This is a genomic window from Colwellia psychrerythraea (assembly GCF_000764225.1).
Lineage (GTDB): Bacteria > Pseudomonadota > Gammaproteobacteria > Enterobacterales > Alteromonadaceae > Colwellia > Colwellia psychrerythraea_D.
The window spans coordinates 230685-288355 of sequence record NZ_JQED01000029.1; the positions used below are offsets into that span (position 1 = coordinate 230685).

Sequence of the window (57671 nt, forward strand, 5' to 3'; positions counted from 1 at the left end):
CAAGCTGATACATCCAGTCATCCATAGATACCTGATAAGTTTCATCTTCGACAGCTAAAGACAATTCGTATTGAAACTGAAAGGCAAAACCTTGATGATTGCCAACAGCGATCCCTATAACATCTTCTGCTTTGCCTTCATAACTGCCATTCATTTTTTTAGATAATTGCCAGTTGCGGTAAATTATTTCACCATCATTAAAATAAAACTTTTCCGCAAGAACACCATCATTACCTTGCCACGTACCTTCTATCTCGACACAAAATCGTCTTGTCACTTTATTGGCATAATCCTGCAACATGCCCCAAGCAACTACTCGCCCAATGAAGTAACTTTTAATATCAAATGGATTATCAACTTCTTGATAATCATCTAATGATGTAGAGCAACTGGAGATAAGACTACAGAATATGATAGTAAATAGAAAAAACTTAACTTTATTCATCAGTAAGCCCCCCTAGTAATTCACGGCGTAATTTAGGCTCACTGGTATTTTCAGAGAGCCAAATAGCAAGAAATATTTGGCCAAACTCAAAAGGCTTAATCATGCCAATAAATTGCTGATTAAAATAAAAGATACTGTGTCCTTGGTGAATCAGTAAAGATAAACTGTCACCCTCTTTGATATCTGGCCACATCGCTTTTAATTTTGGTAAATAGCTCCTATATTGCTGCAAAGAGATCCCTAAGTACTGCCATTGTTCAATCGTTTTGCTAATGAGCTCATCACTAGAGATATCGGCCAAATAATGAATAGTAAAAAGAACGTTATCGTTTGATATGCTGACTGGATATTTTCCTGTCGTGGTCAATAGCTGACTTTTATAAAGATCCCAAAATAAAATAGAGAAAGTTGTCTCTCCCACCAACATAAAGGGTTTGGTAGCAAGGGTGCTTTGTAAACTATCAGGGAATACCATTTCATCGCTTATATTTTTTGCAAAGACTACATTCATTGACAAGCAAAAAACGAAATAAAAGCATATTAAATAAGAAGAAAATGAGAGCTTACACATAACTCACCTCTGCTTTAGATAATTTGTCTTTTATATAGAAAAATAAAACGAATAACCCTGCCCAGATCACACTTAAGAGTAAATATGTTGAAGCAATAGATTGACCAAAATCAACCGCCTGAAGTTTGTGACCGGCGATATAACTCAAAGGGGCACATACCGCACCAACAAACAGCTGTAATGGTTTACTATGCGATAGAAATCGTAAACTATGACTTATTGTTGTTGCAAAGCAAGGCCAAAGCACCATCAACCAAAACGGAATATGCCTACCGTCATCAAAAATAAAAACGTTATAATACACAAGTGCTGAATCAACAAGGATGCCAAAAACAGTTACTACTAGAATTAATTGTACTTCTCGAGATGATTGCGCGATAAAAAAAATATGGCTAATCAAGAAGAGAAAACCAAAGGGAATAAAATGATTACCCCAAGAAACTAAACCAAGCCAGACTAAGTTAAAACCAAATAAATTAATGCCTGTGGAGTTAATAAACACGATATCAAGTTACCTAGCAAAATACTAATAAGTGAATATACGTTCAAAGTAAGGTTTTAGATTAATCCTTCTATAACAACACTGGCTTTTATTCATTTAGCGTTTATTAAATAGCTTGAATGCGCTATGTTAAAGCAGAGGAATCTCTAGCAAATATCAATGATTTTATTCCTCAAACTTTCCCATACTTCTCACCTAACACTAAAACCTTTAATAACTAACAACTGATGGACTTCTTCGATCATGCATGATCTTACCCAAGGCACTATTCCTAAACATTTGATCTCAATGGCTCTGCCCATGATGATAGGTATGCTTATTCAAACCCTATATTTTATTGTTGATTTATATTTTGTCGGTAAGTTAGGTCCCGCAGCACTGGCTGGTTTGAGTCTAGCGGGCAATGCGATGTTTTTAATCTTCGCGCTGACACAAATACTTAATGTAAGTACTGCTGCCCTAATCTCGCATGCCGTTGGTGCTAAAAATCAGAACGATGCAAATATTACCTTTAACCAGTCAATGATGGTCTCAACGGTTGTCGGTGTTGTTGTTTGTATCGCTGGTTATTTGGGTGCACAGCCTTACCTAGACTTAATATCTAAAGACGCTGAAACCGTAAAAATGGGCTTAGCATACCTACATTGGTTTATTCCCTGTATGGCGTTGCAGTTTATTATGGTTTCTATCAGCTCTGCACTGCGTGGGACTGGAATTGTTAAGCCAACAATGGTCATTCAAACCCTATCAATTTTGCTTAATATTATTCTTTCACCGATATTAATTGCTGGCTGGGGATCAAATCATGCTATGGGCATTTCCGGCGCTGGTTTGGCTAGTTCAATATCAATAATTTTTGCTGTCGCGCTTTTATGTTATTACTTTAAAACAACCGATAAATATATCAGCGTTGATTTCTCCCTTTGGGGTATTAATCTCACTCGCATAAAGAAATTACTTGCTATTGGCTTACCTGCTGGTGGGGAGTTCTTTTTAATGTTCGTTTATATGGGGGCTATATATTGGTTAATTAAACCGTTTGGCGCGGAAGCTCAAGCAGCATTTGGTCTTGGTTCCCGTGTAATGCAAGCATTGTTTTTGCCCGCAATGGCTATTGCTTTTGCAGCACCTGCGATTGCTGGGCAAAACTTTGGTGCGCAAAATTACCAGCGAGTCAAAGAAACCTTTAGATGGACTGCCCTCATGACTTGCTCTTTAATGGCTATTATTTCGTTAATTTGTTTAACCCAAGCAGAGTTGATGCTGAGCAACTTTTCTGACGATCAAGAAGTGATTTTGATTAGCGTGGCTTTTTTACAAATGATTTGTTGGAACTTTGTTCCTGCTGGTTTAGTGTTTACTTGCTCTGGTATGTTTCAAGCACTGGGTAATACCATGCCAGCTTTATTAAGTACCGCTACACGCTTAATTACTTTTATCCTACCTGCCCTTTGGTTATCTAAACAAGATAACTTTCTAATAGAGCAGCTTTGGTATATTTCTGTCGCTACCGTTTGTCTTCAAGCATTGGTCAGTTATCACTTTTTACAGCGAGAATTTAAAAAGCGCTTGCCTGCTGATAACTTATCAACAAAATGCTCTGATGAACTTATTAATAATAAATTTCACTCCTAAAGCAGCACCAGCTGTCCCTTAGCTAGCTGCAGGGGGCGTTATTTTGCGTGTAATGAAAATAAAAAATGAAAAGTCAGTGATTTACAATGAGCCCATCCCTATTTTATTGCAATAATAACAACAGGTATGGCCTACAACTAACCTACACCAACGAGCTGTAGAGGTTGTGATTCTGGTTGTGTTTCTGGTTCTGGTTGTGATTTTGACTCTGCGTGTGAAAAAACCCACGAGTCAGCTGTTGATTGCCACGAGTGCGCTTTTGTTTGTTTCTTTTTATAACGATCAAACTGAAGTTGGTTACCGCCTAATTGCCTAATATAGCCCTTTATCGCATTGAAATCATCTTTAGTTAGATCAACATCAGAGTTTTTCATTAAGCCGTCTACATAGGCGCTATCACCGTTAAAACTAATATTGGCAATTGCTGAGTAGGGTTGTCCATATTCTTCAGCTCTAATTGCTCGCACCGTTTTTATCTCGAAAATCCAACCATCTATTTTAATACAACGAGATAAGGTTTCTAATTTTTTTTCTGACATAGGCTCAGACATGAAGGTTTCCTCTAAAGTTGATGATTATTGGCCAAAGCCAGTGTTTAAGCTTGAGCAAAGAACATTGTCGGTCATAAATGTTATGTGGCTAATTAACAAGATTACATAATCAGCTCCGTAGCTAAAGCACGAAGTAGACCAATTTGACAATTCATTGTTCTCAAAAGATTTAAATGAAAACACTACACATTGACTGTTGCCAAAAAGCAACACACCATAGGCCATAGGCTTTGATAACAAGGCCTGTAAAGAATAATATAACTAAACTAAACAAAGAGTAGGCGATAAAAGTTAAGCGAAAAAGGCATGTCGCCAATCAACAACAGTCAGACAAGGCAATTTTTGGAAGGTTTAGCTATTAATATCAGCTTTATTCATGTCAATTATGGCAGGTATGCCGTTGCCTTAGGCGTTACAACTTATAGATAAAAATGAACATAAGGTTCGTTTACCCATAAGTGCTAGTGTTATTTCGAATGCAAAAAACAATGATAGACGCAAGAAACAACATCGAAAGTCATAAAAAGTTAAGGTGTGATTAACCACCTTAACTTTTTATCTACTTGTACTTGATTTATTCATCAGGTGAAATGCATTCAACTCAAAGCAAATCGAACTGATTACGCTATTTTTTGAGTTTGTATTTGGCTACCAAGGTATTCATCTAATGTGCCTTGGAAGTCCACTAATTTTTTATCTTTAATATCAATAATTCTTGTTGCTAATGAAGATACAAACTCACGGTCATGGCTAACAAAAATTAACGTACCTTCAAAGTCTTTAAGTGCATTATTTAACGCATCAATCGCTTCAATATCCATGTGGTTAGTCGGCTCATCCATGATTAATACGTTCACATCTGCCATCATCAACTTACCAAACAATAAGCGGTTCTTTTCACCACCAGAGCAATTGCGCGCCTTTTTATTTGCATCATCATCAGTAAATAACATACGACCTAACATGCCACGAACACTTAAATCGTTGTGGCAAGGTCTACGCCATTGAGACATCCAATCCATTAGGGTTAAGTCATTATCAAAAAATGAACCACTATCTTGCGGGCAATAGCCAACAGATGCATTTTCAGACCACTTAACAACACCTTCATTGTGTTCTAGCTCGCCCATTAAACAACGCAATAGCGTGGTTTTCCCTACGCCATTTTCGCCAATAATGGCTAACTTTGCGCCAGCTTCTAACAGTAAGTCACCTTTGGTAAATAAGGTTTCACCATCAAAACCGTGCGTTAAACCTTCAAGCTCTAATGCTTGTCGATGCATTTTTTTTCCTGGGGCAAAGGCAATTTTTGGTGTAATACGGCTTGACGACTTAACATCATCCAGTTTAATTTTTTCCATTTTCTTAGCACGGGAGCTGGCTTGTTTTGCTTTTGATGCGTTCGCACCAAAGCGGTTAACAAAATCTTGTAACTCAGCAATTTCTTCAGCTTTTTTGACATTACCCGATAATAACTGTTCGCGTAGTAAGGCAGATTGCGCTAAGAAGAACTCATAGTTACCAGGATAAATGCGTAACTCACCGTAATCAATATCAGCCATGTGAGTACATACTGAGTTGAGAAAGTGCCTATCATGCGAAATGATAATCATGGTACATTTACGTTTGTTCAATTCGCCTTCTAACCAACTAATAGTATGAATATCCAAGTTGTTGGTTGGTTCATCGAGTAAAAGAATATCTGGGTTAGCAAATAAGGCTTGCGCTAGTAAAACACGTAACTTCCAACCTGGCGCAACTTGTTGCATTGAACCGTAATGAAAAGACTCTTCAATACCTGCATCTAGCAGAATTTCACCTGCACGACTTTCAGCGGTGTAACCATCCATTTCGGCAAATTCACTTTCTAACTCACCCGCACGCATACCGTCGGCTTCACTCATTTCAGCTTGTGCGTAAATGGCATCTCGTTCTTGCTTTACTTTCCATAATCGCATATCCCCCATAATCACGGTATCAATAACGTTGAACTCTTCAAAGGCGAACTGATCCTGACCTAAGGTACTTACTTTGTTACCAGTACTAACCGATACATTACCTGAACTAGGCGCTAAATCACCACTAAGGATCTTCATAAATGTAGACTTGCCACAGCCATTTGCACCAATCAAACCGTAACGGTGACCGTTGCCAAATTTAGCCGAAATGTTTTCAAATAACGGCTCTGCGCCAAATTGCATGGTAATGTTCGATGTAGTGATCAAAAGGTATTCCTAGATTTTGCTAATGTGATAGACATTTTAAAGGCGCACATCATACAGCAATTTAAAGATAAACCCCACCTACCCATGACGTTAATTGTTTTCTTTTTAGACAAAGTAAAATAAAAAACGGTTAGTAATCAAACTAAACAGCATCAAAACACAAGACTAAAAGACTTACACTTTACAGCAGAACATTTGAATATATGTTAGTAAAAAAAGAGCGAATAATGGTGAAAGTGTAAGACAAAGCTATATTTATTAAACAACGATTAAATCAAACACGTGTTAAAAGTAGCGAGTAAATACGGCAAAAAAATATCAGGTAAATTAAGCTAGCTGTGCTATTTTATCGGGCAATTAATTTGATCTATGAATTGAAGTAAACGATGAAAGCCAAGGATTCATTCAAAAAAGATAACATTGCTTATGCTTATTTATCCGAAAGACATAGCGTGAAAATGACGCTAACTGTTTCACAGCACTGGGAAAGTTAATGATTAAAAGATCGGTTTACGCAATAGTAATCTGTAGCACTTTACTCGTGATTATTCTTACACTGACTGCTATCAATCAACTATATAGCAGCAAACTAGTAACATTAGATAGTAAGCTTAAAGAAATTTCGGGTATTGAAGTCGACAAGGCAGGTCACTTGTGGGGCATTAATGATGGCGGTAATTTAGCCCAAATACATCGTATCCAAAGCGATGGTAAAGTAGACAAAACAATTACAGTCACGAATGCAAGAAATTTAGATTGGGAGGATATGACCCAAGATGACTTCGGCCACTTTTTCATCGGTGATTTTGGTAATAATGACAATGTACGTAAGTGGTTAACTATTTATAAAATTGAAAACCCCATCGATATCAAGGGCACTGAAACTCAAGCTGAAATAATTAAATTTACCTTTCCAGCACAGTTGCATTATCCACCCAAAGCTTCTGAAAAGAACTTTGACTTAGAAGCCTTTGTTTTTTACAAAAAACACTTATACCTGTTTTCCAAAAACCGCACTGAGCCCTTTGATGGCGATACCAACTTATATAAAATTGGCGATCATGCCGATAATTACCAAGCCGACTTTATTAGTAATTTTAATACCTGTACTACCCATGAAAAGCTGTGTTGGATCACATCTGCCGCACTAAGCCCAGATAGAACAAAACTAGTGCTTTTAGACTCAGAACGTTTATGGTTATTCGAAAACTGGCAAGACGATAATTTTTTCTCAGGCGATGCCTATAAAATTGATTTAGGCATAGTTACTCAAAAAGAGGCGGTAACTTTTTCTGATAATAATACCATCATATTTACCGATGAGGAATTTAGTGGCATAGGTCGAAACTCTTATATGATAAAGCTCGACCAAGTGACTAAAGAGCGAATAACAAAACAAACAGAAGACAGTAACGCTAAAAGTACGCTTATAAACTAGCTACGCCTTAAAATTGCTCTAACTATGAAAAAAATATTATGTACCCTTTAAACTATATTGAACCTGTCTTTCGTCCACCAAGTGAATGGAAAAGCTTGATACTGCAAGTCACTAATGGTTGCTCGTGGAATAAGTGCACTTTTTGCGATATGTATACCAGCAAAGATAAAAAATTCAAACCCAAAAAAATTGAACTGATCGAGCAAGAAATTAAAAAGATCGCTAATTCAGGCATCCCAACAAGACGGGTATTTCTAGCTGACGGCGATGCCATGATGCTGCCTTTTAATCGTCTGAAGGAAATTCTTCAATTAATAAAGTTGCATCTGCCCGATGTTTCACGGGTCTCTAGTTATTGCTTACCACGAAACCTTGGCAATAAAACCGTTGAACAACTAGCAGAGCTGAACGCTTTAGGCCTTAAGTTAATGTATATTGGCTGTGAAAGTGGTGACGATGAAGTTCTTGCCCTCATTGAGAAAGGTGAAAGCTATCAAAGCTCGTTAATCGCACTCAATAAGATCAAACAAGCAGGCATGAAAAGTTCAGTGATGATTCTTAATGGCTTAGGGGGGCCTGAATTATCTCGTCAACATGCCATCAATTCAGCTAAGTTGATGAATGAAGCCCAACCTAATTATTTATCAACTCTTGTTGTTTCTTTCCCTTTAGGTGAACTACGTTTTGCAGAAAAGTTTTCTCAAGCATCTTTACAGCCTTTTCGCCAATTAACACAACATGAGTTATTTACCGAAATGGATATTTTGTTATCTGAACTCGAATTAGAACGAACCATATTCCGATCTGATCATGCGTCAAACTACTTAGTTTTAAAGGGAGTATTAGGCAATGATAAAGAAGCATTATTGGCTCAGGTAAGACATGCGTTACAACAACCAAATGATGCAAACTTAAGGCAAGAATGGCAAAGAGGTTTGTAAAAAATCACCTACAAAACTTATCCTAAAAGACAGTTTCAAAATTAATTAGCCAAGAGATATTCAGTATAGCTTTGATAAAAACGAACCAGCTGGCTCGTTTTTATCTGTTCACAAACTATTGATGTTGCTCAACATATTTCAGTGTCATTTGTCTTAGTTTTTCTTGTTCACTTGGTGAAACAAAGCTGGCTTCAATGGCGTTAAAAGTAAATTGAGCAATTTCTGTTTTACTCATCGGGTGTGCATCATTTACCGCCAAAAAATTATCTGTCATATACCCACCAAAATAGGCCGGATCGTCAGAATTAATCGTGACACAAACGCCTTGACGCAGTAATAACACAATATTGTGCTGTTCCATACAATCAAAAACCTTTAGCTTAATATTAGAGAGCGGGCAAACCGTAAGCGGAGTTCTCTCATGTATAAGCTGTTTTACTAAACTTGCATCTTCTGAACAACGAACTCCGTGATCAATACGAGTAATTTGTAATAGGTTTAACGCCTCATTAATATTTTGTGCTGGCCCTTCTTCACCTGCGTGAGCAACAGTTAAAAACCCTTGTTCAATTGCTTGTTTAAAAACGCGTTCAAATTTACTTGCAGGGTTACCTATTTCTGTAGAGTCTAAGCCTACTCCAATAATTTTATCTTTATGTGACTGGGCTTTTAGGAGGGTATTAAATGCAGACTCCTCATCTAAATGGCGCAAGAAACACATAATTAATTTACTGCTGATGCCTAATTCATCTCGGCCTTTTTCAAGCGCACGATGAATACCGTAAAGCACAGTATCGAACAAAACACCGCGCTCTGTATGCGCTTGAGGGTCAAAAAATATTTCTGTATGCAGCACATTATCTTCTTTGCAGCGCAATAAATAAGCCCAAGTGAGCTCAAAAAAATCTTGCTCATGAATCAGTACATCAGCCCCTTGGAAGTAGATATCCAAAAATGATTGTAAGTCTTGAAAGTTGTATGCGTCTCTGATTTCTTCAACGGAATTGAAAGGAATCTTTATGCCATTTCGCTTAGCTAATTTAAGCATTAGTTCAGGCTCAAGCGTTCCTTCTATATGGAGGTGGAGTTCTACTTTAGGTAAAGATTGGATAAATTCATTCATGATGGAGTTCCCAATAATGGTAAAAGTTCATTCAGTACTTTCTTTTGAATGAAAAATATTCGTACAAAGAGAAAGCACTAAAGCGCTAAACTCTTCGTAATCAGGATTTATTGGTTCCTGGTAGAGACCCCCAATCCATATCATTGGGGTTATACGAAGTGAAGCTCGTTACTGCCATAAAACAATAATAAGCTATATATTTGATACTGCCTTATTAGATTTCACAAATCTATAGAATTAATCGGTATTGTTAGGCTTCGCCTAACCACTCATTTTTCTTAATTGACTAAGTAATAGCACTCAAATGAATGACAAGAAATTAATAAATCAAAAGAAATAATTCATATTGTTCGTATAAGATTAAGTGTCACAACTAAGACAGTAAAATAACTTATTGTATCAAATCATATTGTTTGCTGGCCGTATAAGTTTGTAAACCAAAGTGTCCTAAAGCATAAGTATAGCTAGCATTTTCATTAGCGATTTGACTTGAATGAATTCCTCCCACTGTACAAACACCACTACCGCAAACAATGGGATCAGTCCAGCTTTTAATCGAGTAAACCTTGTTAGCAATTGTTTTGCCATATAACCAATCTAGAAATGGGCTAGAGACAGATAAACCATTGACACCACAGGTTGGCGTATAAACATTCCAAGGGTAAGCACCGCATGTCCATAAACCACGATAAGCACCAGCAATGCCAACAAAGGTATCAACCTGACTACTTTTAACTAATTTAATCACTTGTTGTGCCGCTAAGGTAACTCCCATAGAGTGTGCAATTATATCTATTTTTCCTGTACATGAGCTGGCGAGCGCATCATTTATTGCATTTTTTACTGGCGTTTCTTCTGAGCCACTATGATTATTATTACTGGCGTAGGCACTGCCCCATGAAGGGCGAAAAATATCACTACTCTGGTAACCGTTGGCTAATAGTAACTCATAAGTATTCACCCAATCGGACGGCGAACCTGAATTACCATGCACTAAGACTACATTATCCACACATACGGCATAACTGGCATTCGCGCTCAGCATCAAGATCAAAACAAGTGTTACTTTTTTAATTTTGGTTATTATATTTATTATCATTGTTAACCTCTTATTTAGTTTTGGTTTAATTCAGACGCATATTTTCTGAACAAAGCTAACTGTAATAAACAAAAGATTAAAAAGAAGTGCTACCTTAGTGCTACAAGTCGAATACACTAAGGCGTAAAAATACGCGCAACATTGTGTGAGGAAAAGTGTTAGTGGCTGTAAAGATGTCCATTAATAGAATTTTCGATTAAATAATGTCGAATTAATGTCCATTTCCTAAGTGAAAAGTTGGCTTCATTTCTTTAATTTTTATGCTTGATAACGAGCTAAAAACATTAACACGGTATCATCAGCAATTATTTTCTGTTGCTCAGGTGATGGAAAAGTTTGACTCATAAATAATTGTGGCCAAAAAGCGCTCGCCTTAATCAAACCTAAAAATTGTTGAGCGGCAAAGTGGGCATCAGCAGTTTTTAATCGACCATCATTCATCGCTTCATTAATCCAAACATGTAAACCATCTTTTTGTTGGCCTAGATGTTCTAAAGTACTTGAGGCTAATTCAGGTGAGCGAATACACTCGGAAATAGTAATGCGATTTAAGTCTCGAAAACATTCAGAGGCGAGTAATTGAATTTCACTCGTTGCAGCAATATGCAATTGCTCATCAAGTGGTTTATCAGGGTGGTATTGAATATTGGTCGCTTGATTGAAGGAGTCACAAAGTTCTTTAACAATATTGTGAAACAAAACATCTTTACTAGGGAAATGATTGTAAACGGTTCGTTTCGATACTTCGGCTCTTTTAGCCAATGAGTCCATGCTTGCACCGAGAAACCCCTTCTCTTTAAACTCATCTTGTGCTGCAGCTAAAATATCCAAACGTTTTTTTTCCGTTAGGGTTAATGCTTTTTCCATACTACTTAATTATAAAAATCGAATTATAGGTAAATACTACACTGTTTAGTTTACTTTTCAATAAAAATAGGTAAACTGCACCGAGTAGTTTACATTTTGTTTTATTTTGTACTAAACATGTAATGCTAAGGGTCTGTTTATCTTTCGAGATTGTTTTTGCAGCTATTTATTGGATATTTATACAAGGCAGAGCCTTTGTCATGTGGTTGTTCCACATAAAAAGGCGATAACGCCGTAAAAATGACCAACAAACGCTGTCCGAAGGATTCGGCTAAAAGCGTTTTACTCTTTGTTGAGTAGTATTTGCTTAGAATGACTAGGCTACACACTACTCGCCGCGATTAAAATGCTTTTATCTCGAACAAAATTTAACCGCGAAAGTTCAACAGACCCTAATGTTATTATGTATTTGGTCATTTCGTTATAGGTTTGTTATGTCAACATTTCGTTTTATGTTAAATGGTCAACTAAAACCATTTTTTAGTCGTCTATTCTTGGTATCCTCCAGCGTACTCCTTGCTACAGCTCTTAGTGGCTGTGAACAAGCACAACAGTCTGCCCCTGCAGGTATGCAACCTGCAGCTGTATCTGTGATGAGTATGACAACTCAATCAGTTCCTTTTAGTATTGAATTACCCGCGACATTATCGGGTGCAAAAGAAGTAGAAATTCGTGCGCAAGTCTCTGGTATTTTGCAAACCCGAAACTTTAGCGAGGGAGATAAAGTCAAAGCAGGACAGTCATTATTTAGCTTAGATGCGAAAAATTATGCCGCTGAAGTAGCGAAAAGCAAAGCCGATTTGAATGCTGCTAAAGTCCGACTAGAACAGGCTCAACGTGAAGTTAATCGCATAAGACCACTACGTGAAAAAAATTCTATTTCACAACGTGAGTTAGACAATGCGATTTCAAGTGCTGACATTAATTTAGCTGACGTGAAGTCAATGCAGGCGAACTTGGAGCAAGCAAAGCTTCGCTTAGATTATACCAAGGTGATTTCTCCTGTTACTGGTATTGTTGGTCGTGAATTAGTGTCTGAAGGAACTTATGTTTCAGGCCCTGAAGTATTATTAACTCAATTAACCCAAATTGATCCCATTCGTGTACGATTTGGTTTATCAGAACGTGAGCAATTACAAATGCGTAATGATGCCGCGGCAGGTTTACTGACCTTGCCAGAAGAAGGTCATTGGAACACGAAGATTAAATTATTTGATGGTTCACTTCATCCTCAGGTTGGGCAAGTTAACTTCAGCGATATACGAATTAACAGTCAAACAGGCACAAGTGAGTTACAGGCAATAACACCAAACCCTAACTTTTCATTAAGACCCGGACAATTTGTTCGCATCATATTAGAAGGTGCTGTTCGTGAAAATGCCTATGTTGTGCCACAAAGAGCCGTTTTAGATAATGGTCTTGGTAAGTTTGTATATGTTATGGCTAAAAATGAAGAGGGAGTGACTGTCGCATTACCTGCTCCTGTCGTTGTTGGGGAATGGGTAACAGGAGCCAAAGATATAGAAAATGGCTGGGTAATTCGTGAAGGTTTAAAAACTGGCGACCAAGTTATTATTGATGGCATGGCACGTATTTTCTTCCCTGGTATGCCAATACGTCTAGCTGATGATCAGTTACCGTCTGCCGCACAGCAATAAGGGGCAGATTAATGTTTTCTCGTTATTTTATTGACCGACCTATCTTTGCTTTTGTCATTTCTATTTTTATTGTTTTGGCTGGCTTAGCTGCTATGCGCAGTTTATCTATTGCGCAATACCCTGAAATGTCACCTCCCGTTGTGCAAGTTACGGCAGTATACCCCGGTGCATCTGCTGAAGTATTAGAACAAACTGTTGCGACACCTTTAGAAAATGCCATCACAGGAGTTGAAGGCATGATGTATATGTCCTCAACATCAACCAGTTCAGGAGCAACAACTATCACGGTTACCTTTGAAATTGGCACAGATCCAGACCAAGCTTCGGTAAATGTGAACAATCGGGTTAAACAAGTCGAAGCGCGTTTACCTGAAGAAACCCGTCGTCAAGGTGTTGTGGTTGCTAAAGGCTCATCAAGCTTTTTACATGTACATGCTTTTTATTCCCCTGATGATAGCCGCGAAGCATTGTGGACTTCTAATTATGTTACTTTAAATATTCTTGATAAAATCAAGCGTATTCCGGGCACAACAAGCGTACAAATTTTTGGCGCAAAAGATTACGCCATGCGTATTTGGTTACGTCCTGATGTCATGAGCCAGTTAGGCGTTACTGTTGAAGAAATTAGTAATGCAGTACGCGAACAAAACTCACAATATGCAGCAGGTAGAATTGGTGCCACGCCCACTTCCGTTAGCCCACAATCCTTGGTTTATAGTGTAAAAGTACAAGGGAGACTAAGCACGGCAAAAGAGTTTGAAGAGATTATTATTCGCTCGAATACCGATGGTAGTTCATTGCGTTTAAAAGACATTGCCCGTGTAGAATTAGGCTCAAAAGATTATGACTTTGATGGCCGTATCAACGGTAAAAAAGCAGTACTGCTTGGTATTTTCTTACAACCTGGCGCTAATGCGCTTGATGTAGCTGACGAAGTTAATGCCACCATTGCTGAATTAGAGAGCCGTTTCCCTACTGGGCTTGAGCACTTGTTACCATACGACACCACTCGTTTTGTAAAAGTTTCTATTCGCGAAGTATTGAAAACCCTTGGCGAAGCAATGTTACTCGTATTCCTAGTAGTGTTTATCTTTTTACAAAATTGGCGTGCGACCTTAATTCCTATCATGGCAGTGCCCGTTTCTTTATTAGGCACGTTTGCGGGCCTGTATATGCTAGGTTATTCAATTAATACCTTAACCTTATTTGGTATGGTGTTATCCATTGGTATTGTGGTGGATGATGCAATCGTTGTTCTTGAGAACGTCGAGCGTATTATGCATGAAGAAGATGTCTCTGTTCGTGACGCAGCTATCAAAGCAATGAAGGAAGTCAGTGGCCCAGTCGTTGCCATTGTATTGGTGCTATGTTCAGTCTTTGTACCTATTGCCTTTTTAGGTGGCTTAACTGGCGAATTATTCCGTCAGTTTGCTATCACAATATCTATCTCGGTAAGTTTATCAGGCCTAGTGGCGTTAACCATGACACCTGCTTTATGTGTTTTAGTATTGAAACATGAAGACAAAAAAACAAACGTCTTCTTTAACGGTTTTAATCGCTTTTTCAATAAAGTGACTGGGCACTACGTCACAGGGGTAAGCTTCTTTCTTCGTCGTGGTTTATTAGCTTCGATGCTCGTTATTGGCATGGTCGTTATTACAGCAAATATGTGGTTAAAAACGCCAAGCTCTTTAGTGCCAGATGAAGACCAAGGTTTTTATATTTCAGCGGTATTTTTACCCGATGGTGCCTCATTACAACGAACCAGCAAAGTCGTTAAGGAAGTCATCGCCGCGATAGAGTCCAATCCAGCGAATGAGAATGTTGTTTCATTTACCGGCTTTGATTTTCTCGGTGGTGGTTACAAAAATAACGCGGCAACACTCTTTGTTACCCAAAAACATTGGGATGATCGAGAAATAAGTACTCAGCAATTAGTCGGTGAGTTATTTATGAAAACCGCTAATATTAAAGAAGCTTTAGTGTTAGCCTTTAATCCACCCGCGATACCAGGTTTAGGTAATACCGGTGGTTTTGAGTTCTATTTACAGAACCGTGGTGACGGTGGCGTAGCTAAGTTAAAACAAAGCATGCAAGCAATGATGGGCGCAGCTCAGCAAAGTCCAATACTTGCCGGCGTGCAAACATTATGGCGTTCAGACTCACCCCAACTGACTGTGGAGATTGATCGTGAACAAGCCCGCGCGATGGATATTCCAATCAATAATGCTTTTAATGCCTTAGCTGGAACCATGGGCACTTATTATCTAAATGACTTCAATAAATTCGGTCGAACATGGCAGGTACTTATGTCGGCAGAGCCTGAATTTCGAATGAGTCCAAAAGATATCTCACGTATTTACGTCAAAAGTAATGGCGGAGAAATGATCCCTATTTCTGCTTTTGCTGAAATTAACTACAGCAGTGGTCCTGATAGTTTAGACAGATACAATAACTTGTCTGCTGTAAAATTATTAGGCAGTGCAGCACCGGGGTATAGCTCTGGCCAAGCAATTGCTGAAATTGAACGAATTGCTAAAGAAGTATTACCTTCTGACATGAGTTATGAATGGACAGGCACTGCTTATCAAGAAAAAAGAAGTTCTGGCTCTACCGCCATTGCATTGGGCATGGCTGTGATCATGGTATTTTTGATTCTAGCTGCACTTTATGAACGTTGGTCTCTACCGTTATCAGTACTGTTGGCTTTACCCTTTGGTATATTTGGTGCGTTAGTGTCTGTTTGGGTTGCTGGCATGACCAGTGATGTCTATTTTCAAATAGGCTTGGTTACACTGCTCGGTTTAGCAAGTAAAAATGCCATTTTAATAGTTGAATATGCCTTAATGAAAAAACAAGAAGGCTGGACAACAGGGGCTGCTGCTTTAGAAGCTGCTCGCTTGCGTTTTAGACCTATAATAATGACATCCCTCGCCTTTATCTTAGGCGTTGTACCGTTAGCATTGAGTTCTGGTGCAGGTGCTGGTGCTCGCCATAGTGTAGGTACAGGTGTTATGGGTGGCATGATAGCGGCAACATTTTTAGCGATATTCTTTGTGCCGTTATTCTTTTATTGGTTAACCGAACGTAAAGTATCTGAACAAAGGAAACAACAAGCCATAACCGATGAGATAGCTCAACACCATGAACACGAGCTAAATGCTAAGTAATAGTAGATTAATTCAATTTAAAGTTGGCCTAAGGCGACACTAAAATAATCAAAAAAAGCCCGAAATTCTTACAAATTTCGGGCTTTTTTTTGCTAGTTACCGTTATTTAAATGCCGCTAAAACATCGTTAAAGCATTTTGACGGGCGCATTATCTCTATAACCTTTTTTGTATCGGCTTTGTAGTATCCACCGATGTCAACTGAATGCCATTGATCTGTGATTAACTCACTGACTATTTTCGCTTCATTTTCAGTTAATGATCGAGCGAGTGGTGCAAAGTGACTTTGAAGTTCAATATCTTCAGTCTGCTCAGCTAATGCCATCGCCCAATATAGTGCTAAGTAAAAATGACTACCTCGATTATCAAGTTCACCCGTTTTACGTGAAGGAGATTTGCCATTTTTCAATAACTCAGCCGTTGCTTGATCTAACGTTTTTGCTAGCACTTTAGCTTTAGCACTGTCTTGTTTGATGCCTAAATCTTCAAGAGAAGCGCTTATCGCCAAGAATTCACCAAGAGAATCCCAACGTAAATGATTCTCTTCTATTAATTGCTTAACATGCTTAGGAGCTGAGCCACCAGCTCCTGTTTCAAATAAACCACCACCTGCCATTAAAGGTACTATAGATAACATTTTCGCACTTGTGCCTAACTCTAATATAGGAAACAAATCAGTTAAGTAATCGCGTAGAATATTACCCGTGACAGAAATAGTATCGCCACCACGTAAAATACGCTCTAAGGTATAACGCATTGCTCTGGTTTGTGACATTATTTGAATATCTAATCCCGTCAAATCATGATCTTCCAGATACAGTTTAACCTTTTTAATTAATTCAGCTTCATGAGGACGGTACTCATCTAACCAAAACACTGCTGGGGTATCAGACAATCTTGCACGATTAACGGCTAATTTTACCCAATCTTGTATTGGTGCATCTTTTACTTGGCACATTCGCCAGATATCACCTTCTTCAACATCCATTGCTAATAACGTTTTCCCCTCATCATCAACAATGCGAATACAGCCATCCCCCTGTACTTCAAACGTTTTATCATGTGAGCCATACTCTTCTGCTTTTTGCGCCATTAAACCAACATTGGGCACGGTTCCCATGGTTGTTGGATCAAACGCCCCGTGAGTTTTACAAAAGTTAATAATTTCTTGGTAAATTCTTGCAAACGTACTTTCAGGCATCACTGCCTTGGTATCTTTCAATTTTCCATCAGGGCCCCACATTTTGCCGCCAGCTCTAATCATCGCCGGCATTGAGGCATCAACAATAACCTCATTTGGTGTATGTAAGTTTGAAATACCTTTAGCCGAATCGACCATGGCCAATTCAGGACGTTTTTCATAACAAGCATGTAAATCGGCCAAGATTTCTTCGCGCCAAGATTCAGGCAGTTGTTTTACTTTGTCATAAATACTGCTAACACCATCATTGGCATTAACGCCCAGTTTTTCAAAAGTTTCACCGTGTTTAGCAAATAAATCTTTATAATAAACTTTCACTGCATGGCCAAAAACAATTGGATGAGATACTTTCATCATGGTCGCTTTGACATGGAAAGAAAACATCACCCCTGTTTCTCGTGCATCTTCCATTTCTTGTTCTAAAAATTCACAAAGAACCTTTTTGCTCATAAACATGCTGTCAATAATTTCACCTGCTTGCAGTGAGGTTTTTTCCTTCAATACAGTCACAGCACCATCATTTTTAGCGACGAACTCAATTTTTACATCACATGCTTTATCTATGGTCATACATTTTTCACTGGCATAAAAATCGCCTGAATGCATGTGCGACACATGGGTTCTTGAAGCTTGGCTCCACTTTCCCATAGAATGTGGATTTTTTCTGGCGAAATCTTTCACAGAAGATGGAGCACGTCGGTCTGAGTTACCCTCGCGTAGTACAGGGTTTACGGCACTACCTAAGACTTTTGAATATTTAGCTCCATTCACCTTATCTTCATCTGTTTTTGGTGCTTCCGGATAATCAGGGATTGCATAACCTTGTGATTGCAGTTCACTGATAGCATCTTTTAATTGAGGAATTGAAGCGCTGATATTGGGCAGTTTGATGATATTCGTATCAGGATGGTGCGTTAATTCACCTAACTCGGCTAACGCATCAGGAGTTTGTTGCTCTTGGGGTAATATATCGGAAAAAGCAGATAGAATCCTCGAGGCAAGAGATATATCTTTTAATTCAATATCTATGTCTGCTGATGCTGCAAAAGTTTTGATAATTGGCAGTAACGAGCAGGTCGCTAGCAGTGGTGCTTCATCGGTATAGGTGTAAATTATTTTTGAACTCATATTTGTAGCATCCTTTTTATTTAAATTAATTCCAACCGCAACAGTGTTATAACCTACAAGAAAACAATGCTAATCCGAACAATCAGAAAAGGCTCATAATGATAGAGCTAGGCTAAACTTTTACCCTAGAAAAACGTTATAAGAAAATATATTTTTAGAAGATTTATAAAATCTACTTGAGGAAATGAGTGCCGCTTAAATCTCGCTTTAATTTGGTTTTTAGTGCATAACAATTTAAGAGAACGTAACAACCTCAATGTACTACTGTATCGAGTATTGTCTTTTGTTCAAATTAGACAAAAGTCCATTTTTTGTACTATTTTATTACTCAAGACTGGTTTATGAAGGCTTTATCAGTAGTTTGATAAGTGGAGAGGCATTCTCTTTAACAGATAGTCAAGCTTGGTGTAGACAAAGTAAAGACAATGAAAATACAGTGTCTCAACCAAGCTAATTAAAGGTTTAAATGATACATATAAAGAAGGCAGTCAACGAGTTCTTGAACTCGATAAAGCATTAACTTCAAGATAGAACTAAAGATACTTAAAACAATAAAATTAATTCTTTATTTTTATCTTATCTCCTAGCTTAAAGCTTCCTTGGGTAATGCGAACATTGATATACTGCGAGTTTGTAACCTCATCAACCAACACTTTACCCACTTCCTGATATGAATAAAGAGGATCACCTTCAAGCACGCTGTTGGTTGCTAGCAACCTATGAATCTGTAGTTGTTGCCCTTTTACCATTGAACGAGTGGAATCGACGTAAACTTTAGCAACCTTGCCTTCAACTTCTACAAGGTCTCCTGATTTCAGCTCACTGGCAGAAGCTATATTCACAACAGAAAACAACCCCAAAGCAGCTACTTTTAACATACTATTAAACATATTTTTCTCACTATTTATAAAGAGTTAATACTAAACGCCGAAAATCAGTGTTTTCAAATTAGCCTGGCAAATTGCTGCTATTGAAAATTTTTAATATTCACTAGGTAGGTATTAAATAATTTTAACTAAAAAAGTTATGACTTTTATCGAAGGCAATAACTTATCAATATACCGGTTGGTACAAGAGGGTGCGGAATGTAGCAAGCAGTTTATTGATGTTCAAGAGGCAATCTAAGTATTGAAAAAGGTTAAAAAAAAATAAAATAGTATGAAAGATTTATCAGCTTTTTTTTGAGTTTAACTTATTGAATTGCAATAAAATCAGCATTGTCATTTATGGGTAAGATTAGAATTAAATCTTATTATTTGAATACTTTTATTATAAGTAACAGAATATTACGAAGGTTTTTTGGCTAGTTATAATGAAAAGATGTAGCAATTAGTGATTACCCTCTTTGTCATAATTTCAAGTAATTTGAGTGCGTAGGATTGCCATATTGATTTATCACTGCCCGCATTAACGGCCAATAAAATAACGTCTCTCAGATAATATCGCTTTGCTTAGAGCCGTTATAAATTATCAACATTCAAGCTTTGGCACCATACGCTCGCTTTTAAAAATTCTTCTTGTACCAGTGCTTGGTCTAATGAGAATTGTTGTAAGGCATCACTTAAATTGCCATTGGTAATTAAATTTTCATGGCCCAAGATATAACTAGTCGTTAAATCCAGTAACTGACCAAGTAAGCCCTCATGCTGAACTAAGGCACTCTCAATTGGCTGTGCTAAAGGCATTGTTTTTACTATTTCAGCCATAGGCATTGACAACATTACCTCAATGGCGCTTAACAATCCGGTAATAAAGGCAAAATCACTCACTGATTTAAATACACCTTTATCACTTAAAGCAAACATCATTTTACCTGTGATAAGTGCTTGCTTACATACTTCGTCTGTCGTATCCGACGTAAGTTTCGATAGTGCTAAAATAGAGACAAACTGCCTTAACTTATCTTCACCTAAATAAGCTGCGGCTTGTTTCAAGGAGGTTATTTCGACTCTTGTACCTGTTGCAACATTATTAACCATTTTTAATAATCCCACCGTTAAATTAACATCATGACTGATTATTTCAGCCACAGTTTCATAATTAAGGGGATACTTAAATGTTTCACTTAATAGTTGTAACATCTGTGATTTTATCGGGGCAAGCGCTTGGCCTTCTATAATTTCAGGCTGATGGTAAAAATATCCTTGAAAATAGTTAAAGCCAACTTCTACTAATGTTTGTTTTTGGTTTTTTGTTTCGACCTTTTCAGCAGCGATAACAACGTTAAATAATTTCATTCGAGTGACAGCAGGCGGTAAACGCTTGGGGTTTATTTTGCCAACATCCACTTTCACTATATCAATATAAGGAAATAACACATCCCAATGTGGCGCTAAATCATACTCGGTTAATGCAATTTTATAACCTTTGTTATAATAAAACTTTATAATTTTTAATAGCTTTTTAGTAGGCTTTTCATGTCCAACCAATTCAATAACAATCGTGTCTTTATCAAACATCAAAGGAAATTTATGAATTAAAGAATGTTCAGTGAAATTAATAAAAGCTAATTTACCCATACTGATCTTTTCAATATCACCATGAATATGGTTTTGAATAATTAACTTTGAACTCGCGACATCATGCTCAATATCAGGAAATTTATTATCCAGACTATCTCTAAATAATAATTCATAACCAATAGTTTCAAGTTTTTCATTTAAAATAGCTTGCCTAGCTATATAAGTATTTTTCATTATTATTTTGATTTTAATAAATTACTTTGTAGCCAGATTATCATTATCAAGTAAAAAAGCTAGTCCAATATCCCTTCCCCCTTTAACGGTATTTATTAACTTCATATCTGTCGGTACTATTTACATTTAGCTTTTTATTTAACGATGGCAATATACAAGGATATAAAAACTTATGACTTTATCACTTGGCACCCCATGTCATTCAACCTCAAGGTAACTGATGAGAAAACGAAATACCGATCTATGACCAGAAACCTAATCATGAGAAGAAATAAAAATTTACATTTACTTTCTTGAAATAATATATTTATCACTCAATATAAATACAAGTAATCAATTATTTTGAGAACTCTGTGTACAAATTTTTATTGGCAATAACTTTTCTTTTTATAACCAACTCACATGCTGAGTCCGGTTATGATATTGCTGATAAAACAAAACTAAATGCCTCATACCAATTAGTTTTGCAAGCATTTACTGACATTGAAATTGACGTAGAGTTTGAATCTGATTTACCAACTTTCTACGTCCTTCGCAATAATCGACCACTTGAGTTTAGTTATATATCTAAGTACTCACTCAATAATCACTTGCCTTTATTAAATAATAAACTTCAATATTTACGCCCTAGATCCCCACCTTTTTTCATCATATAAATTTCACAACTATAATTACATCAAGTCATCTATCGATTTCGATGTAAGTCGCCAATTTTTAGTGGAGATTTTCTTATGATAGTTACAACCACTTTTCGTCATAAAACTCAGGATTGCAAACTGAAATCCTATGTAAATAAAATTGTAGCAAACCTTAGTTTTTATACTGACTTGATTAACGGTATAAAAGTAACGTTTGAAACTGATAGCTGTAAAAAAGGCAATGCTAAATGTGGTTGCCATATATCACTACATTTACTGGGTAAAAAAAACATCGATATTAAAGTAATTTCAAGCTATGCAAGAGATGCATTCGATCTGGCATTTAATCAGATAAATAACAGGTTAAAAAATTCAGTCAGACATAAAAAATCACCGGCTATTCCTAGTCATTTTTTAGCTCTCCGGAATTAATTTTAATATTATTAGAGGTTATTATGAAAAAATTACAATTATTCGATTTAGACTCAATAGACAACATTATCTCACCTGAAGATTTTAATCAGACTTCTTTAATGTCACCTGCAACCGATATTTTTACTGACTTTAATAAACACAAGGCATTAAGCATTGAAGATGAAACGCCAGCCAGTGAAGCTTTAAAGCTGATGGTAAAGACTCATGTTCGGATGAAAATTGTGATGTCAAAAGACAATGACTTTATGGGCATCATTAGTACTAAGGAATTAACTGAGCAAAAAATAGTTAGCGCTATGACCAAAGGAAGTGAACGACATGAGGTATTGGTGAGTGATTTAATGGTGTTAAGAAGTGACTTACATGCCTTTGATTTTAACGAGTTAGAAACAGCAACGGTTAACGATGTTGTTAGTGCGTTAGAAAATTATGGCTTACGTCATTGCTTAGTTTTAGATAGAGAACATCACCATATTCGAGGTGTGATCTCATCTAGTGATATCGCAAGAAAGTTACATTTACCGATTGATATTTATTCGAAAACTTCATTCAGCCACATATTTAAGGTTATTCATGGGTAATTCTTATCTAACGTTATTTATTGCCCTTCTAGCTTTCACTCCCTTCAATAGGAGTTAACATCATTTTAAAGTTACAATGAATTATAATGTTCTACAGGGATGTAGTTCATTAAATAATGCAGAAACAATACCTTAAGCCACTATTCTCACGACTTTACTTTAAAGAGTTTAGAAACAGCTCATAACTCTCACCACCATCAGTTAATGTTATTCATCCATGAAATTTGTTATTTAACCGTATTTAAATACCCCACAATTTATAACCTTGCTATGGTACGTTATAAACTGAAAGATCAACAGAACCGAGGAAAATTATAATGTCCCTGAAGAAAGTATCTACGCTGATTGGCTTAACACTCTGCACTATATTCTCAAGTCAAATTACCGCACAAACGCATATAATTCATGCCGGTAAAGTATTATCAGTACCTGGACAGGCGCCATTAACGAAACAAACTATTGTGATAAAAGATGGCATTATTACCTCAGTGAAGTCAGGTTTTATTTCAGTAAATAAAATAGATGAGCAAGCACAGTTAATTGATTTATCTAAGAGCTTTGTTATGCCTGGCCTTATGGATATGCACGTGCATTTAAAAGGTGAGTTAGGTCCTAAAAATGACAGCGAAAAACTCAGAATGTCTGATGCTGATACATTGGTAAAAAGCGCCTATTTTGCTCAAAAAACCTTGCTGGCCGGTTTTACCACAGTGCGAGATTTAGGTGGCAGCCCAGAACAAAGCTATGCCTTACGTGATGGTATTGCTAAAGGTTACTTACAAGGTCCAAGGATAATTGCTGCTGGCAGTAATGTTGCTGTGACAGGTGGTCATGGCGATGTAGATGGCATGAACCCAGCCTTATTAGAAATGCATACCGCTAAAACAGTATGTGATGGTCCTTATGACTGTCGCCGAGCTACTCGCCACGCGATAAAATTTGGTGCCGACGTAATAAAAATAACCTCTACAGGCGGTGTTTTATCAGATACTGACACTGGTACAGGTCAGCAAATGGCAGATGACGAGCTTAGAGAAGTCATTGATACTGCACATGCTTTAGGTAGAAAGGTTGCTAGTCATGCCCATGCCGCAGCGGGCATCAACGCAGCATTAAGAGCAGGTGTTGATAGCATTGAACATGGTAGTTATGCCAATGAAGAAAGCATTAAATTGTTCAAGAAAACTGGCGCTTACTTAGTACCTACCTTGATGGCTGGCGATACCGTGGTAGCTCTAGCTAAAAATACTAACTTCATGTCACCAGCAATTAGTGCCAAAGCTATTCGAGTCGGTGGCGATATGATCGAAAACTTTAAACGTTCGTATAAGGCAGGTGTAAAAATTGCCTATGGGACAGACAGCGGTGTTTCTAAACATGGTGAAAATGCAAGAGAAGCCGTGCTCATGTTTAACGCAGGTATGAAAGCTCAAGACATTTTAAAGTCAGCGACTGTTAATGCGGCGGACTTAATTGGTAAGTCTGAGTCGTTAGGTACCCTAGAAACAGGAAAAATAGCCGATATTATAGCCATGGATAACAGTCCATTAAACGATATGAAAGCCTTACTTGATATTGACTTTGTGATGAAATCTGGTGTTGTCGTTAAACATAAGTAAATTCATTAGCGCTTTCTTACTTCAGTATAAAAGTCACAGAATCAAAAACACTCAAAGTTATAAATAATATAAAAAAGCCAACAGTCTTCAATGAGTTATTGGCTTTTAACCATCAATAAAAGCATAAATACACTATTAAGTTAGCACCTATATTTGATAACTAAAGGTCAGTTTGGCATTACGCTCTTCGCCTGGCATACCGCCTAAGAACATTGCTTTGTTATAGTAAACTTCATCAAATAAGTTATTAATGTTCAATTGCAGCTTCCAACGTTCTGCTTGATAACTTATCGCTGAATCAATAACGGTATAGCTTTGCACGTAACCATCAGGTATACCAAAAGAGCTAGAGTTGGTACTACGATCATCAACGTATTTAACACCCAAGCTAATATCAATTGGGTTAATAAGTGAAAATAAATCTGCACCGTAAGTTACCCAAGTACTCGCGGTGACATAAGGAACACCTTTTTGCCGAGTATCAAAACTGCTGCGGTTTGGATCTTTCTTATCACGAGCATCTTGATAAACACCATTAATATTTATCATCCAGCGCTCACTTAAGTGAGCATTCATATCTAGCTCAACACCGGTAGTTTCTTCTTTACCATCAAAAAAGTTTTTTGGCACACTCGGCGCTGAAACGCCATCTTCATAATTAGGGTTTGAATACTGAAGGTTTGTACGTGAGCTCTTAAAGAAAACGACAGAGGTTAACATTTGATCATCAAATGCTTTAATACGCATACCTAGATCATCGCTCATCGATTCAGAATCTAATCGATCAGAGCCATCCCCTTTCACTCCACCTAACATACTGTAAGCGGTTCGGCCTTTAGAGTGGTTAATGAAAAAAGAGAGATCATCTGTAGGCATATAAGTAACACCTAAATTATAGGTAATGCCATCATCATCAGTATCTGCTTCAGGAGTTGGCGCCGCAGCACTAGCACGATAGCGCGCATCAACACCAAAATGTTCATAACTTTGCTTAATTTCGTTAAATGCCACGCCTACCCGGGTAGAGATACCATAGGCAAAGTAACCCACATGTTGAAGGCCTACGCCCCATGCACTAATTTTTTTATTATAGTTACTGGTCATCAGAGGATCATGATCTTCAAATGAACCTTGAGCCCAATTAGGATTTCGAATGTCATAAATATAAGGTAGAGAGCCTTGGTAGATCACATCTCCCGCTTTATTTTTTAAGACCTTATCACCATCATAAATTGAATGTTGTTTGAAACGAATATCTCTATCTTCGTAATTAGCATTTAGTAAAAGTTCGTTATCAATACCCGCAAACTCGAAGTCATAGCGTAAATCAGCAAAATACTGCCAAGATGTTTCATCAGCTTCAACTTGTCGATATTCTTGGCGACGAGCAGCAAAGGGATACAATACATCATTTTCAACTAACGGCGCTCGAGGATTAGCATTGATAGTGCCGCGACGGTTCCAGTAGACATAGTTATAAGCCCCCGTTTGACGAGCAAAACCAGAAGTATAATCGCGGTACTGTAATTGCTGATTTAAAAAGAGGTTATCATTAAAAAACACATTATGGCTTAGTTTGAATCTTAACTCTTCACCTTCGTTATCTTTAGCCATCGGTGAAATGATGCCATTGTGACCAAATCCATAAGGCGTTAAACCATCACTATCGGCTAACGATCCTGCTAGCTGCTGGCGTTGTGCATCAGTTAGTTGAATCCCTTTACCTTCTGGATCATTACCTAAATCTTGCCAACTTGCTTCACCTGCCGTTTTACCACCAACTGATTCGGCATTATAAATACGAATAGGATGACCAACAGAATCAACGGCAATAGCATCTTTAATGTACGTAGCAGACAACATTAGATCTTGGCGTTCATCAAATACATATTTAAGTGAGCTATAAATCTCATCACGATCTGTACCAATATCCCGATAACCATCACTTCGGGCTGATTTTGCTACAACACGATAAGCCAAGTTATCAGTTAAGCCACCAGTACTATCAATACTTAATGCATAAGTATCCCATTGACCTAACTCTGCAGTAATCTCATGACGGTTGACAAACTCAGGTTTTTTTTCAATCAGATTAATGACACCACCGGCACTGCCCATGCCGTATAGGCCTGTCGCCGGGCCTTTCAGTACTTCGACAGATTCAACATTCGTTAATGAGCGTGTTGGGTTAAACGTATTGCCAAGCCCAGCTCCGCCGTACATACCATCGTAAGTATAGTTAGCGCCAAGTCCACGAATCACCAAGTTATCGCCAATACCGTAATTGTTACCCGCTTGAGTAACACCACTGATATTACGCACTAAGTCTTGTAGGTTATTAACCCCTTGCGCGTTAATAAGCTCTTCATCGACGATCACCACGGCCGCTGGAGTTTCCATTAACGACATATCTGACTTGGTTGCTAAACCTGAATTCATTACCACTTGGTTTTGTCTTCCATAGACAGTGATAAGTTCTACATCCTTGTTTTTCAATTTCTTTTCTTGAACTGCTTCCGCTTGTGTATCTTGTTCATTAGCAGAAATAAAACCAGAAAAAAGTGCTGATGCGCATGCGACAGCAAGTAGTGAAAAACGAAATTGTTGCACCTTTGTAATCCTCATTAGTATAATTGCCCGCACTATAAACGTAATGATAATGATTATCAATAACAATTATAAGCAAGTTTTTACATTCTTATACTAAATCTCTAGGCTGTACCAGAGTTAACACTAACTCACTTGACATTTCTCACTCACTAGCGCAAACGCTTTATACTTCTTGGCTTCGACAACATTGATCGCCATAATAATTGTTTGGGTAATTACACTTTACCTCTGCTTTTTTATCGTCTGTTTGCTGTAAAAGTACTTTTATCATTTCTATTATATTTTTCATTTTCTTTTCCCCTCCCATTAAGATGATCCTAGTGTGCGCTCAGGTAGTGCTTCAGTAAATCAAATAAAGTTGAATAGTTAATTCCATAAAATAGAACCACAATCGATATAGTTCGGCATTAATATTAATATTGGGTGGTTATACCAAAGCACACTTTTTAGCCAATTGTTGATTGAAGATATCCTTAAGCAAAGTTAACTCATTGGTTCTGACATAATTAGGCCTAATCACTAAAGCAATCGTTCTATGCGGGCCTGGTTCATTCAAATGAACAGCTCTTAGTTCTGATTCATTATAGGTCAATTGATCTAGTGCCATATGCGGCACAAGTGTAGTGCCAAGCTTACCTGCAACCATTTGCACTAAGGTATGTAGACTTGCTGAATCGAAGTCAGAATCTTGCTTTTTATTTTGTAAACTACAGGCTGCGAGTGCATGGTCTTTTAAGCAATGCCCCTCTTTTAACAACATTAATTTATCAATTTCTAACTCTTCACTGGTAATTTCCTGCAATTTTTTCGGGCATTCATCTTTATGACAAACCCAATAAAAGTCCTCTTGCCAAAAATTAAAACTCATCAATCCTTCGATAGGGAAAGGTAAGGCAAGTATGGCTGCATCGAGTTCTCCCGTGCGTACTTTCTCAACTAACATGTGTGATTGTTCTTCAATAATTTTTAATTTAAAACGAGGAAATTGCTGCCTAACCTCAGGTAATACTTTCGGTAAAAGGTAAGGACCAATTGTTGGGATCACCCCTATGGACATAGGACTATAAAAGGGTTGCTTATTGGTTTGAGCTATTAGTAAAAGCTCATCTAACTCCAGCTTAACCCGCTTAGCTTTATCTAGTATCACTTGGCCATTATTGGTAATTAGTACCTGTTTATTATTACGTTCAAAAACGGTAACCCCCAACTGCTTTTCAAGTTCAGTAATGGCGGTACTTAACGCTGATTGAGACACATTGCATGCCTCTGCAGCCTTCTTAAAGTGTAATGTTTTTTCAATCGCTAATGCATAGTGCAACTGCTTTAAAGAGATCATAAGTTAATGATTAATTTTATTGAACGTTAAGATGATTTTAATCAGAAATTCAAAATTAGTCATTATCAAAAAATAGAACGTTATCTTCAACGTAATCAATTATTCAACCCCCCTGCTTTTTTCTATGCTTTATATGAGATTTTTATCACTAAATTATGAAAGAAGGATTGCATGATGTTTAAAAGAACACTCCCTATTGCAGCGGCGCTCTCAGTCGCTCTTACTTCGATGGTATTACCAACCACAACGCAAGCTGCCAATGTTGCAAAAACTAATCAATTTTGGTGGCCAGATCAATTAAGCCTTAGTCCACTTAGGCAACATGGCGCAGAGTCCAACCCTTATGGCAAACAATTTAATTATGCTAAAGAATTTGCCAGCCTCGACCTAGCAGTACTTAAAAAAGATATTCAAAGCACACTAACCGATTCAAAAAGTTGGTGGCCGGCTGATTGGGGGCATTATGGCCCGTTAATGATACGTATGGCATGGCATAGTGCCGGTGTTTATCGCGTTCATGATGGACGTGGTGGTGCATCTGGCGGTCAACAACGTTTCGCACCACTTAATAGCTGGCCTGATAATGTTAATTTAGATAAAGCGCGCAGATTATTGTGGCCTGTTAAACAAAAGTACGGTCGTAAGATTTCTTGGGCCGATTTGATGGTGCTTTCTGGCAATGTAGCCCTCGAATCAATGGGCTTTAAAACCTTCGGTTTCGCAGGAGGAAGAACTGATGACTGGGAACCAGATTTAGTTTATTGGGGACCAGAAGCTGCAATGTTGTCTGACAAACGCCGAGATAAAAAGGGTAAATTAAAAGGCCCACTTGCCGCCGTAGAAATGGGACTAATTTATGTTAACCCAGAAGGTCCACACGGAAAGCCTGATCCATTACTAGCTGCGCAAGATATCAGAATGTCATTCGGTCGTATGGCAATGAATGATGAAGAAATTGTCGCATTAATTGCCGGTGGGCATACGCTAGGTAAAGCGCATGGTGCAAAAAAACCGAATGGCTGTGTTGGTGCAGAGCCAGCAGCAGCTGAAATAGAAGCTCAAGGTTTAGGTTGGAAAAATAAATGTGGTACGGGTGTTGGAGCTGACACAATCAGCAGCGGTTTAGAAGGAGCTTGGACAGTTACCCCAACTCAATGGTCTTCTAATTATCTAGATAACTTAATGAATTTTAATTGGGTATTAACTAATAGTCCAGCAGGGGCAAAACAGTGGGTCCCAGATAATAAAGCAGCAGCCAATTTAGTGCCTGACGCACATGTTCCAAACAAACGGCATGCGCCTATTATGTTCACTACAGATATTGCGCTGAAGCAAGACCCTAAGTTCCTGAAAATTGTTGAACGTTTCAGAGCAGATCCTGCGCAATTCGATCTCGCCTTTGCCAAAGCTTGGTTTAAGTTAACACATCGAGATATGGGGCCTCGTGCAAGATATGTTGGCGCAGAAGTACCCAGTAAAGTGCTGATGTGGCAAGACCCAATACCAGCGATAAACTATCAACTAATCACCAACAAAGATATTAAACAGCTCAAAAAACAAATTACTAACTCTGGTTTAACCGCCTCTGAATTAGTAAGAACTGCTTGGGCAGCAGCGTCAAGCCATCGAGTGACGGATATGCGCGGCGGAGCCAATGGCGCTCGTATCAATCTTGCACCACAAAATAACTGGACGGTAAATAGTCCTATAGAGTTGGCTAAAGTACTTGCTAATCTTACGACTATTCAAGCAACCTTTAATAAAAAATCATCTAAAACAAAAGTATCGCTCGCTGATGTCATTGTACTAGGTGGCGCAACTGCAATAGAAAATGCCGCAGCACAAGCAGGCTATACAATAGTAGTGCCATTTTCACCTGGTCGTGCTGATGCAAACCAAGCGCAAACTAACGTAAAATCATTTAATTACTTGAAACCAAAAGCAGACGGTTTCCGTAACTTTTACAGCGATGATAGCTATAGTTCTCCAGTAGAAATGTTAGTAGATAAAGCTAACTCTCTTGGTTTAAATGTTCCTGAAATGAGCGTGCTCGTTGGTGGTATGCGCGCGCTCGATGCCAATTATGATGGTTCCTCTTACGGTATTTTCACCAAGACACCCGGCATATTAACTAATGACTTCTTTGTAAACTTACTGGATATGGCCACTGTTTGGACGAAAGATAAGTCAAATGCTGGCGTATATATAGGTCATGATCGCGTTTCAGGTGAGGAAATATGGCAAGCAACACCTGTTGATTTGATCTTTGGCTCTAACTCTGAATTAAGAGCTATTGCTGAAGTATATGCATCAGATGATGCCGATACAAAGTTCGTTAATGACTTCACTAAGGCATGGGTGAAAGTTATGCAATTAGATCGCTTTGACTTAAAGTAAGGTTCAGTTAATGTTAACTTTCTAGTGCTAACTTAAGTAACTAATACATTTTCCGATGTATTAGTTACTTATTATTAAGCTAATTAATCAGGTAGTTATGATCAACTAATGACTAAACATTTTGCTTTTACAATATTACCATTATTATACTTTGTTGGCCTGAGTCAAAGTTACACACACGCCTCAACTCACGAGATTGCATTATCCTTTTTTGAACCACTGCCCGCAGTTATGCAAGGCGCTGAACAAGATAGCGCAGTATTGATAGAATTAGGTAAAAAATTATATTTTGAAACTGCACTATCAATCAACCATTCTCAATCATGCAATAGCTGCCATAACCTCAATAACGGTGCTGCAGGTGTCGATCATCTACCCGTTTCAATAGGTGCTTTGGCAAGTATCGGTGATCGTAATGCGCCCACGACATGGAACGCTGGCTTGCATGTTGCTCAATTTTGGGATGGACGGGTAAAAACATTAACTCAGCAAGCTAAGTTGCCGATTTTCAATGCAAAAGAAATGGCAATGACTTCTGAAAGTCAAGTCATTGAGCGCCTTTATAACCAAGGTTATCTAGCTGCTTTCAAACGTGCTTTTTCAAAACAATTATTACCTATAAACATAGAAAATATCGCCCATGCGCTTGCCGCCTTTCAAAGAACATTAATTTCAAAAGACCGCTTTGATGATTACTTAACTGGCGATAAAGGTGCGATCAATCAAAGTGAAAAAGAAGGCTTACGTGTCTTTATCGAAAAAGGCTGCGTTGCTTGTCATAATGGTGCACTCCTTGGTGGTCAACTCTTTATGAAAATGGGCATTGTGCATCCATATCCAAATAAAAAAGATAAGGGCAAAGCGCAAGTAACAGGAAACCCTGCTGATAATTATTTTTTTAAAGTGCCTTCATTGCGTAACATATTAAACACAGCCCCCTACTTTCATGACGGTGCCGCATCGACGATAGAGCAAGCAATTGAAGATACAGCTTGGCATCAGCTCGGAATTAAATTAAATACGCAGGAGGTCAAAGCGATTAAAGCATTTTTTAACACTCTTAATAATCAAAAAGTCGCTTTTCCAGAACAGAGGTAAGTAGATTTTGAGCTGCTTTACTTTACGCTAAGCTGTAAAAAATTTTGACAGGATAAATGAGATGAAAAAGCGAGCCTAAGCTCGCTGTGTTTAACCTAACTCACTGCTACGAGACAATTATTTTTCATCAGGTCTTAAATAAGCAATATCATCTTCATCGTCTGCATGAAAATCATAACCACCTTCAAAATCATCATTTAGTTCATTCGCGACCGTAATAGGAAGCTCTAAAATTTCTTGAATATGGATGGCAACATCAATTTGTTGGTTAATGATGCTTTTAAATTCATTAAAACTTAATAACTCTATATCTTGTAAGTAACTTTTGGTGAGTATAGACAACTGCCCTGTGAGTTTTACGATACATTCCTCAAGTTTTTCAAGCAAAACCTCTTTATTTGTACTGACAAGGTAAGTATTAAACGCTTGATATAACGAGCTGGTGAACACTTTTTTCTCTGAATCAATCATTAATAACGCTACAGCACTATTAAGGAAGCGTTGTAATTCAAATAATAAAACATTTTCATCATTATCAACCAGTATAGTGCTAGCGCAATAACTTGCTGCAATGTTCTTATAAACATCTAAAAGCTTAGCACTTTTATAACCTTCTTTAAGGAAGCTGTCATGCATTACACGAATATCAGAGGTATCATTGATTGCTAAAGCATAACGAGTGATTGAAATGCTTTCAAAGTATGAAGGTGATATTTTTTTCAGTTGTGCGTACTTAGCCCAACCAGCTCTAAAGCAATAAACAATGCCTTGAGTTTTTAAAATCTCTTTGGCTTTAACCTCATTTCTATCACAAAGGTCGAGTAAACCTAAGTTAGTGATACCCAGAACAATTTCACAACCTTTTTTAATTTGATCCGCATAAATGATAGATAGGTTATCAGAAGCGATCCTCAACGACATATCAACTAGTTGTTGCTTAATTTTATGTACTAACTCGGGAGAAAAGTAGCCTTCGCTCTCCCCATCTTTTAACACCAACAATAAAAAAGGGTGGTTTCTCAACTCTGCAATTTTCATTCATGAATCCTAATTATATAAAGCGATACAAATACCCGAAATCTTTCAAGATGCAGCTTTCAACGCGCTTCTTTGATGGGTAACGAGTATAAAAGGCTAAGAAAGTTACAGCGGCGCAAACATATCATCGGTATCTATTTCTACCGATGTCACTCTTTGCTTATTGGCATTGTCTTTTAACGCTTTTTCAACATTTTCTAGGGTTCCGTTTCTACTTACTATCATCACTTCACGATAGGACTCTTCATCTAATGCTTTAATTTTCATTAATAATTCTTCAATGCTGCCTGAAGTTTGCTCTTCGTCTTCTTCAATTTCAGAAAAGTCATGACCAACAAAAGGCAGAGACAAGTATAAAAGGCCAAAATCATCTTCGACTATAGTTTTTAAAATCTCTAGTTGTTTTGCTTCATCATCCGTCGATAGAAAAATTTGCGACAATAAACTATGTGCTTCTGTTTGTGCACAAAAGACATGTTCTTCATCCATATTTTGCCAATATGAGGGCTCAACATTCAATAACTGTTTGATTGACTCAGCATCCATTAACCAAGTAGCGATAGAAGGTATTGTCGCATCATGTTCTCTAACAATTTTTGCAACAGTCAAAATATCCATCTCGGTTAACACAGCTAACATTGTTTCATCACCTTGCTCAGAAGCAATAGCTTCTAACGAAGTACCTGCGCGTCGACCGCTTTCTTGTGCTATTTCAATGATATCAGTAGCCAAAATTAGTGCGTTTTTCGTCACGATTATTCCTTAATAGATGTTAGAGCAACTGAAGTAAAAAATAAGCTACCTGTAGTTTACTTTACTTCAATTATTATTATATTTTCCAATCGATATCTCATTATCATCGATTTGGTAAATTCGGTGTAAAAGCGAGAATGCTTTTAACATTACTAGTCAAAGATAACTTATTGTTACTTAGTAATTTTCATCATAGTCGTCAGAGTTATAATCATCAATTTGCTCAACATCAACTTCTTCAGCTTTTAATGGTGTTGCATCATAACGGTTATAAAAATGAATGAGCAACACGGCGACTTTTAAATCCTGCTGTGCCTCTTTCATTATTTGAGTAACACAGGCCCTCGCGTCCGCATGCACACCAACAAATGGTTTGACATCTTCCCATAAAGGTTCACTGCTTAAATCAATTTGGGCTAAATTTTTACTATCAATTCTAATTTTAGTCGTTATAGCCATGGCCAACTGATCAACCATGCCAGTAAATAGCAGTGGAGTTGCTTTTAACTGTTCAAATAAATTAGTTAAATAAATAGATAATAATTCGGGGTTTTCAGGATCTGTTAACGAAGTGACATTCTCTAAATACATAGAAAAGTCATCTGTTAAGTAATCAGGTATATTTTTTTCAGCTTGCAAAGGTTATTCCCTAGATGCGTATTTTCAAAGTAAAACTATGGAGTGTTTTCAGTGGCACTTCTCAATGCCGTCTAACTCAAAGCATTGCGCCAAAATGAGTCAGCAACCTCTCGAGGATCAGTAATTACGGTATAATTACTTTTCAAATACAAAGCACGCTTTTTAGGATCTGCAATAGCATCATAAGCATCTTTAATTAATTGAAATTTTTCTTCGACTTCACTACCACTGTTTTTATCAGGGTGATATTTATTGGCCAATTTTCTATAGGCTTTTTTAATTTCGGTTGTCGTCGCATCTCGACTTAAACCTAACTGTTCAAAATGATCCATATATACAACTACCTCGTGTCGAAGTTTTACCTTAACACTATCATTAAATTTACTTATGGAACTAACTAACACCAATCGTACTAATTTATTGCTCGCTTAGCGACAGTTAATCCGATTGGGATATGAGGGGCAATCAATAAACATATTTTATGCTAATCAAAACATTCTTGCTAACTTTTTTTCAATGGGTAAGCGTGTTCATTAGAAGCGATATCAGCGGAAAAAAGAGGAACGAGCATTCCCCTTTTCACTATCAAACGAACTCAAACTATTTTGCTATGATTTATTTTTCGTCTATTGCCGCTTGCATTGACTGCTCAGCAACTTGCTCTAACCAGTTAAGGTCTACTGTTTGATGTGCTTCACAAATAAACCAAGGTTCACGTGAATCAGGCTCTAACATAACACCATTATCAATTAAATTGAGGGCAAATTGCGTATAAAGATCGCTATTAGTTTGTTTCCAGTCACGATAATTTTGCGGCACTTTATTACCAAAATGAACACCAAACATCGCATCAGGTCCAGCAAAACAATGCTCAACACCAAACTTGGTAAATACTCGTGACAGCAATGCTTGAATTTTTAGACCAACACTAGCAATACTGTCAAGCGCATCTGTTTCTTTAAGAACTGTTAACGTAGCTTTCGCTGCACTTAAAGCAACCATATTCGCCGTATATGTACCGCCATGTGTCACGCCATTTTTAGCAAAAGAAATAGTATCCATTACTTCAGCTCGACCACCAAAAGCAGCAACAGGATAACCATTCCCCATCGCTTTAGCATAAGTCGTTAAATCGGCAAAAATGCCATACAAGGCTTGTGCACCGCCTTTAGCAACACGAAAGCCAGTTTTTACTTCATCCATGATCAACAATGAGCCATTGCTATCACAAACATCACGTAATTTCTGCATATAAGCTTGCGTTGAAGCAATTGAGCCACAGTTGCCCATGATAGGTTCAATTAATATTGCAGCAATATCATTACCATGTTCTGCAAATACAGCATCAATAGCGTCAAAATCATTTAATGGTACACTGACTTGATGCTCGCGAGTACTTTGTGGTATCCCGCCACCAAAAGGTACAATATCAGGTACTTGTTGCGTATTCACATCCCAATTATCAACATCTGACTTCCACATCACTTCATCGTGTAAGCCATGAAAACCGCCTTCCACAACCACAATTTTATTTCGCTGGGTAAAACCACGTGCCGTACGTACTGCACCTATCACAGCTTCAGTACCTGAGTTGGAAAAACGCATTTTATCGATATTAGGACAGAGTGATTTTACTAATTCAACCACATCAGAATCGAGGCCAGTAGAAAAACCAGAGATGGTTCCTACATCAGTAATCGCCTTGATCACTTCGTTATCGATTCTTTCATCACGATAGCCTAAAATAATGGGGCCATAAGCTAAGCGAAAGTCGACAAAGGTCTGCTTATCACAATCCGTAATAGTACATCCTTTCATACCACTTAAAAATACTGTGTTATCTTCGCCCCAATAACGATAACTATCAGCTACGCCTAACGGCATATTTTCAACGGCTCTTTTAAACATAGCGTTGCTATTTGGTTTGTCTTTTTTCGTCATGGGGTATTCTCCATCTTAATAAATGATTTTCAATTGGGGCTGTGAATTTTAGCACGGCTTTATGGCGCAGATAATACAGCGCAAGCACGATGACAGGAAGCGCAATGCGCAATTTTTTGGGGGTATAGTGACTAAAAACAATTAATGTGGTCTGAATAAGCACAAAAGTTCACCGTCGGTGAACTAGTATTTTCAAAATAATGAATAAATCATAAAGGGGTTATACCAAAGTCAATCTTTTGTATCTTACTGCCCTTCTTGAATTTGGCCAACCATCAGTACCGGCGCAGCATCAAGTTCTTCGGCATCCATCATAGATGCAATGCGTTCAACGGAGGATAAAAGCTGACTTTGCTCCCAAGATTCTAATGCCTGATAACGTTTGATAAAATGATCTTGCAACGGCTTTGGAGCTCCTTGAAGTAATCCTTCACCAGTAGAAGAAAGGTATAGCTCAACTTTTCGCTTGTCTAACTGACTACGCTTACGCATCACCAATTCTTTTGCTTCTAAACGATCAATAATACTGGTTACCGTTGCCGGACTCAGATTAATTTCTTTAGCAACTTGTTTTGCCATGGGTCCATCTAACTGAGCGATCTTGGTCATGACCATGAGTTGAGGACCAGTTAGCCCTGACTCTTTATTCAATTGTTTAGAGTGAATTCCAATTGCCCGTATCACTTGGCGTAAAGAAATTAAAAGCTGATCGTATTTTTCCATAGTTATCTACTCAATTAGCCCCAAAACATTTAGGGGCTATCTATATTTACCCATTATCAATCAAGATACATGTTTCAGAGTACTTGAGCAATTTCAATTCAAGGCGCTGTGAAAAAATAATGGTTATTCAGAAGAATTACTCCTGCATTCTCTAATAAGCTACATCCATGTAGCGTCATTGTAAATCACAGCAACGATGATGTGATTTTGCTCAATCGCTTCTGAATGGTAACGGGTAAAAGCAGATTATAAACTAAATGTACGAGAAACCGATAGCACTACGCGCGAATCAGCGGTCTCAATATCCATATTAGTGTTTTCAAAGGCCAGATCAAAATCAAACCCTTGCCAATTTGTCATGTACTCAACACGGTAATGATTGTAAGCATCTTTACCATCCCATGCCCATTTAGCCTCATCAGCAGAGGTTGAACGGTCAAAACTAACTTTAATACTGTGTCCTGGAGCCACTTCTACCGTGTGCGCTACCATGGCAATGTAATGACTAACATCTAATCCAAAATAATCCCAGCTGTACCAGAAATTGACTTCACTATCCCCCATAGAAGAACTGTAACCTAATTTTGCATAAGCTTCAGGGTAGTTATAAGTATCAGACGCAGAGTCACCATGATAGGTGTAATATGCAATACCAGTATCTAGAGCAAATTTTTCATTCAGCTGAAAGTATTGTCCAACATAAGCATCCCACTCAACATTCGTATCTTCACCTGAGCCAAAATCTACATTTGACGCCCAAGTTCCAGCATAAAACCCGCTGTCGGCAGCATAATCTAAGCTCCCTTGCAGCGCTGGATCATTACCTGTTTGGCTAACACCGTTAAATGTGTAATCAGAAGCTAGGTTAACCGTTGCAGAAAAATCAGCTAAAGCAGTAGTAGAAAGTGTAAGTAAACCTGCGGTAGCCGCTGCAATTAAAGTTTTATTCATTATTATTTTTCTCATTAAAATTTTTGAAACCTGAAACTAGTTTATTAGTTCAATTTTATTAAAATCGATTTTATTTTCTTTCGGTGAACACTCTATTTCGCTGACTACTTTAAATTTGGTCAATAAGATAAAAGCAAAACACGTAAAGAACAGACCGATAACGACAGCGCCGACCCATTGGATTTGCAAGAAGTCCAATTTGAATAACAACGTCAGTAAACTCAGCGCAATTAAATTACCTAATAAGTATTTAACTTTGCCTAGTCGCTCGACACTCAAGTTCAAATTATCGGTATATAAACGAATCAAAGAATCGAGTGAGTTAATCACAAAAGTGACTCCAACAATCGCCATCATTATGTTATAGAAACCAGCAGTTTCAATTCCGTTAGCACTGTAGTAATACAACACTGTGAACCATATCGCGATTGGGATAGACGGGAATATCAACATAGCACCCAACACTTGATAAGTACGTAAACCACCAACAAAACGAGCAGTAAACTGACCAATCATAATGCTCCACGCAAACCACCAGTAAAGGTAGAACTCATGATAATCATTTATTGGCAGAACGAATTCGTGAATATTGCCAAAGTAACCACCAAGTAAAGCAATGGTACTGGCAAACTCACCAATACTTGAACCTTCTGAAAGGAAAGCCCCTCCCCACATTAGAGCAATCAATCCAATAAATAACCAGGTAGTTGCTAAGCTTAAAAAACGTACGTAGCGTATGCTGGTACTTGAATAGACTGCCGCAGCAATAACCAAAAAGACAATCAAATAAAAACTACCAATGATTGATTCTCCATCGCCAAGTTCAGGGACATACCAAGGTAAATTAGTTAACAATAAGTACGCGGTAAAAGCACAAGTTCCTATGATGACAACATTGTTAATTAGCTTAACCAATGGCAATTGAAAAAATTGTACATGTGGCTCAATAACACAGAAGTAAAAACAGGTTAAAAAGTAGAAACCCCAGATAAGAAACGCCCAGAAACCAAATTCAATAGACAAGGCGTTAGTGAAGCTATATTCAGGACTTGTTACTAAATCGGTATATCCTGCAAATTCCGTTAACGGGAACATGATCAGTCCAACATCAAGGCCTGAGGTAAATAATATCGCAATAAAAGTAAATGTCTTAACGGGTGTCACCCCCACACAGCGAATGTTACCCCAGCGATATAATACAAAGGCAATAGCAGCAAAGGTAAATAAAATCCCTGCAGATAACCAAGCGGTCATAATAGCCTCCTCATGATGGCTTTAATAAATGTAAACATGTATTACTCCTTTTTTTATAGTTAGAGCACTCGGTAGCATCCAAGTAAAATTAAGTAAATAGCGTTATTCACTTAGCCTCACCTAGATCTCAAATGTCAATTGTCGACGCCATGATCAGTATCATGACGGCGATAATTAATACCTGAAGGAGTACTCGCGGTAGATTATGTTTCTATTTTTCTTTTTGACTCGTTAGCACGTTGCTGTTGCTGCCAGTTTGGCGCAATTTTTACTGCAGCTTGGGATGGTGGCAAAGGTTCACGACCTCGAATAAGGTCAGCAGCACGTTCCGCAACCATAATTGTTGGTGCATTGAGATTACCGTTAGGAATGGTCGGAAAAATAGACGAATCAACAACACGTAAACCTTCAATACCATGCACACGCGTTTCTGAGTCTACAACGGCTAATTCATCTGATCCCATTTTGCATGAGCAGGAAGGATGGTAAGCACTTTCAACAAATTGACGGACAAAGCTATCTATTTCTTCATCACTTTGCACATCAATGCCAGGCTGAATTTCTTCACCCCGATACTCATCGAGTGCGCTTTGATTAATAATTTCACGAGTCAAACGAACACATGCACGAAAACCTTCACGATCTTCTTCATGTTCAAGGTAATTAAACTGTATTTGAGGATGTGCTTTAGGATCGTTAGACACCGCTTTAATTGCACCACGACTTTTCGGCTTATTATGACCAATATGAACCTGAAAACCATGGCCAGCAAACGCTTCTTTACCATCATAACGCATTGCTGCTGGTAAAAAATGGTATTGAAGATCTGGCCATTCAACGTTTGCTTTTGAACGAATAAAACCACAAGACTCAAAGTGATTGGTAGCGCCTAGCCCTTTTTTAGTGAAAAACCAACGACTGCCAATTAAAAACTTGTTCCACAATCCTAATTGGCCATTGAGTGATATTGGCTTTTTACACTTGAATTGGAAGTAAAATTCTAAGTGATCTTGTAAATTTTGACCTACACCAGGTAAATCGTGCAGCATTTCAATGCCAGCTTCTTGCAAATCTTTTTTAGCGCCAATACCAGAGAGCTGTAGAAGGTGCGGTGAGCCAACAGGACCAGCCGATAAAATAACGTCTTTATCAGCACGAACATCAAACAACTTGCCCTTACGTTCATAACGTACGCCAACCGCTTTTTTATCTTCTAGGAGTACTTTGTGAACCAATGCATGGGTTACTACCGTTAAATTTTCTCGCGTCATTGCCGGACGTAAATAGGCATTAGCGGTAGAGCAGCGCACACCGTCTTTAACGGTCATGTGCATGGGGCCAAAACCTTCTTGGGCCGCAGCATTGTAATCGTCAGTGGCAAAATAACCGGCCTCAACGCCAGCATCAACAAACGCTTTATACAACGGGTTTTTCATTTCATTGCCGTTATTAACACCTAATGGCCCGCTTTTACCACGGTATTCGTTACCGTCAAAAGCCCAGGTTTCAGCTTTTTTAAAATACGGTAAGCAATGGACATAGTCCCAGTTTTGAGCACCACTTTGTTGCCATTCATCAAAGTCTCTAGCATGCCCACGTACATACACCATACCGTTAATTGAGGATGAGCCACCTAATACTTTACCGCGAGGACAATGCATACGGCGATCATCAAGAAAAGGCTCGGGCTGCGTTTCAAACTGCCACGCGTATTTTTGGGTATTCATTGGGATGGACAATGCCGTTGGCATTTGAATGAAAATACTTTTATCACTGCCGCCAGTTTCAAGTAACAATATACGGTTATTACTGTCTTCGCTTAACCGGTTTGCAAGTACGCAGCCCGCAGAGCCGGCACCAACAATAATGAAATCAAATTTTTCGTTTTTCATGTAAAACTCTTATTTACTACTTATTAGCTATTTTATTTCAATTTTTAAAACGGGCTGTCAATTGGCTGTAACCCAACATAGACTGATTTTATTTGAGTGTAATGATTTAGTGTAACAAGACCATTTTCACGCCCAATACCTGACTGCTTATAACCACCCACAGGCATTTGTGCAGGTGACGCACCAAAGCTATTGATCCAACAAATTCCAGCTTCCATCTTATGAATAACTCGATGAGCACAATTAATATCTTGGGTAAACACTGCAGCTGCCAAGCCGTATTCTGTAGCATTAGCTCTTGCTACCACTTCATCTTCATCAATAAATATCATTACCGACATCACAGGCCCAAAAATCTCTTCACGGCAAATAGTCATGTCATCAGAACAATCGGTAAAAATAGTCGGTGCAACAAAATAACCATCCGGCGCATTTTTAGGTTGCATCGATTTTCCGCCATGAAGCAATGTAGCGCCTTCTTTGATACCAAGCTTGATGTAATCCAACACTAAATCAAAGTGCTTTTTAGAGATAAGCGCGCCAAAATTTGTTTTAGGATCCATTGGATCTCCAACAATAATGTTTTGACGAGTACGTTGGAGTAATTTCTCAATAAATTTGGGGTACGCTGATTCTTGAACAAATACACGCGTGCCATTGGTGCAAACCTCACCTTGAGTATAAAAATTACCTACCATGGCGGCAGAAACCGCATTATCGATATCGGCATCGTCAAAAATTATCAGTGGAGATTTTCCGCCAAGCTCCATAGTGACATCTTTAAGCGTAGTAGCAGCGCCGGCCATAACTTTCTTTCCTGTACCCACTTCACCAGTAAAAGAAACTTTTTCAATAGCTGGGTGATGGCTTAACCAAGCCCCCACCTCTCCAGCTCCTTGAATAACATTAAATACGCCATCTGGCATGCCTGCTTCGTTAAAAATCTCAGCAAGTTTTAACGCGCCTAATGGTGTCTCTTCTGAAGGTTTAAAAATCATTGAGTTGCCACACGCTAGTGCTGGAGCTGCTTTCCAACAAGCTATCTGCAGTGGATAATTCCACGCACCAATTCCCGCACATATACCTAATGCTTCACGACGAGTGTAATAAAAATCGCCATCCACCTGCTGTTGATTACCTTCGATGCCAGGCGCCAAACCTGCAAAGAATTCAATAGAGTCAGCCCCTGATTCAACATCAACGACAGACGCTTCTTGCCATGGTTTACCGGTATCAAGTACTTCAATTTCTGCCAACTCATCATTACGTTCACGTAACAAGGCAACAGCTTTAAGTAAAATCCTACTGCGCTCTATGGCGCTCATAGCTGACCAAGTAGCAAAACCACGTTGAGCACTTGCTATTGCTGCTTGTTTAACCTTTTCATCTGCGATTTCGACCTGATAGATTACTTTTCCCGTCGCAGGGTTAATCACATCAAATGTTTCACCATTGTCGTTTGCCATGTAGGCACCATCGACAAAATTTTTATAACATACTAACGACAATTGACATCTCCGTACTGCTTAAGCAGATCGTCTATAAATTTTTTACATAATTGTTCGGCCTGTTTAAATTTCTCTTCAGGCCTTGGACTTAACGCGCTACGCAACCAGAAACCATCAATCATCGCAGCTGTCTGTTGAGAAGCAATTACCGCGTGCTCATCATTTAATAACTGACGAAAGGAGAAAAGTAGGTTGCTGTATAAGCGCTTGCTGTTGATATGCTGCAATCGAGCCAATCCAGGCTGATGCATCGATTGAGCCCAGAAGCTAAGCCAGGTTTTTGTAGCCGGTGCAGAACGTTGTAATTGAGTGAAATTTGCCTCAATGATCATTCCAAGGCGTTCTGATGCGCAAAGCTTTTGCTGATTAATACGCTCAAGTAGTGCAGATTTCAATTGCTCAAGCAGGTGTTTAACCGTTGCTTCAACTAAGTCCTGCTTACCACCAAAATAATGACTAATGATCCCTGACGATAAGCCTGCGATCCTACTGATGGTAATAATCGTGGTATTTTGTAAACCATATTGCGATACCGATTCTAAAGTTGCATCGATTAACTGCTGTTTGCGTACGGGTTTCATTCCAACTTTTGGCACAGGCTTCTCTAATTATTTTTAATTGAACGTTCAATTAATTATAATTGTAATAGTTTGAACAGAAATGATCAAGGTACCATTACCTCTGTATTAAATTCAGGAATATAACAGCTAAATTGGGGTTAATTGAAACCAATCAGGGATAATTGATCATGGTTAGGCAAAATAAAGTGAGAATTGATAATCATAGGCCTGCAATTATAAGTTAGTGCACGAACTATATTCCTTGCAGCACATAGTAATAAAAGTACAGCCATAACTAATTTCGCTACAATTAGTCGGATAAAGTGTTAAGCGATCAGCTCAGCAAATACGAGATTCGGTCTTTCGTGGCAATACCAACTTGAAGCGTTATATAAAACATTTGATGATCATTTAACTAAAACAGAAATCCATTAGGTTGCATTTAACGAATCGATTACTGATATAAATCAAGACATATAAATTATTGCTGTGTTCAACTGCATCACACCAATTAAGTAAATTATTTTGTCTTACACCTAAGACAAATTTGTGTGAGTTTTATGAATAAAACAACAAGAATTGTATTGTTGGCGTTAGCCGCCTTCTTTTTACTTCTCGGGATAAAAAGTTCTCAGCACTCAAAAACATATGCTGAATTAACAGATCTTCAAACCACTACTGCTACTGTCTTTCAATTACATTGTCCGCCAAAAGGTGCCGCTTCATTAAGCCTTACTGGCTCGGATCTTACTTATAATTTATCGGTTAAATTTAGAACAGAATATTGTGATGAAAAAAAATCACCGGTACTTCTCGGTAAAGAGATCACTTTGCAATCAGTGCAAGTGAACGGAAAGTTCCATCAAGTATATAAAATTGAAAGTAAAGGTCGAATGTTACTAAATCCTGATGATGTATTATCAGATCAAACAAGTGCGACACTAGGTTTGTTTTTCTTAGCATTTTTAATCACGGCTTTAGTGCTTTATAAAAGTCGTCCAGTTAATAATAAATAAATTTTAATAGCTATTTCGCATTAACCTAACGCTGTACCGCTTATTATCTAATTTAATGACATAATTAGCGGTGTCATCGTTTCACACTACAGATGTGACTTTTAATCACAATGGCTGAAGTCTGTCACTTGTTAGTTGAGATTTCAGCGAAAAGAGCTGTTAACATCTAATAAATAGAATTGAAACAACAAGATATTTTATATGAATACTATGAAAAAAATCATCACTAGCCTTTTTCTTACGCTAACCTTAACAGCTTGCTGTGGTGATAATGCCGTTAAAAAAGCCAATAAGTTCATTGCCAAGCAAACAATCGATAAAACAGATCCCACGTGGAAAACCAAATTAAATAAACCACCATTACTTACTTTCGCAGCCGATAAAGATTATTTTTGGGAGCTGCAAACGAACCAAGGTGATATCACGATTAAACTGCTCGCTGATTCAGCACCGATGCATGTATCTAGTACCATTTATTTAACAAAACTGGGCTTCTATGATGAGTTAACTTTCCATCGTGTTATTCCAGGGTTCATGGCGCAAGGCGGTGATCCAACAGGGACCGGTGCTGGTAACCCAGGTTATAAGTACGATGGTGAATTTTCAGGTGAAATAGGTCATAACGAAGCGGGCACGTTAAGCATGGCAAATGCAGGTCCAGGTACTGATGGTAGTCAATTTTTCTTAACTTTTATCCCGACCCCATTTTTAGATGGTAAGCATACTGTTTTTGGTAAAGTGGTTACCGATTTAGATGACAGCTTATCAAAAATTGAAGCCCTAGGAAGCCGTAATGGCAGAACCAAAGAAGCTGTTAAAATTGTTAAAGCTTCAATTCGTATAGCCAATAAAAAATAACTATTCTCTTTGTATCGTTTGGCAAAAGCATCGCACCAAACGATATATAACATTCAATCTCTCTTAATAAAACCAATAGATTATCAAATGCTCTAACAAGTAAAATTCCTTTCAAATAGTGTTAATCTTGTTCAGCGAAATCTATCAAGGTTTGCCCTGACATTCGATAACCAACCCATTCATCTTGTGATTTCGCTCCAATAGATTGATAAAAATCACGTGATGGCTTATTCCAATCAAGACAACTCCACTCAAATCGACCACAACCTTGTTGCAAGGCAATTTGTGCCATTCTTTTCAATAAGAGTTTACCGGCGCCTTTACCTCTGTGCTCAGGTGAAACATAAAGGTCTTCCAAATAAAGACCAGGTTTTGCTAGCCAAGTTGAATAGTTATAAAAATAGATAGCAATACCCAATGGCTCACCCGCTTCCTCGCAAATAAGCGCACTAACATGATTATCTTGTGAGAAAATAGTTGCCTCAATGGTTTCTACCGTAGCAAGTACTTCATTCTCTGCTTTTTCATAAATAGCTAGCTCTGTTATAAAATGCAGTATTAACTCACTATCTGCGGATACGGCTTGACGGATTGATAATTGGTTCACTTGTTGCTCCGATATTGACAATTGGTTATTGGCGCTATCATATCTACTGTTGTATTATGATAAAAGTGCATTTTCTTCATAGTAACATGTGTCGTATTCATAATGAATTTACATCAAATCGATTTAAACCTATTACTGTTGTTCGATGCTTTGTATCGATGTCGATCAGTTTCCACTGCAGCCAATGAGATTTACCTTAGTCAATCAGCGTTTAGTCATGGCTTATCTCGACTGAGAAAACGTTTGGCCGATGAGCTATTTGTTCGTATCAATAATGTAATGGAGCCAACGCCATTTGCCCATGAGCTGGCTAACCACATAACTCCTGCCCTAGCCCAACTCCATAATGGATTAAATAATAGCTTAGTGTTTAACCCATCAACCAGTGATATTGAATTAACCTTTGCTGCGACCGATTACACCCAATTTAGTTTATTGCCAAAGCTCATTGGGCACATTAGCAAAGTAGCACCTAATATTAGGATCACCGTAGTTCCATCCGAAGATAAAGTCCCAATGGCCAAATTAGTCAGTGGTGAACTAGATTATGTCTTAGGTTTTAGCCATGAAATTGAGAAATCGTCCACTATAGAGCGACAAACCTGGTTGCAAGACAGTAACTGCACCATATCGAGAAAGAATCATCCCCAATTAAAAACTGGCTTAACGCTAGATAAATTTTTAACAGTATCACACGTTAGAGTATCTCCATGGGGTGAGAAACAAGGGATTGTGGATCAGCAGTTAGCCCGTCAAGGACTTAAACGCCATGTGGCTTTGCAATTACCCAGCGTGATGGCTGCACCCTACACGATAGAAAATTCAGATTATTTATTAACGTTTCCAAGACTGATGGCGGAACATGTAGCTAAAATTATTGACATAGATATCTACACACCACCCATAGCGATACCTGACTATCAATTGAATGTATATTGGCACAAAATAAATAACAATAAAGCAAGCCACCAATGGTTGCGCCATCTGATCAGCCAGCTATAAGAGCAAGCAAAATACCCCAGTTTTTTTAGCCCAGCCAATGCCTTGCGGATACTCTCCTTCAACAACAGCCTTCATTAATCAAGATTGTCACGTCGAAGAGACCTTATTCAGTCATCCCATGTATCGATAATTTCTCTAGCTGCCCTCATCGCTTCTATGGCAGCAGGAAATCCACAATAAACGCTAGCATGCATAATCACCGCTCTGATTTCCTCTTTACTAACGCCATTACGCAATGCACCACGAACATGACCTTTCAACTCATTAGGTGCTTTTAGCGCGATTAACATCGAAATGGTTACCAAACTTCGTTTATCTTTTGGCAAATCAGAACGGTTCCAAGTACTTCCCCAAGCATTTTCCATCACTAAATCTTGCAAGGGTAGGTCAAACTCATTGGCATTGTTTAAAGCGCGGTCTACAAATTCATCACCCATCACTTCACGACGGACTTGCTCGCCATTTTTATAATTTTCATTGCGTTTTTCTGTGCTCATTTTTATTCCCAATAACATCAAGGTGTTCCAATGATAAAAAGAATGTTAAGCAAAAAACAGACATAACAGTGTATGGCTAACATAAGCAATCGTGATAGCTGATCATCTGCATATGAAAAGTGCCATGACTTGACTTAAGCAGCTAAATAAGTGGTTGTTAAAAAGCACATTAAAAAAATAATCAAAGAGAAAAATTCGCCACTAATTTATTAGATCTAAGCTAATTTCCCTCCGAAATGTAAAAATCGTATGAATGTACTAAAAATTCATTTAAGAGATTGAAATTATAAGAATATATATATATAGTCCACACATTATATAAACACCTTTCTGTCTCTTATTCACTCTCTTTGTTAGATGGGTTTTCTTTTATCAAATATGTAACTTTGCTATTAGAAATACGATTAAAGGTTCCAGATTAACGTAAAATCCCCGGTAATGGAGAGCCACATGTTTTTTCTAAGCGATCATAAGACACTTATCAACTCAATTGAGGCCATAGGCGCGAGTTTTGCGGTGTTTGAATTCGACCCACAATCTGTCGCTTTTGAACTAGTAAGTTGCAATAGTCGCTATGAGGATCTTATTGGCTATTCAAGTGCTAAAGCACTGGGTCAGCCACTAACAACAATATTCCCGAGATACATTCACAACCCTTTGAAAGAGGCATTCATTCATTGTAAAACTGAGCGTATTGCTTTGGAAACTGAGATTGTACTTGATTACAAAGGGCAAGAAAGGTGCTGGCGTTCAATAGTATCCCCTATCGTAAACTCAACCGATAAAAAATTTAGAATTATTCAAACCTGTGTGGAGATCACAGAGAAAATAGTTTTAGAAAAACAATTAAATCTCTCAATGAAACGATTTGAAGCCGTCGTTAATACCGCCTATGACGGCATAATTACCATAGATGAGCAGCAAAATGTTAAACTTTTCAATGACGCAGCACAATCTATGTTTGGCTACAGCGAACAAGAAATAATTGGTCAGCCTCTCACTAAGCTATTACCTGCAAAATATCAGGGGAAGCATCATGGCTATATAGAAGGGTTTAAAAGATCACAAGTCGACTCTAGGCCTATGCAAACTCGAGCAGCGGTGCAAGGCCTTAGAAAAGATGGCAGTGAATTTTCCATTGAAGTGACCATATCAAAAATTCGTATTGCCGATAATGTTGAGTTTACTGCAGTTATTAGAGATATTTCTGAAAAAAATCAATTGTTAGAAGAATTAATATTATCCTCACGAAGAGACCCGTTAACAGAGTTATACAACCGCCGATACTTTACCGAATTACTCAATGCCGAGATCATTCGCTCTAAAAGATTTAAGCGCGGCTTTTCATTGCTAATGTTGGATATTGACCATTTCAAATCAATTAATGATGAATACGGACACACCTGTGGAGACGAAGCGTTAATCGCCTTTGCTAAGACTGTGAAGAATAGCATTAGGGAGGTAGATACTCTGTGCCGTTGGGGGGGCGAGGAGTTTTTGGTGTTATTGCCTGAGATACCCAAGGTAACCGCAATGATTGTTGCAGAAAAAATTAGAAAAAATGTTGAAGATCTAAAAATAATTTATGGAAACAAAGTGATAAAAATCACTGTATCAATTGGTTTAGACTACTTTTCTAGTCACTCAAATGAAATGAGTCAGATGATCAATAAAGTTGATCAAATATTATATCGAGCAAAAGATACCGGAAGAAACAAAGTTTCTACTGAACTTTAGCCCATTACTCAGCATCTTAAAAACCTTATCATTTGAGGAGATTCAACCAAGTGTTATTTCCTCATCAATTAATATTTAGTAAATGTTAATTAAGCTTTGGCTGATTAAATGTAATAGGCAACCTAATACCACGCGTGGCGACATAAGCGATAACAACACAAATCCCCCCCATAGTAACTAGGGTAAAGGGATATCCCATATATTCGGTAAACACACCAAATAACAAACCACCTAATGCGCCACCACCAATATTAATGGCGCCCCATAAACTCATCACCCTACCTCGAAACGCACTTGTCACAGAAACTTGAATCAATGATTGAGTCGTTACACCACAGACAGTGGCACAAAAGCTTAGTGCGCCAATAATAACTAAACCTAACTCAAAACTACTGATATAACTAAATATGACTAGCAAAATACCGGAGACAATCGCTGCAATTTGCATTGCTGTTATTAAGTAGGCAGCACTAAAAAATGACAACAAAAAACCCGCTATAATAGCACCAACTCCCGCCGCCGAATTCATCCAAGCTAACGCTTCAACTCCTCGAGAGTAGAGTATATCTACCGCGGCGGGTAAGATTTCTAACAAGCCCCTACCGAATACAGCGGAAACAGCAATCAAGAGTAACAAGCGTAGAATGAGATCTGAACTCAAGGCATAATTGAGCCCAGCTTTTACATCCATAAAAAACGTAAATTGCTTCGAGCCCGCGCTACGCTGAAAGTTATCAAGTTTTAACAAGAGCAATACGAGGGTTAATGGCAAGTAGCTAGCTGCAACGACGGCTAACGCCATATCATTACCCTGATATTTAATAAGATAACCCGCCATTACAGGGCCAATAAAGCGAGAAGTATTGTACAAAATAGCATTAATAGCCACTGCCTTAGGCATATTCAGCTCACTGACTAATTCTGGCACCAAAGACAGTCTTATCGACTGGTAGGCACTATTAGCCACACCTATTGCAAAAGAAAAGAACAGTAACATCTTCTCATCAGCTAATTGCTGCCAAACCAATAAGGACAGCAATAGTGATAACAGACCCAGTACTATGCTGGTTATCACTGCCGCCTGTCGACGATCAATGCGATCAACCATCACGCCAAATAAAGGACTTAACACGATTGACGGGAAGAACATTAAAAAAGCCAGCAAACCCAACCAGCTTTCAGAATGGGTTTGATCCCACATCATCCAGCCCAGTGTCATACGCTGAATCCAAAGACCTTGCGTAGAAAAGAGGCTGCCACACAAATAGGTTAGATAATTACGTTCAGTAAAGATAGAGCGCTGCACTGTCTGTCAATATCCTCAGAAAATCTGGCATCATACAGTAAAATATACTCGGTACTATTAAATTAATCGTAGTAAACATGCTTAAGATCAGCTGTACACGGCAACCAGCATGAACAGATGGCAACTTCAACAAATAAACTTATCAAACTATAAAAACTACTCATAACAAAGTATTACAGCAACGATTTATACTGTCATTAAGTAGCACTTAACCGTCAACTTACCACCTTATTTATCAGTCTACTCCTATAAAATAAAAGGCAGCTAAATCATGTCAGAACACATCAATATCATAACTCAACAAATTGAGAGTAAATTTAATGATATAGAAAACAACATTTTTTCTGGGACTATATTCTCTCAATGGCGAGGATCATTTGAAGTAAAAAAAGTGTACTTGAAAAAAGAAAATGCCGACATAAAGTGTGATCTCGATATTCGCTTAAAAAACTGGCCTGAAGGGATCTTTGTCAAAGTTTATAAACATAAAGCATTAGCCGTTCTGCCTTATGTTAAGGATCAACAAGTGTGCGAAGAGTACTTATCTACCGAAGCAACACCATGTAAATTTTGGAAAGATGCTTTCTACTTTTCCAACATGACTGACTTAGACCAAGATCGTTATGTGTTATTAGAAGGTAATAATATGTCAGATGAGGACACTGACATCTGCTTGAGTAAGCTAAAAACGCATATTGAAGAGATTAATACCATTTTAGCGAATCGTTAATTCAATGCTTAGCGCGCTACCACAGAAATAAAATTACCGGGGGAGATCCAATCCCCCTGTTCAACGCCTTCACTGTTAATCCATTCCTAAATCATGGCAAGAGTGTTATTTTACAGAAAACAATGAATAATGATTGTTATCAAGGTAAAATTTAGCGAAGCTATTTACAGCGTTAACTTTGCTAAGGAATGCCATTCATGCTCCCGTCCAACTCTATTATCAAACAAACTCTTAGTTTTTTTCATACTCTTACGCTGGTCATGCTTTGTGTCCTCTTCCCTATTATTGCTCAGGCAACAATTGCCGATGAAAATTTTAGCCAGTGCAAAATCAATTTAGTTAAACGTGCTGAAGCTGCAGGATTCTCACCTTATATCACCCAAACCGTGATTAATGATATTTCTCCGATTAAACGTGTGATTACGTTAGATAAAAAGCAGCCTGAATTCACCCAAACTTTTCAGCAATATATTAAAGCGAGAGTGACGGATTATCATGTACGCGTAGGTAAAGAAAAACTAAGACAAAATAAAAAATTGTTCGATACCTTAGAAAAAAAATATGGCGTGCCGCGTCAATATCTTGTGTCTTTTTGGGGCTTAGAAACCGTTTTTGGCAAACATAAAGGTAAAATGTCGGTATTAAATTCTTTAGCCACATTGGCCTGTGATGAACGTCGTAGTGAGTTTTTTACCTTAGAATTGTTAAACTTGTTCACTTTACTCGAAACGAAGCAAGTTTCTGTCGAGCAGCTACGAGGTTCATGGGCCGGCGCTATGGGACATATGCAGTTTATGCCGACTGCGTTCTTAAAATATGCCGTTGATGGTAATAATGATGGCAAAGTAGATATTTGGAAAAGCGAAGTGGATGCCTTAACCACCGCGGCCAACTACTTAAATCAAATTGGATGGCAATCTAAAGAGCGCTGGGGTAGAGAAGTTAAATTACCAGAAAGCTTTGCCTTTGATAAAGTGGCTTTTGATCAATACTATCCGCTTAACTACTTTAAAGAGTTAGGCATTAAAAAAACAAATAACCAATCCTTATCTACTTATGACATTGAAGCAGAGCTTTATCTTCCATCAGGTTATCAAGGACCAGCATTTTTACTCTACCCTAATTTTAACGTCATAATGACGTGGAATCTTTCGAAAAGTTATGCACTTTCAGTCGGCATACTGGCCAATAAATTAATTGGCGCTAAAGGCATGAATTTTTCACGCAACAACCGAGCTACCGTAAAATCTTATAGTGCTACCCAAATGAAAAATCTACAAGGCCAACTCAATTCATTAGGCTTTGATACTGGTAAACCTGATGGTATCTGGGGACCTAAGAGTAGACAAGCCATTCGCTCATTTCAACTGCATCATCAACTTATTGCGGATGGATATCCAAATAAAGAAGTATTTGAAACAATGAAGTCAGTGGTGCATTTACACTCTGCATCAACCAAGAGTGTTAATTAATACCCAAACGATGCACTATCATTCTGTTTACTATCTTAACAACAGAAAATTATATTTTATCGCACTTTACTAGGTACATTTTTTTGCATAAAAACCCATAAAATAGTAATATTTATTTACTTCTGTATTATAAATAATTCTTTATGCCTGTTAATTTACCTGAAATAGTTCCTTCTTCACTTACGCCAATCCAAGGTATTCGCCTTGGTTGGGCTGAATCAAACATTAAAACGGAAAACCGTAAAGATTTACTCGTTATTGAAATCTGTGATGGCAGTGCCGTCTCTGGTGTTTTTACCCAGAATCGATTTTGCGCTGCACCAGTAACCTTGTGTAAACAACATTTAACGGCAGTGAAAAATAACACTATTTCGGGCATAAAGGCATTAGTCGTTAATACGGGCAACGCCAACGCAGGAACAGGCGAGCAAGGTATGTTAGATGCGCTAACCACCTGTCAACATTTAGCTGAAATTATGGCTATTCCAGTCGAGTCGATATTACCTTTTTCAACAGGCGTCATTCTAGAACACCTGCCTATGGATAAGCTCTTAGCAGGTTTGCCTTTAGCGGTGAAGAATTTAACCACAGATAACTGGACCGATGCTGCTTCAGCAATTATGACCACTGATATTGCGCCTAAAGCGTATGCTACTCAAGTAAAGGTGGGTGATGACAAGATACATATCACCGGAATATCTAAAGGTGCTGGCATGATCCATCCTAACATGGCGACTATGTTAGGTTATGTCGCCACCGATGCGCATATAACGCAATCGTTATTAGACAGTATGACAAAAGAAATTGCAGACTTATCATTTAACTGTATTTCTGTTGATGGCGACACCTCTACAAATGACTCCTTTATTGTTATTGCTACGGGAAAAAGTGACGCGCCTGCTATCACAAGCGCTAACGATAAAGGTTACCAAGAAGTCTTTAACGCTTTACTTGAAACCTCTCAATACTTAGCTAAGGCCATCGTTCGTGACGGCGAAGGCGCGACTAAGTTTATCACGGTCACAGTGAAAGGAGCATTATCTGTTGAGGAAGCAAAAACTATTGGTTTTTCTATCGGTAAAAGTCCCTTAGTAAAAACGGCAATGTTTGCTTCTGATCCTAATTTAGGCCGTGTGCTTGCTGCTATTGGTTATGCTTCTCGCGAGTGTGAGTCGTTAGCTAATTTAGATACTAATCAATTAGAGCTCTACTTTGGTGATTTGTTAGTGGCTGAAAAAGGCGGACGTGCCGCAAGTTATAAAGAAGATGACGGGCAAACGATAATGAACGAAGCAGAAATAGATATGACAGTGCAACTTCATCGTGGCAACAAAGAGTCAACGATTTGGACCTGTGATTTTAGCTATGATTACGTCAAAATCAATGCCGAGTACAGAACTTAACTAAAGTTATAGCTTGGCTATAAATCAACCTTTACTCTAACTGTTCAACGGTTAATATTGACAACTAACTGTTGAACGTCGACATGCTTTTCATGCCTTCGGGGAAAGATATTTCGGCATTCTCTTCTTTCGCCTGTATAAATATTCTCTTCGATATTACCGATGCATACCTGTTGCGAGTTCAGACTAGCGGAGGCTCTTGCAATTTTCTTCCTGCTTCATCATGTTGCCTTAACTCAAAAAAGGTTTAATACCTGTGGTAAAAATTCCCCCCTTCTTTAGCTTTGAGATCTAATTCCAGATGAAATATACTTACTTATCTCAGTATTTCCTAAGTATGAAGTTATCGTGTCTATTCAAACAAAAGCTAAACGCCCCAATAATACCCTGTTAGAGATTATTTTTAATATTGCTGTTCCGTCGATTATTTTAATGAAATTATCAGGAGATCAATATTTAGGCTCTATGTATGCCCTAGTTTTGGCACTCTTTTTCCCTATCAGTTACGGTTTGTATGACTTTATTAAAAACAAGTCAATGAACTTTATTTCACTACTCGGTTTTTTAAGTACTTTTCTTACTGGTGGCATCGGTTTATTTGAGTTGGACGTTGAATGGTTAGCCATTAAGGAAGCGGCAATCCCTTCTGCCATAGGGCTAGTGGTACTAATATCTGGCTTTTGGGGCAAACCTTTAATTGCCAAATTATTGTTAAACCCTCTTATTTTTAATTTAGACCTCATCTATGAGTCACTTGCGAATAACAACAAAACGGATAAATTCAAAGCTAAAATTCAACGGGCAAATCATCTATTAGCAGCAACATTCGTTTTTTCTGCAACTATGAATTACCTTCTAGCTAAATGGATAGTCGTTAGCCCTGCTGGTACTTCGCAGTTTAATGAGCAACTTGGCGAAATGACGCTATTAAGTTATCCTGTCATTGCCATTCCTTCAACAATCATGTTAATTGCCATCATGTTTTATGTGGTGAGAAGTGTGATGAAATTAACAAATTTAAAATTAGAGCAAATATTAAACGCTGATAAGTAGAGTCCCCTACCTAGCAAAATATTAATGGCTTTAATTAGATAACTTTGCTAAATGATGAGGTACAATTGTCACTCATCATTTAGGCGAGTTAACATCATCAGCTACCACAATAAAAAAGATATAGATCAAGCCCCTTCTTCTGCCCCACTTCATGTGTCGATAGCAAATACAACACTAAAAATTGCCACCTTTAACTTGTTTAATTACCTTGAACCGCCTAATGCTTTTTATGAGTTTGAGCGCATTTATAGTGCCGAACAATGGGCAAAAAAACAAAAGTGGGTGACTAAATATTTACATGAATTTCAGCCTGATATAATTGGATTTCAAGAAGTTTTCAGTGCTGATTCATTAAAAGAATTAGTGGCTGGGCAGGGGTATGCCTATTTTGCAGTAATTGATCAGCCCGATGTCATTGATGACTTTATTTATCGTAGCCCTGTGGTGGCCATTGCCTCTCGCTATCCTATTGTAGAGGTGGCAGCAGTAAAAACAAATACTGAACTTGCGCAAGCACTCGGCTTAGCCAATAACTTTTCTTACAGCCGAAAAGTTATCAGAGCAACAGTCGAACTCCCTCATATGGGCAAATGTGATTGTTATGTGGTGCACTTTAAGTCTAAGCGTCCGATGATTGAAATAGATGAGACAAATAAAAATTGGTCACCAGAAAAAAACATTATTGAAAGCCTAAAAGCAAACGTAGCTGGTGGTTGGGGCTCAACGATACAACGTGGCAGTGAATCAACATTATTAATGATTGATATGATTGAGCGACGCGAAACGACGGGCAATCCTATGGTATTAATGGGCGACTTTAATAATACCCTATCAGATGGTGTTTTGAGTCATTTACTGACCAATACCCTGCGTTTTGTTTCAGGCATTGATCGCGATGCATATCTTGCTAAATATTGTTTAAATGACGCGTGGGATTTATTTCAAACAGCAGTTAATAATGAAAAAAGTGAGGTGAGCGAAGTTGATCTTGAGATTAAAAACCTAAGTAGCCGAGAAGAACAAATAGTGCGTACGCCAACACATTATTTTGGCTCAAGTAGCTCGGTACTGGATTACATTTTATTATCCTGTGAATTTGATGCCAGTTACCATGACAGTCTTTATCAAGTCAGTGCATACCACACCTACGATCGCCACTTAATTAATCCTATTTTTGACCGTGATGGTGAAAGCACCGATCATGGTATTGTTTTAGTGACTTTAACGTTAAGATCTTAACTTGTTAAAGTGACTTGTCAGGGATTAACTTAAAAATTCCCTTACCATCTACCGCAACATATACATAACCATCAGGCCCTTGCTTAATATTTCGTACTCGTGTCAATTCATCTTTAATGACTTCGGCCTTAACCACCTTATTGCCTTCTAAAGTAACCATAACAACCTGACCAAACTTTAATGAACCTATCACTATATTACCTTGCCACTCTGGATATTTTTCACTAGTTATAAAGGCCATGCCAGAAGGTGCAATGGAAGGATCCCAATACCATAACGGCTGTTCCATGCCTTTCTTTTGAGTTAATTCGGTAATTTCAGTACCAGAGTAATTAATACCATAACTAATGACTGGCCAACCATAGTTTTTACCTTTGCCGATTAGATTAATTTCATCACCACCACGGGGACCATGTTCATGGGTCCAAATATCGCCAGTTATTGGGTGTTTAACCATGCCCTGTGGATTACGATGTCCATATGAATAGATAGCTTTTTTAGCTTCATCATTATTAACAAAGGGGTTGTCATCAGGTATACCGCCATCATCGCGCACTCGATAAATCTTGCCTGCATCACGTGTTATATTTTGAGGGTTTTTATCTCTTTGACCTCGATCGCCAATCGAAAAATATAAATCCCCTTCGTTATCAAAAACTAATCGACTACCAAAGTGGTTGCCTTTATTACCATAAGCCTGTGCGACATAAATATCTTCTTGCTCGGTCAGCGCTTTACCTTGGAGTTTTGCTCGCATTATCGCCGTGCTTTTATTGCCATGATGATCAGGCTTGGCATAAGAAAAATATATCCAGCCATTGCTGGCATAGTCTGGATGTACCACTATATCTAGTAGGCCACCTTGACGCCCAACCGCTATCTCTGGCAGACCAGAAATGGTTTCAGCAATAACTTTCCCTTTTTTGAGTCTCTTTAACTCACCGTCTCGCAACGTAATTAATAGATCTCCATTTGGTAACCAAACCATTCCCCAAGGTATACCGGTATCAGCAAGATGTAATTGAGCGGTGATATTTCGCTCAGATTTACTCAGGCTAGTCGGCGCAATATCAACGCTATTTGCACAAAAAGGCACAAGAGCACAACTGGTGGTTATCAGTGAAATTTTTCGGACAAACTTAATATTGCCCTTTATTTTGCTCTTTATATTACGTAATAGTGACATGCTGGTTTTACCAATAGGACGAATTAATATGAAGGGATATTTCATCATAATCAATTTAGCCATAATTTAAAGCAAAACTTGTTACAAGGAGTGTCAACGGATTAACCTGTGCTTTTAATCTGCACAGGTATCTATTGCATTGTTCGTGGACTAAAGTCTTGTTAGCGAATATAGCAGCGAAAGTCCGACAAAAAGCTATTAAATTAATCTATTACGATTAAATGTGGCAAGCTCCCTTGCTGACAATTGACATCGCATTAGCCAATTTTTCTTGGGCAATAAAGCCACGTTTTTTCATTATCAAATCGCCTTGAGCAGTAAAGATTAGTGTTGTTGGCGATGC

The 57671-nt window shown here is 38.1% G+C and carries 50 protein-coding genes and 1 riboswitch (2 of these 51 cut by a window edge); of the genes, 19 read left to right on the forward strand and 31 right to left on the reverse strand.

Annotated features, from left to right (window positions below; all coding sequences use genetic code 11):
- The 3 genes in view from ND2E_RS09700 to ND2E_RS0121575 are tightly spaced (at most 52 nt apart) and all read right to left on the reverse strand, a layout consistent with a single transcriptional unit that may run on beyond the window.
- Nucleotides 1-445 carry the 5' portion of a DUF3833 domain-containing protein gene (locus ND2E_RS09700; protein ID WP_033094094.1) on the reverse strand. 122 nt of this gene lie to the left of the window's left edge, so only the first 445 of its 567 coding nucleotides appear in the window; it begins with the start codon at nt 443-445; its stop codon lies beyond the left edge, outside the window.
- Complete coding sequence (locus ND2E_RS0121570) at nt 438-956, reverse strand: chalcone isomerase family protein (protein WP_223303616.1); 519 nt, start codon at nt 954-956, stop codon at nt 438-440. The genes ND2E_RS09700 and ND2E_RS0121570 overlap by 8 nt, the downstream gene beginning before the upstream one ends.
- 52 nt (nt 957-1008) lie before the next feature.
- Complete coding sequence (locus ND2E_RS0121575) at nt 1009-1518, reverse strand: DUF2878 domain-containing protein (RefSeq protein ID WP_052056577.1); 510 nt, start codon at nt 1516-1518, stop codon at nt 1009-1011.
- 243 nt (nt 1519-1761) lie between these two features.
- Here ND2E_RS0121575 and ND2E_RS09695 point away from each other — a divergent pair, with 243 nt between their 5' ends.
- Nucleotides 1762-3153 carry an MATE family efflux transporter gene (locus ND2E_RS09695; RefSeq protein WP_033094095.1) on the forward strand — a complete coding sequence of 464 codons (1392 nt, stop codon included), beginning with the start codon at nt 1762-1764 and terminating at the stop codon, nt 3151-3153.
- 137 nt (nt 3154-3290) lie between these two features.
- Here the strand turns inward: ND2E_RS09695 and ND2E_RS09690 are convergent, their stop codons facing one another.
- The gene (locus tag ND2E_RS09690) at nt 3291-3704 is read right to left on the reverse strand and encodes a hypothetical protein (protein WP_033094096.1); all 414 of its coding nucleotides are present in this window, start codon (nt 3702-3704) and stop codon (nt 3291-3293) included.
- A gap of 620 nt (nt 3705-4324) precedes the next feature.
- Complete coding sequence (locus tag ND2E_RS09685) at nt 4325-5929, reverse strand: ABC-F family ATPase (protein ID WP_033094097.1); 1605 nt, start codon at nt 5927-5929, stop codon at nt 4325-4327.
- Between the two features lie 493 nt (nt 5930-6422).
- Here ND2E_RS09685 and ND2E_RS09680 point away from each other — a divergent pair, with 493 nt between their 5' ends.
- Together ND2E_RS09680 and ND2E_RS09675 are read left to right on the forward strand one after the other, a co-directional pair.
- Entirely contained in the window at nt 6423-7367 is a 945-nt protein-coding gene (locus ND2E_RS09680) for a hypothetical protein (protein WP_033094098.1), read from the forward strand.
- 38 nt (nt 7368-7405) lie between these two features.
- A complete protein-coding gene (locus ND2E_RS09675) occupies nt 7406-8308 on the forward strand; it encodes a radical SAM protein (RefSeq protein WP_033094099.1) in 903 nt (300 codons plus the stop codon).
- A gap of 115 nt (nt 8309-8423) precedes the next feature.
- Here ND2E_RS09675 and ND2E_RS09670 read toward each other — a convergent pair whose 3' ends face one another.
- The 4 genes from ND2E_RS09670 to ND2E_RS23330 form a co-directional block, all read right to left on the reverse strand.
- Entirely contained in the window at nt 8424-9431 is a 1008-nt protein-coding gene (locus ND2E_RS09670; RefSeq protein ID WP_033094100.1) for an adenosine deaminase, read from the reverse strand.
- A gap of 77 nt (nt 9432-9508) precedes the next feature.
- Nucleotides 9509-9608: riboswitch (purine riboswitch) on the reverse strand.
- 214 nt (nt 9609-9822) lie between these two features.
- Nucleotides 9823-10530, reverse strand: coding sequence for an esterase/lipase family protein (locus tag ND2E_RS09665; RefSeq protein ID WP_150113746.1), 708 nt, complete (start codon nt 10528-10530; stop codon nt 9823-9825).
- Nucleotides 10531-10788: 258 nt separating this feature from the next.
- Nucleotides 10789-11397 (reverse strand): TetR/AcrR family transcriptional regulator, encoded by a 609-nt coding sequence (locus ND2E_RS09660; RefSeq protein WP_033094101.1) that lies wholly within the window; start codon nt 11395-11397, stop codon nt 10789-10791.
- Between the two features lie 137 nt (nt 11398-11534).
- Entirely contained in the window at nt 11535-11726 is a 192-nt protein-coding gene (locus tag ND2E_RS23330) for a hypothetical protein (protein ID WP_081962046.1), read from the reverse strand.
- 105 nt (nt 11727-11831) lie between these two features.
- Between ND2E_RS23330 and ND2E_RS09655 the strand changes: the two genes are divergently transcribed.
- Together ND2E_RS09655 and ND2E_RS09650 are read left to right on the forward strand one after the other, a co-directional pair.
- On the forward strand, nt 11832-13055 hold the full coding sequence (locus ND2E_RS09655) for an efflux RND transporter periplasmic adaptor subunit (protein ID WP_150113747.1): 1224 nt from the start codon (nt 11832-11834) through the stop codon (nt 13053-13055).
- Between the two features lie 11 nt (nt 13056-13066).
- The gene (locus tag ND2E_RS09650) at nt 13067-16225 is read left to right on the forward strand and encodes an efflux RND transporter permease subunit (RefSeq protein ID WP_033094102.1); all 3159 of its coding nucleotides are present in this window, start codon (nt 13067-13069) and stop codon (nt 16223-16225) included.
- A 102-nt stretch (nt 16226-16327) separates the two neighbouring features.
- On the opposite strand, the gene ND2E_RS09645 is transcribed toward ND2E_RS09650, so the two are convergent.
- From ND2E_RS09645 to ND2E_RS09635, 3 genes are all read right to left on the reverse strand, one after another.
- Nucleotides 16328-18553, reverse strand: a complete 2226-nt coding sequence (locus ND2E_RS09645; protein ID WP_033094103.1) for an NADP-dependent isocitrate dehydrogenase — start codon at nt 18551-18553, stop codon at nt 16328-16330.
- Between the two features lie 557 nt (nt 18554-19110).
- Nucleotides 19111-19443, reverse strand: coding sequence for a hypothetical protein (locus ND2E_RS09640; RefSeq protein WP_033094104.1), 333 nt, complete (start codon nt 19441-19443; stop codon nt 19111-19113).
- Between the two features lie 570 nt (nt 19444-20013).
- A complete protein-coding gene (locus tag ND2E_RS09635; RefSeq protein WP_033094105.1) occupies nt 20014-21249 on the reverse strand; it encodes an EAL and HDOD domain-containing protein in 1236 nt (411 codons plus the stop codon).
- Between the two features lie 731 nt (nt 21250-21980).
- On the opposite strand from ND2E_RS09635, the gene ND2E_RS09625 reads away from it, so the two are divergent.
- From ND2E_RS09625 to ND2E_RS09615, 3 genes are all read left to right on the forward strand, one after another.
- Nucleotides 21981-22319 (forward strand): hypothetical protein, encoded by a 339-nt coding sequence (locus ND2E_RS09625; RefSeq protein WP_033094107.1) that lies wholly within the window; start codon nt 21981-21983, stop codon nt 22317-22319.
- Between the two features lie 23 nt (nt 22320-22342).
- Nucleotides 22343-22903 (forward strand): CBS domain-containing protein, encoded by a 561-nt coding sequence (locus ND2E_RS09620; protein WP_033094108.1) that lies wholly within the window; start codon nt 22343-22345, stop codon nt 22901-22903.
- A 317-nt stretch (nt 22904-23220) separates the two neighbouring features.
- On the forward strand, nt 23221-24522 hold the full coding sequence (locus ND2E_RS09615) for a metal-dependent hydrolase family protein (RefSeq protein WP_033094109.1): 1302 nt from the start codon (nt 23221-23223) through the stop codon (nt 24520-24522).
- 147 nt (nt 24523-24669) lie between these two features.
- Here ND2E_RS09615 and ND2E_RS09610 read toward each other — a convergent pair whose 3' ends face one another.
- The 3 genes from ND2E_RS09610 to ND2E_RS09605 form a co-directional block, all read right to left on the reverse strand.
- Nucleotides 24670-27132, reverse strand: coding sequence for a TonB-dependent receptor (locus ND2E_RS09610; RefSeq protein ID WP_033094110.1), 2463 nt, complete (start codon nt 27130-27132; stop codon nt 24670-24672).
- Nucleotides 27133-27295: 163 nt separating this feature from the next.
- Complete coding sequence (locus tag ND2E_RS23495) at nt 27296-27421, reverse strand: hypothetical protein (protein ID WP_263281882.1); 126 nt, start codon at nt 27419-27421, stop codon at nt 27296-27298.
- 138 nt (nt 27422-27559) lie between these two features.
- On the reverse strand, nt 27560-28468 hold the full coding sequence (locus ND2E_RS09605) for a hydrogen peroxide-inducible genes activator (protein WP_033094111.1): 909 nt from the start codon (nt 28466-28468) through the stop codon (nt 27560-27562).
- Between the two features lie 174 nt (nt 28469-28642).
- Here ND2E_RS09605 and katG point away from each other — a divergent pair, with 174 nt between their 5' ends.
- Both katG and ND2E_RS09595 read left to right on the forward strand, forming a co-directional pair.
- Nucleotides 28643-30865 carry a catalase/peroxidase HPI gene (gene katG / locus ND2E_RS09600; RefSeq protein ID WP_033094112.1) on the forward strand — a complete coding sequence of 741 codons (2223 nt, stop codon included), beginning with the start codon at nt 28643-28645 and terminating at the stop codon, nt 30863-30865.
- A gap of 108 nt (nt 30866-30973) precedes the next feature.
- Nucleotides 30974-31963: a cytochrome-c peroxidase gene (locus ND2E_RS09595; protein WP_033094113.1), complete on the forward strand. Its 990-nt coding sequence runs from the start codon at nt 30974-30976 to the stop codon at nt 31961-31963.
- Nucleotides 31964-32080: 117 nt separating this feature from the next.
- Here ND2E_RS09595 and ND2E_RS09590 read toward each other — a convergent pair whose 3' ends face one another.
- The 11 genes from ND2E_RS09590 to betI all read right to left on the reverse strand — a co-directional run bounded on the left by ND2E_RS09590 (nt 32081) and on the right by betI (nt 43258).
- A complete protein-coding gene (locus ND2E_RS09590; protein WP_033094114.1) occupies nt 32081-33001 on the reverse strand; it encodes a hypothetical protein in 921 nt (306 codons plus the stop codon).
- A gap of 105 nt (nt 33002-33106) precedes the next feature.
- The gene (locus tag ND2E_RS09585) at nt 33107-33754 is read right to left on the reverse strand and encodes a hypothetical protein (protein WP_033094115.1); all 648 of its coding nucleotides are present in this window, start codon (nt 33752-33754) and stop codon (nt 33107-33109) included.
- 177 nt (nt 33755-33931) lie between these two features.
- On the reverse strand, nt 33932-34393 hold the full coding sequence (locus tag ND2E_RS09580) for a hypothetical protein (protein ID WP_033094116.1): 462 nt from the start codon (nt 34391-34393) through the stop codon (nt 33932-33934).
- A gap of 71 nt (nt 34394-34464) precedes the next feature.
- On the reverse strand, nt 34465-34725 hold the full coding sequence (locus tag ND2E_RS09575; RefSeq protein ID WP_033094117.1) for a DnaJ domain-containing protein: 261 nt from the start codon (nt 34723-34725) through the stop codon (nt 34465-34467).
- Between the two features lie 283 nt (nt 34726-35008).
- Complete coding sequence (locus tag ND2E_RS09570) at nt 35009-36334, reverse strand: aspartate aminotransferase family protein (RefSeq protein ID WP_033094118.1); 1326 nt, start codon at nt 36332-36334, stop codon at nt 35009-35011.
- A gap of 246 nt (nt 36335-36580) precedes the next feature.
- On the reverse strand, nt 36581-37057 hold the full coding sequence (locus tag ND2E_RS09565) for a MarR family winged helix-turn-helix transcriptional regulator (RefSeq protein ID WP_033094119.1): 477 nt from the start codon (nt 37055-37057) through the stop codon (nt 36581-36583).
- Between the two features lie 246 nt (nt 37058-37303).
- Nucleotides 37304-38008 (reverse strand): TorF family putative porin, encoded by a 705-nt coding sequence (locus ND2E_RS09560; RefSeq protein WP_033094120.1) that lies wholly within the window; start codon nt 38006-38008, stop codon nt 37304-37306.
- Between the two features lie 36 nt (nt 38009-38044).
- Nucleotides 38045-39262, reverse strand: coding sequence for a choline transporter (locus ND2E_RS09555; protein WP_033094121.1), 1218 nt, complete (start codon nt 39260-39262; stop codon nt 38045-38047).
- A 203-nt stretch (nt 39263-39465) separates the two neighbouring features.
- On the reverse strand, nt 39466-41154 hold the full coding sequence (betA, locus tag ND2E_RS09550) for a choline dehydrogenase (protein ID WP_033094122.1): 1689 nt from the start codon (nt 41152-41154) through the stop codon (nt 39466-39468).
- Between the two features lie 44 nt (nt 41155-41198).
- A complete protein-coding gene (gene betB / locus ND2E_RS09545; protein WP_033094123.1) occupies nt 41199-42662 on the reverse strand; it encodes a betaine-aldehyde dehydrogenase in 1464 nt (487 codons plus the stop codon).
- Nucleotides 42653-43258: a transcriptional regulator BetI gene (gene betI, locus ND2E_RS09540; protein ID WP_033094124.1), complete on the reverse strand. Its 606-nt coding sequence runs from the start codon at nt 43256-43258 to the stop codon at nt 42653-42655. The genes betB and betI overlap by 10 nt, the downstream gene beginning before the upstream one ends.
- A 524-nt stretch (nt 43259-43782) precedes the next feature.
- Here betI and ND2E_RS09535 point away from each other — a divergent pair.
- On the forward strand, nt 43783-44238 hold the full coding sequence (locus ND2E_RS09535; RefSeq protein WP_150113749.1) for a hypothetical protein: 456 nt from the start codon (nt 43783-43785) through the stop codon (nt 44236-44238).
- 201 nt (nt 44239-44439) lie between these two features.
- Nucleotides 44440-45096 carry a peptidylprolyl isomerase gene (locus ND2E_RS09530; protein ID WP_033094126.1) on the forward strand — a complete coding sequence of 219 codons (657 nt, stop codon included), beginning with the start codon at nt 44440-44442 and terminating at the stop codon, nt 45094-45096.
- Nucleotides 45097-45217: 121 nt separating this feature from the next.
- Here ND2E_RS09530 and ND2E_RS09525 read toward each other — a convergent pair whose 3' ends face one another.
- Entirely contained in the window at nt 45218-45703 is a 486-nt protein-coding gene (locus ND2E_RS09525) for a GNAT family N-acetyltransferase (protein WP_033094127.1), read from the reverse strand.
- 102 nt (nt 45704-45805) lie between these two features.
- On the opposite strand from ND2E_RS09525, the gene ND2E_RS09520 reads away from it, so the two are divergent.
- A complete protein-coding gene (locus tag ND2E_RS09520; RefSeq protein WP_033094128.1) occupies nt 45806-46705 on the forward strand; it encodes a LysR family transcriptional regulator in 900 nt (299 codons plus the stop codon).
- A gap of 107 nt (nt 46706-46812) precedes the next feature.
- Here ND2E_RS09520 and ND2E_RS09515 read toward each other — a convergent pair whose 3' ends face one another.
- Nucleotides 46813-47202, reverse strand: a complete 390-nt coding sequence (locus ND2E_RS09515) for a carboxymuconolactone decarboxylase family protein (RefSeq protein WP_033094192.1) — start codon at nt 47200-47202, stop codon at nt 46813-46815.
- A gap of 450 nt (nt 47203-47652) precedes the next feature.
- Between ND2E_RS09515 and ND2E_RS09510 the strand changes: the two genes are divergently transcribed.
- Entirely contained in the window at nt 47653-48939 is a 1287-nt protein-coding gene (locus tag ND2E_RS09510) for a sensor domain-containing diguanylate cyclase (protein ID WP_033094129.1), read from the forward strand.
- 85 nt (nt 48940-49024) lie between these two features.
- Here ND2E_RS09510 and ND2E_RS09505 read toward each other — a convergent pair whose 3' ends face one another.
- Nucleotides 49025-50245: an MFS transporter gene (locus ND2E_RS09505; protein ID WP_033094130.1), complete on the reverse strand. Its 1221-nt coding sequence runs from the start codon at nt 50243-50245 to the stop codon at nt 49025-49027.
- A gap of 271 nt (nt 50246-50516) precedes the next feature.
- Between ND2E_RS09505 and ND2E_RS09500 the strand changes: the two genes are divergently transcribed.
- The 5 genes from ND2E_RS09500 to ND2E_RS09480 all read left to right on the forward strand — a co-directional run bounded on the left by ND2E_RS09500 (nt 50517) and on the right by ND2E_RS09480 (nt 56142).
- Nucleotides 50517-50975 (forward strand): hypothetical protein, encoded by a 459-nt coding sequence (locus tag ND2E_RS09500; protein WP_033094131.1) that lies wholly within the window; start codon nt 50517-50519, stop codon nt 50973-50975.
- Nucleotides 50976-51172: 197 nt separating this feature from the next.
- Complete coding sequence (locus ND2E_RS09495; protein WP_033094132.1) at nt 51173-52447, forward strand: lytic murein transglycosylase; 1275 nt, start codon at nt 51173-51175, stop codon at nt 52445-52447.
- Nucleotides 52448-52590: 143 nt separating this feature from the next.
- On the forward strand, nt 52591-53850 hold the full coding sequence (gene argJ / locus ND2E_RS09490; protein ID WP_033094133.1) for a bifunctional glutamate N-acetyltransferase/amino-acid acetyltransferase ArgJ: 1260 nt from the start codon (nt 52591-52593) through the stop codon (nt 53848-53850).
- A 348-nt stretch (nt 53851-54198) separates the two neighbouring features.
- Complete coding sequence (locus ND2E_RS09485) at nt 54199-54903, forward strand: VC0807 family protein (protein ID WP_033094134.1); 705 nt, start codon at nt 54199-54201, stop codon at nt 54901-54903.
- Between the two features lie 51 nt (nt 54904-54954).
- Nucleotides 54955-56142 (forward strand): endonuclease/exonuclease/phosphatase family protein, encoded by a 1188-nt coding sequence (locus ND2E_RS09480; protein WP_150113750.1) that lies wholly within the window; start codon nt 54955-54957, stop codon nt 56140-56142.
- A 4-nt stretch (nt 56143-56146) separates the two neighbouring features.
- Here ND2E_RS09480 and ND2E_RS09475 read toward each other — a convergent pair whose 3' ends face one another.
- Together ND2E_RS09475 and ND2E_RS09470 are read right to left on the reverse strand one after the other, a co-directional pair.
- Nucleotides 56147-57376: a PQQ-dependent sugar dehydrogenase gene (locus ND2E_RS09475; RefSeq protein ID WP_223303617.1), complete on the reverse strand. Its 1230-nt coding sequence runs from the start codon at nt 57374-57376 to the stop codon at nt 56147-56149.
- A gap of 169 nt (nt 57377-57545) precedes the next feature.
- Nucleotides 57546-57671: the final stretch of a hypothetical protein gene (locus ND2E_RS09470; RefSeq protein WP_033094135.1), read on the reverse strand. 366 nt of this gene lie beyond the right edge of the window; the window shows 126 of its 492 coding nt (coding positions 367-492); the start codon falls outside the window, past its right edge; the stop codon is at nt 57546-57548.

Excerpts from the sequence above, each read along its gene's own strand:
- ND2E_RS0121570 (WP_223303616.1), bottom strand. The coding sequence starts at position 956 with ATGAATGTAGTCTTTGCAAAAAATATAAGCGATGAAATGGTATTCCCT.
- ND2E_RS09695 (WP_033094095.1), top strand. The coding sequence starts at position 1,762 with ATGCATGATCTTACCCAAGGCACTATTCCTAAACATTTGATCTCAATG.
- ND2E_RS09690 (WP_033094096.1), bottom strand. The coding sequence starts at position 3,704 with ATGTCTGAGCCTATGTCAGAAAAAAAATTAGAAACCTTATCTCGTTGT.
- ND2E_RS09680 (WP_033094098.1), top strand. The coding sequence starts at position 6,423 with ATGATTAAAAGATCGGTTTACGCAATAGTAATCTGTAGCACTTTACTC.
- ND2E_RS09675 (WP_033094099.1), top strand. The coding sequence starts at position 7,406 with ATGTACCCTTTAAACTATATTGAACCTGTCTTTCGTCCACCAAGTGAA.
- ND2E_RS09670 (WP_033094100.1), bottom strand. The coding sequence starts at position 9,431 with ATGAATGAATTTATCCAATCTTTACCTAAAGTAGAACTCCACCTCCAT.
- ND2E_RS09665 (WP_150113746.1), bottom strand. The coding sequence starts at position 10,530 with ATGATAATAAATATAATAACCAAAATTAAAAAAGTAACACTTGTTTTG.
- ND2E_RS09660 (WP_033094101.1), bottom strand. The coding sequence starts at position 11,397 with ATGGAAAAAGCATTAACCCTAACGGAAAAAAAACGTTTGGATATTTTA.
- ND2E_RS09655 (WP_150113747.1), top strand. The coding sequence starts at position 11,832 with ATGTCAACATTTCGTTTTATGTTAAATGGTCAACTAAAACCATTTTTT.
- ND2E_RS09650 (WP_033094102.1), top strand. The coding sequence starts at position 13,067 with ATGTTTTCTCGTTATTTTATTGACCGACCTATCTTTGCTTTTGTCATT.
- ND2E_RS09645 (WP_033094103.1), bottom strand. The coding sequence starts at position 18,553 with ATGAGTTCAAAAATAATTTACACCTATACCGATGAAGCACCACTGCTA.
- ND2E_RS09640 (WP_033094104.1), bottom strand. The coding sequence starts at position 19,443 with ATGTTTAATAGTATGTTAAAAGTAGCTGCTTTGGGGTTGTTTTCTGTT.
- ND2E_RS09635 (WP_033094105.1), bottom strand. The coding sequence starts at position 21,249 with ATGAAAAATACTTATATAGCTAGGCAAGCTATTTTAAATGAAAAACTT.
- ND2E_RS09625 (WP_033094107.1), top strand. The coding sequence starts at position 21,981 with ATGATAGTTACAACCACTTTTCGTCATAAAACTCAGGATTGCAAACTG.
- ND2E_RS09620 (WP_033094108.1), top strand. The coding sequence starts at position 22,343 with ATGAAAAAATTACAATTATTCGATTTAGACTCAATAGACAACATTATC.
- ND2E_RS09615 (WP_033094109.1), top strand. The coding sequence starts at position 23,221 with ATGTCCCTGAAGAAAGTATCTACGCTGATTGGCTTAACACTCTGCACT.
- ND2E_RS23495 (WP_263281882.1), bottom strand. The coding sequence starts at position 27,421 with ATGAAAAATATAATAGAAATGATAAAAGTACTTTTACAGCAAACAGAC.
- ND2E_RS09605 (WP_033094111.1), bottom strand. The coding sequence starts at position 28,468 with ATGATCTCTTTAAAGCAGTTGCACTATGCATTAGCGATTGAAAAAACA.
- katG (WP_033094112.1), top strand. The coding sequence starts at position 28,643 with ATGTTTAAAAGAACACTCCCTATTGCAGCGGCGCTCTCAGTCGCTCTT.
- ND2E_RS09595 (WP_033094113.1), top strand. The coding sequence starts at position 30,974 with ATGACTAAACATTTTGCTTTTACAATATTACCATTATTATACTTTGTT.
- ND2E_RS09590 (WP_033094114.1), bottom strand. The coding sequence starts at position 33,001 with ATGAAAATTGCAGAGTTGAGAAACCACCCTTTTTTATTGTTGGTGTTA.
- ND2E_RS09575 (WP_033094117.1), bottom strand. The coding sequence starts at position 34,725 with ATGGATCATTTTGAACAGTTAGGTTTAAGTCGAGATGCGACGACAACC.
- ND2E_RS09570 (WP_033094118.1), bottom strand. The coding sequence starts at position 36,334 with ATGACGAAAAAAGACAAACCAAATAGCAACGCTATGTTTAAAAGAGCC.
- ND2E_RS09565 (WP_033094119.1), bottom strand. The coding sequence starts at position 37,057 with ATGGAAAAATACGATCAGCTTTTAATTTCTTTACGCCAAGTGATACGG.
- ND2E_RS09560 (WP_033094120.1), bottom strand. The coding sequence starts at position 38,008 with ATGAATAAAACTTTAATTGCAGCGGCTACCGCAGGTTTACTTACACTT.
- ND2E_RS09555 (WP_033094121.1), bottom strand. The coding sequence starts at position 39,262 with ATGACCGCTTGGTTATCTGCAGGGATTTTATTTACCTTTGCTGCTATT.
- betA (WP_033094122.1), bottom strand. The coding sequence starts at position 41,154 with ATGAAAAACGAAAAATTTGATTTCATTATTGTTGGTGCCGGCTCTGCG.
- ND2E_RS09535 (WP_150113749.1), top strand. The coding sequence starts at position 43,783 with ATGAATAAAACAACAAGAATTGTATTGTTGGCGTTAGCCGCCTTCTTT.
- ND2E_RS09530 (WP_033094126.1), top strand. The coding sequence starts at position 44,440 with ATGAATACTATGAAAAAAATCATCACTAGCCTTTTTCTTACGCTAACC.
- ND2E_RS09520 (WP_033094128.1), top strand. The coding sequence starts at position 45,806 with ATGAATTTACATCAAATCGATTTAAACCTATTACTGTTGTTCGATGCT.
- ND2E_RS09515 (WP_033094192.1), bottom strand. The coding sequence starts at position 47,202 with ATGAGCACAGAAAAACGCAATGAAAATTATAAAAATGGCGAGCAAGTC.
- ND2E_RS09510 (WP_033094129.1), top strand. The coding sequence starts at position 47,653 with ATGTTTTTTCTAAGCGATCATAAGACACTTATCAACTCAATTGAGGCC.
- ND2E_RS09500 (WP_033094131.1), top strand. The coding sequence starts at position 50,517 with ATGTCAGAACACATCAATATCATAACTCAACAAATTGAGAGTAAATTT.
- ND2E_RS09495 (WP_033094132.1), top strand. The coding sequence starts at position 51,173 with ATGCTCCCGTCCAACTCTATTATCAAACAAACTCTTAGTTTTTTTCAT.
- argJ (WP_033094133.1), top strand. The coding sequence starts at position 52,591 with ATGCCTGTTAATTTACCTGAAATAGTTCCTTCTTCACTTACGCCAATC.
- ND2E_RS09480 (WP_150113750.1), top strand. The coding sequence starts at position 54,955 with ATGATGAGGTACAATTGTCACTCATCATTTAGGCGAGTTAACATCATC.
- ND2E_RS09475 (WP_223303617.1), bottom strand. The coding sequence starts at position 57,376 with ATGATGAAATATCCCTTCATATTAATTCGTCCTATTGGTAAAACCAGC.